General features: G+C 47.6%; 61 protein-coding genes (2 of these 61 running past the window's edge). 23 read left to right on the top strand and 38 right to left on the bottom strand.

All coding sequences use genetic code 11. The annotated features are described in order from the left end of the window. Together hflK and LEUMU_RS0111600 are read right to left on the bottom strand one after the other, a co-directional pair. Nucleotides 1-1,030: the 5' portion of an FtsH protease activity modulator HflK gene (gene hflK, locus LEUMU_RS0111595; protein ID WP_022952452.1), read on the bottom strand. Its footprint begins 197 nt before the window's first position; only the first 1,030 of its 1,227 coding nucleotides appear in the window; the start codon lies at nt 1,028-1,030; the stop codon falls past the left edge of the window. A gap of 122 nt (nt 1,031-1,152) precedes the next feature. Further along, a complete protein-coding gene (locus LEUMU_RS0111600; RefSeq protein WP_022952453.1) occupies nt 1,153-1,752 on the bottom strand; it encodes a uracil-DNA glycosylase family protein in 600 nt (199 codons plus the stop codon). Nucleotides 1,753-2,003: 251 nt separating this feature from the next. Here LEUMU_RS0111600 and LEUMU_RS0111605 point away from each other — a divergent pair, with 251 nt between their 5' ends. Beyond that, complete coding sequence (locus tag LEUMU_RS0111605; RefSeq protein ID WP_022952454.1) at nt 2,004-3,326, top strand: tetratricopeptide repeat protein; 1,323 nt, start codon at nt 2,004-2,006, stop codon at nt 3,324-3,326. Here the strand turns inward: LEUMU_RS0111605 and cysZ are convergent. Then, nucleotides 3,318-4,049, bottom strand: coding sequence for a sulfate transporter CysZ (cysZ, locus tag LEUMU_RS0111610; protein ID WP_022952455.1), 732 nt, complete (start codon nt 4,047-4,049; stop codon nt 3,318-3,320). The two genes, LEUMU_RS0111605 and cysZ, sit on opposite strands and share 9 nt — an antisense overlap. A 388-nt stretch (nt 4,050-4,437) precedes the next feature. Between cysZ and aqpZ the strand changes: the two genes are divergently transcribed. After that, nucleotides 4,438-5,145 (top strand): aquaporin Z, encoded by a 708-nt coding sequence (gene aqpZ / locus LEUMU_RS0111615; RefSeq protein ID WP_022952456.1) that lies wholly within the window; start codon nt 4,438-4,440, stop codon nt 5,143-5,145. A gap of 81 nt (nt 5,146-5,226) precedes the next feature. Here aqpZ and zwf read toward each other — a convergent pair whose 3' ends face one another. Continuing rightward, nucleotides 5,227-6,690 carry a glucose-6-phosphate dehydrogenase gene (gene zwf, locus LEUMU_RS0111620; RefSeq protein WP_022952457.1) on the bottom strand — a complete coding sequence of 488 codons (1,464 nt, stop codon included), beginning with the start codon at nt 6,688-6,690 and terminating at the stop codon, nt 5,227-5,229. Between the two features lie 146 nt (nt 6,691-6,836). Between zwf and cls the strand changes: the two genes are divergently transcribed. After that, nucleotides 6,837-8,261: a cardiolipin synthase gene (cls, locus tag LEUMU_RS0111625; RefSeq protein ID WP_022952458.1), complete on the top strand. Its 1,425-nt coding sequence runs from the start codon at nt 6,837-6,839 to the stop codon at nt 8,259-8,261. Nucleotides 8,262-8,284: 23 nt separating this feature from the next. Here the strand turns inward: cls and LEUMU_RS0111630 are convergent, their stop codons facing one another. The 3 genes from LEUMU_RS0111630 to LEUMU_RS0111640 form a co-directional block, all read right to left on the bottom strand. Beyond that, a complete protein-coding gene (locus LEUMU_RS0111630) occupies nt 8,285-9,238 on the bottom strand; it encodes a patatin-like phospholipase family protein (protein WP_022952459.1) in 954 nt (317 codons plus the stop codon). A gap of 152 nt (nt 9,239-9,390) precedes the next feature. Further along, entirely contained in the window at nt 9,391-10,956 is a 1,566-nt protein-coding gene (locus LEUMU_RS0111635; protein ID WP_026744696.1) for an AmpG family muropeptide MFS transporter, read from the bottom strand. Further along, on the bottom strand, nt 10,953-11,735 hold the full coding sequence (locus LEUMU_RS0111640; protein WP_026744697.1) for an exodeoxyribonuclease III: 783 nt from the start codon (nt 11,733-11,735) through the stop codon (nt 10,953-10,955). The genes LEUMU_RS0111635 and LEUMU_RS0111640 overlap by 4 nt, the downstream gene beginning before the upstream one ends. 115 nt (nt 11,736-11,850) lie before the next feature. Between LEUMU_RS0111640 and LEUMU_RS0111645 the strand changes: the two genes are divergently transcribed. Continuing rightward, nucleotides 11,851-12,480, top strand: a complete 630-nt coding sequence (locus LEUMU_RS0111645) for a hypothetical protein (protein WP_022952460.1) — start codon at nt 11,851-11,853, stop codon at nt 12,478-12,480. Beyond that, nucleotides 12,480-12,764, top strand: a complete 285-nt coding sequence (locus tag LEUMU_RS0111650) for a YcgL domain-containing protein (RefSeq protein ID WP_022952461.1) — start codon at nt 12,480-12,482, stop codon at nt 12,762-12,764. Before LEUMU_RS0111645 ends, LEUMU_RS0111650 begins: the two co-directional genes overlap by 1 nt. Nucleotides 12,765-12,841: 77 nt before the next feature. Here LEUMU_RS0111650 and hisC read toward each other — a convergent pair whose 3' ends face one another. The 7 genes from hisC to argC form a co-directional block, all read right to left on the bottom strand. Then, the gene (gene hisC, locus LEUMU_RS0111655; RefSeq protein WP_022952462.1) at nt 12,842-13,894 is read right to left on the bottom strand and encodes a histidinol-phosphate transaminase; all 1,053 of its coding nucleotides are present in this window, start codon (nt 13,892-13,894) and stop codon (nt 12,842-12,844) included. Nucleotides 13,895-13,936: 42 nt separating this feature from the next. Continuing rightward, nucleotides 13,937-15,166 (bottom strand): lytic transglycosylase domain-containing protein, encoded by a 1,230-nt coding sequence (locus LEUMU_RS28030; protein WP_022952463.1) that lies wholly within the window; start codon nt 15,164-15,166, stop codon nt 13,937-13,939. Nucleotides 15,167-15,482: 316 nt separating this feature from the next. Then, nucleotides 15,483-16,532 carry a transglycosylase SLT domain-containing protein gene (locus LEUMU_RS28035; RefSeq protein WP_211223026.1) on the bottom strand — a complete coding sequence of 350 codons (1,050 nt, stop codon included), beginning with the start codon at nt 16,530-16,532 and terminating at the stop codon, nt 15,483-15,485. A 184-nt stretch (nt 16,533-16,716) separates the two neighbouring features. After that, complete coding sequence (locus LEUMU_RS0111670; protein WP_022952465.1) at nt 16,717-17,526, bottom strand: ferritin-like domain-containing protein; 810 nt, start codon at nt 17,524-17,526, stop codon at nt 16,717-16,719. 71 nt (nt 17,527-17,597) lie between these two features. Then, nucleotides 17,598-17,942 (bottom strand): iron-sulfur cluster insertion protein ErpA, encoded by a 345-nt coding sequence (gene erpA / locus LEUMU_RS0111675; RefSeq protein ID WP_211223081.1) that lies wholly within the window; start codon nt 17,940-17,942, stop codon nt 17,598-17,600. Between the two features lie 102 nt (nt 17,943-18,044). After that, nucleotides 18,045-18,485, bottom strand: a complete 441-nt coding sequence (locus LEUMU_RS25775) for a bactofilin family protein (protein WP_022952467.1) — start codon at nt 18,483-18,485, stop codon at nt 18,045-18,047. A 113-nt stretch (nt 18,486-18,598) separates the two neighbouring features. Next, a complete protein-coding gene (argC, locus tag LEUMU_RS0111685; RefSeq protein ID WP_022952468.1) occupies nt 18,599-19,627 on the bottom strand; it encodes an N-acetyl-gamma-glutamyl-phosphate reductase in 1,029 nt (342 codons plus the stop codon). A 94-nt stretch (nt 19,628-19,721) separates the two neighbouring features. Between argC and hemJ the strand changes: the two genes are divergently transcribed. Beyond that, a complete protein-coding gene (gene hemJ / locus LEUMU_RS0111690) occupies nt 19,722-20,144 on the top strand; it encodes a protoporphyrinogen oxidase HemJ (RefSeq protein ID WP_022952469.1) in 423 nt (140 codons plus the stop codon). 23 nt (nt 20,145-20,167) lie between these two features. Here hemJ and LEUMU_RS0111695 read toward each other — a convergent pair whose 3' ends face one another. Further along, on the bottom strand, nt 20,168-20,707 hold the full coding sequence (locus tag LEUMU_RS0111695) for an RNA pyrophosphohydrolase (RefSeq protein WP_425411595.1): 540 nt from the start codon (nt 20,705-20,707) through the stop codon (nt 20,168-20,170). Between the two features lie 51 nt (nt 20,708-20,758). On the opposite strand from LEUMU_RS0111695, the gene LEUMU_RS0111700 reads away from it, so the two are divergent. From LEUMU_RS0111700 to LEUMU_RS0111710, 3 genes are all read left to right on the top strand, one after another. Next, entirely contained in the window at nt 20,759-21,418 is a 660-nt protein-coding gene (locus tag LEUMU_RS0111700; protein ID WP_022952471.1) for a histidinol-phosphatase, read from the top strand. Next, entirely contained in the window at nt 21,418-22,077 is a 660-nt protein-coding gene (locus tag LEUMU_RS0111705; RefSeq protein WP_022952472.1) for an RluA family pseudouridine synthase, read from the top strand. Before LEUMU_RS0111700 ends, LEUMU_RS0111705 begins: the two co-directional genes overlap by 1 nt. Nucleotides 22,078-22,159: 82 nt before the next feature. Further along, entirely contained in the window at nt 22,160-22,486 is a 327-nt protein-coding gene (locus tag LEUMU_RS0111710) for an Hpt domain-containing protein (RefSeq protein ID WP_022952473.1), read from the top strand. 113 nt (nt 22,487-22,599) lie between these two features. Here LEUMU_RS0111710 and htpG read toward each other — a convergent pair whose 3' ends face one another. Beyond that, nucleotides 22,600-24,519 carry a molecular chaperone HtpG gene (gene htpG / locus LEUMU_RS0111715; protein ID WP_022952474.1) on the bottom strand — a complete coding sequence of 640 codons (1,920 nt, stop codon included), beginning with the start codon at nt 24,517-24,519 and terminating at the stop codon, nt 22,600-22,602. Between the two features lie 135 nt (nt 24,520-24,654). On the opposite strand from htpG, the gene LEUMU_RS0111720 reads away from it, so the two are divergent. Continuing rightward, nucleotides 24,655-26,208: an ATP-binding protein gene (locus LEUMU_RS0111720; protein ID WP_022952475.1), complete on the top strand. Its 1,554-nt coding sequence runs from the start codon at nt 24,655-24,657 to the stop codon at nt 26,206-26,208. 65 nt (nt 26,209-26,273) lie between these two features. Here LEUMU_RS0111720 and LEUMU_RS0111725 read toward each other — a convergent pair whose 3' ends face one another. The 4 genes from LEUMU_RS0111725 to LEUMU_RS0111740 all read right to left on the bottom strand — a co-directional run bounded on the left by LEUMU_RS0111725 (nt 26,274) and on the right by LEUMU_RS0111740 (nt 30,274). After that, nucleotides 26,274-26,906 (bottom strand): YbhB/YbcL family Raf kinase inhibitor-like protein, encoded by a 633-nt coding sequence (locus LEUMU_RS0111725; protein ID WP_022952476.1) that lies wholly within the window; start codon nt 26,904-26,906, stop codon nt 26,274-26,276. 164 nt (nt 26,907-27,070) lie between these two features. Further along, complete coding sequence (gene gnd, locus LEUMU_RS0111730; RefSeq protein WP_022952477.1) at nt 27,071-28,519, bottom strand: decarboxylating NADP(+)-dependent phosphogluconate dehydrogenase; 1,449 nt, start codon at nt 28,517-28,519, stop codon at nt 27,071-27,073. An 89-nt stretch (nt 28,520-28,608) separates the two neighbouring features. Further along, the gene (locus tag LEUMU_RS0111735; RefSeq protein WP_022952478.1) at nt 28,609-29,043 is read right to left on the bottom strand and encodes a DUF3429 domain-containing protein; all 435 of its coding nucleotides are present in this window, start codon (nt 29,041-29,043) and stop codon (nt 28,609-28,611) included. Nucleotides 29,044-29,272: 229 nt separating this feature from the next. Then, nucleotides 29,273-30,274, bottom strand: coding sequence for a tetratricopeptide repeat protein (locus tag LEUMU_RS0111740; protein ID WP_022952479.1), 1,002 nt, complete (start codon nt 30,272-30,274; stop codon nt 29,273-29,275). 105 nt (nt 30,275-30,379) lie between these two features. On the opposite strand from LEUMU_RS0111740, the gene LEUMU_RS25780 reads away from it, so the two are divergent. Beyond that, nucleotides 30,380-31,057: an NAD(P)H-hydrate epimerase gene (locus LEUMU_RS25780; RefSeq protein ID WP_022952480.1), complete on the top strand. Its 678-nt coding sequence runs from the start codon at nt 30,380-30,382 to the stop codon at nt 31,055-31,057. Here LEUMU_RS25780 and LEUMU_RS0111750 read toward each other — a convergent pair. Both LEUMU_RS0111750 and LEUMU_RS0111755 read right to left on the bottom strand, forming a co-directional pair. Next, complete coding sequence (locus LEUMU_RS0111750; protein WP_022952481.1) at nt 31,054-31,665, bottom strand: DUF4303 domain-containing protein; 612 nt, start codon at nt 31,663-31,665, stop codon at nt 31,054-31,056. The two genes, LEUMU_RS25780 and LEUMU_RS0111750, sit on opposite strands and share 4 nt — an antisense overlap. 21 nt (nt 31,666-31,686) lie before the next feature. Then, nucleotides 31,687-31,968, bottom strand: coding sequence for a YkgJ family cysteine cluster protein (locus LEUMU_RS0111755; RefSeq protein WP_022952482.1), 282 nt, complete (start codon nt 31,966-31,968; stop codon nt 31,687-31,689). A gap of 251 nt (nt 31,969-32,219) precedes the next feature. Here LEUMU_RS0111755 and LEUMU_RS0111760 point away from each other — a divergent pair, with 251 nt between their 5' ends. The 3 genes from LEUMU_RS0111760 (at nt 32,220) to LEUMU_RS0111770 (ending at nt 34,543) form a co-directional block, all read left to right on the top strand. Continuing rightward, complete coding sequence (locus LEUMU_RS0111760; RefSeq protein ID WP_022952483.1) at nt 32,220-33,137, top strand: diacylglycerol/lipid kinase family protein; 918 nt, start codon at nt 32,220-32,222, stop codon at nt 33,135-33,137. Further along, a complete protein-coding gene (locus LEUMU_RS0111765; protein WP_022952484.1) occupies nt 33,134-33,928 on the top strand; it encodes a metallophosphoesterase family protein in 795 nt (264 codons plus the stop codon). The genes LEUMU_RS0111760 and LEUMU_RS0111765 overlap by 4 nt, the downstream gene beginning before the upstream one ends. 114 nt (nt 33,929-34,042) lie before the next feature. Further along, nucleotides 34,043-34,543, top strand: a complete 501-nt coding sequence (locus LEUMU_RS0111770) for a CreA family protein (protein WP_022952485.1) — start codon at nt 34,043-34,045, stop codon at nt 34,541-34,543. Nucleotides 34,544-34,563: 20 nt separating this feature from the next. Here LEUMU_RS0111770 and LEUMU_RS0111775 read toward each other — a convergent pair whose 3' ends face one another. From LEUMU_RS0111775 to LEUMU_RS0111810, 8 genes are read right to left on the bottom strand one after another with little or no spacing between them, the layout of a single operon-like run. Then, nucleotides 34,564-35,535: an NAD(P)/FAD-dependent oxidoreductase gene (locus LEUMU_RS0111775; RefSeq protein WP_022952486.1), complete on the bottom strand. Its 972-nt coding sequence runs from the start codon at nt 35,533-35,535 to the stop codon at nt 34,564-34,566. Nucleotides 35,536-35,568: 33 nt separating this feature from the next. After that, nucleotides 35,569-36,117 carry a DUF3833 domain-containing protein gene (locus LEUMU_RS0111780; protein WP_022952487.1) on the bottom strand — a complete coding sequence of 183 codons (549 nt, stop codon included), beginning with the start codon at nt 36,115-36,117 and terminating at the stop codon, nt 35,569-35,571. Then, nucleotides 36,114-36,629, bottom strand: a complete 516-nt coding sequence (locus tag LEUMU_RS28040) for a DUF2878 domain-containing protein (protein WP_022952488.1) — start codon at nt 36,627-36,629, stop codon at nt 36,114-36,116. The genes LEUMU_RS0111780 and LEUMU_RS28040 overlap by 4 nt, the downstream gene beginning before the upstream one ends. Beyond that, the gene (locus tag LEUMU_RS0111790) at nt 36,607-37,869 is read right to left on the bottom strand and encodes an SAM-dependent methyltransferase (protein ID WP_022952489.1); all 1,263 of its coding nucleotides are present in this window, start codon (nt 37,867-37,869) and stop codon (nt 36,607-36,609) included. The genes LEUMU_RS28040 and LEUMU_RS0111790 overlap by 23 nt, the downstream gene beginning before the upstream one ends. Next, a complete protein-coding gene (locus tag LEUMU_RS0111795; RefSeq protein ID WP_022952490.1) occupies nt 37,869-38,600 on the bottom strand; it encodes a DUF1365 domain-containing protein in 732 nt (243 codons plus the stop codon). The genes LEUMU_RS0111790 and LEUMU_RS0111795 overlap by 1 nt, the downstream gene beginning before the upstream one ends. Further along, on the bottom strand, nt 38,597-39,853 hold the full coding sequence (locus LEUMU_RS0111800; protein WP_022952491.1) for an NAD(P)/FAD-dependent oxidoreductase: 1,257 nt from the start codon (nt 39,851-39,853) through the stop codon (nt 38,597-38,599). The genes LEUMU_RS0111795 and LEUMU_RS0111800 overlap by 4 nt, the downstream gene beginning before the upstream one ends. Continuing rightward, nucleotides 39,850-40,575, bottom strand: a complete 726-nt coding sequence (locus LEUMU_RS0111805; protein ID WP_022952492.1) for an SDR family NAD(P)-dependent oxidoreductase — start codon at nt 40,573-40,575, stop codon at nt 39,850-39,852. The genes LEUMU_RS0111800 and LEUMU_RS0111805 overlap by 4 nt, the downstream gene beginning before the upstream one ends. Further along, the gene (locus LEUMU_RS0111810; RefSeq protein ID WP_022952493.1) at nt 40,572-40,997 is read right to left on the bottom strand and encodes a nuclear transport factor 2 family protein; all 426 of its coding nucleotides are present in this window, start codon (nt 40,995-40,997) and stop codon (nt 40,572-40,574) included. The genes LEUMU_RS0111805 and LEUMU_RS0111810 overlap by 4 nt, the downstream gene beginning before the upstream one ends. A 107-nt stretch (nt 40,998-41,104) precedes the next feature. Between LEUMU_RS0111810 and LEUMU_RS0111815 the strand changes: the two genes are divergently transcribed. The 5 genes from LEUMU_RS0111815 (at nt 41,105) to LEUMU_RS25795 (ending at nt 45,770) form a co-directional block, all read left to right on the top strand. Then, the gene (locus LEUMU_RS0111815; RefSeq protein WP_022952494.1) at nt 41,105-42,385 is read left to right on the top strand and encodes a sensor histidine kinase; all 1,281 of its coding nucleotides are present in this window, start codon (nt 41,105-41,107) and stop codon (nt 42,383-42,385) included. 333 nt (nt 42,386-42,718) lie between these two features. Beyond that, on the top strand, nt 42,719-43,099 hold the full coding sequence (locus LEUMU_RS25790; protein WP_022952495.1) for a PepSY domain-containing protein: 381 nt from the start codon (nt 42,719-42,721) through the stop codon (nt 43,097-43,099). 353 nt (nt 43,100-43,452) lie between these two features. Then, nucleotides 43,453-43,662 carry a hypothetical protein gene (locus tag LEUMU_RS28775; protein WP_157474327.1) on the top strand — a complete coding sequence of 70 codons (210 nt, stop codon included), beginning with the start codon at nt 43,453-43,455 and terminating at the stop codon, nt 43,660-43,662. Nucleotides 43,663-43,672: 10 nt separating this feature from the next. Then, nucleotides 43,673-44,347, top strand: a complete 675-nt coding sequence (locus tag LEUMU_RS0111830) for a response regulator transcription factor (protein WP_022952497.1) — start codon at nt 43,673-43,675, stop codon at nt 44,345-44,347. 1 nt (nt 44,348) lies between these two features. Beyond that, nucleotides 44,349-45,770: a sensor histidine kinase gene (locus LEUMU_RS25795; protein WP_022952498.1), complete on the top strand. Its 1,422-nt coding sequence runs from the start codon at nt 44,349-44,351 to the stop codon at nt 45,768-45,770. Here the strand turns inward: LEUMU_RS25795 and LEUMU_RS0111840 are convergent. Further along, nucleotides 45,741-46,712, bottom strand: a complete 972-nt coding sequence (locus tag LEUMU_RS0111840) for a GlxA family transcriptional regulator (RefSeq protein WP_022952499.1) — start codon at nt 46,710-46,712, stop codon at nt 45,741-45,743. The two genes, LEUMU_RS25795 and LEUMU_RS0111840, sit on opposite strands and share 30 nt — an antisense overlap. Nucleotides 46,713-46,838: 126 nt before the next feature. Between LEUMU_RS0111840 and LEUMU_RS0111845 the strand changes: the two genes are divergently transcribed. Beyond that, complete coding sequence (locus LEUMU_RS0111845; RefSeq protein WP_022952500.1) at nt 46,839-47,837, top strand: isopenicillin N synthase family dioxygenase; 999 nt, start codon at nt 46,839-46,841, stop codon at nt 47,835-47,837. An 84-nt stretch (nt 47,838-47,921) separates the two neighbouring features. Here LEUMU_RS0111845 and LEUMU_RS25800 read toward each other — a convergent pair whose 3' ends face one another. Together LEUMU_RS25800 and LEUMU_RS0111855 are read right to left on the bottom strand one after the other, a co-directional pair. After that, the gene (locus LEUMU_RS25800; RefSeq protein WP_022952501.1) at nt 47,922-48,257 is read right to left on the bottom strand and encodes a hypothetical protein; all 336 of its coding nucleotides are present in this window, start codon (nt 48,255-48,257) and stop codon (nt 47,922-47,924) included. A gap of 97 nt (nt 48,258-48,354) precedes the next feature. Beyond that, a complete protein-coding gene (locus tag LEUMU_RS0111855) occupies nt 48,355-48,732 on the bottom strand; it encodes a VOC family protein (protein WP_022952502.1) in 378 nt (125 codons plus the stop codon). A 70-nt stretch (nt 48,733-48,802) separates the two neighbouring features. Here LEUMU_RS0111855 and soxR point away from each other — a divergent pair, with 70 nt between their 5' ends. Next, nucleotides 48,803-49,303, top strand: coding sequence for a redox-sensitive transcriptional activator SoxR (soxR, locus tag LEUMU_RS25805; protein ID WP_022952503.1), 501 nt, complete (start codon nt 48,803-48,805; stop codon nt 49,301-49,303). Between the two features lie 63 nt (nt 49,304-49,366). Here soxR and LEUMU_RS0111865 read toward each other — a convergent pair whose 3' ends face one another. The 4 genes from LEUMU_RS0111865 to LEUMU_RS0111880 all read right to left on the bottom strand — a co-directional run bounded on the left by LEUMU_RS0111865 (nt 49,367) and on the right by LEUMU_RS0111880 (nt 52,341). Then, nucleotides 49,367-49,918 (bottom strand): carboxymuconolactone decarboxylase family protein, encoded by a 552-nt coding sequence (locus tag LEUMU_RS0111865; RefSeq protein ID WP_022952504.1) that lies wholly within the window; start codon nt 49,916-49,918, stop codon nt 49,367-49,369. Nucleotides 49,919-50,115: 197 nt separating this feature from the next. Further along, nucleotides 50,116-50,637: a lipocalin family protein gene (locus LEUMU_RS0111870; RefSeq protein ID WP_022952505.1), complete on the bottom strand. Its 522-nt coding sequence runs from the start codon at nt 50,635-50,637 to the stop codon at nt 50,116-50,118. An 82-nt stretch (nt 50,638-50,719) separates the two neighbouring features. Further along, entirely contained in the window at nt 50,720-51,391 is a 672-nt protein-coding gene (locus tag LEUMU_RS0111875) for a response regulator transcription factor (protein WP_022952506.1), read from the bottom strand. 2 nt (nt 51,392-51,393) lie between these two features. Then, entirely contained in the window at nt 51,394-52,341 is a 948-nt protein-coding gene (locus LEUMU_RS0111880; RefSeq protein ID WP_022952507.1) for a LysR family transcriptional regulator, read from the bottom strand. A 169-nt stretch (nt 52,342-52,510) separates the two neighbouring features. Between LEUMU_RS0111880 and LEUMU_RS25810 the strand changes: the two genes are divergently transcribed. After that, nucleotides 52,511-53,653, top strand: coding sequence for a dimethylsulfoniopropionate demethylase (locus LEUMU_RS25810; protein WP_022952508.1), 1,143 nt, complete (start codon nt 52,511-52,513; stop codon nt 53,651-53,653). A gap of 9 nt (nt 53,654-53,662) precedes the next feature. After that, nucleotides 53,663-55,342: an AMP-binding protein gene (locus tag LEUMU_RS0111890; RefSeq protein ID WP_022952509.1), complete on the top strand. Its 1,680-nt coding sequence runs from the start codon at nt 53,663-53,665 to the stop codon at nt 55,340-55,342. Between the two features lie 156 nt (nt 55,343-55,498). Here LEUMU_RS0111890 and LEUMU_RS0111895 read toward each other — a convergent pair whose 3' ends face one another. Continuing rightward, a protein-coding gene (locus tag LEUMU_RS0111895) for an NAD(P)H-dependent oxidoreductase (protein WP_022952510.1) crosses the window boundary here: on the bottom strand, nt 55,499-55,627 show its 3' portion. The gene runs 447 nt beyond the window's last position; only the last 129 of its 576 coding nucleotides appear in the window; the start codon falls outside the window, past its right edge — the gene reads right to left on this strand; its stop codon occupies nt 55,499-55,501.

Raw genomic sequence — 55,627 nt, forward strand, 5'->3', positions numbered from 1 at the left:
AATCGATCATCACCTTGGAGCTGTTCTGCAGCACTTCTTCCATGGTTTCCAGATACAAACGCTCACGAGTCACGTCCGGAGCCTTAGCATACTCTGTTGCTAACTGCTCGAAACGTGAGGCCTCACCTTGCGCCTTTGAGATTGCCTGACTACGGGTCGCAGTCGCATCTTCAATAATACGCGCGGCTTTACCACGTGCATTTGGCACTACTTGCTTCGCGTAAGTTTCAGCTTGGTTTTTATAACGGTTTTGATCTTCTCGGGCTCGAATCGCATCATCAAAGGCGTCTTTAACCTGAGATGGCGCTTCAGCATCAGTCACGTTGACTTTCATCACGTCGATACCCGTTTTGTAGTCATCCAGTACACGCTGCATAATGGCCAGAATTTCCGGAGCCATTTTTTCACGATCGGCACCGATGATGGAATCCATCGTAGTACGACCTACCACTTCACGAACCGCGCTACGCATTACGTTATACACAGTAGCCAATGACTGATTGCTCTCATAGTCAGGCAGGTATACGTTAAACAGGTAATCTTCAGGGTTCTTGATGCGGTATTGCACGTTCACTGCGATAGAGATGATGTTCTCATCCTTGGTCAGCATGTGTGTGCTATTGGTTGCATCGCGAGCCGTACGGCTACGATCCACATCCACTAGCTCAACTGTGTCAATTGGGTATGGCAGGCGCCAGTGTAGTCCCGGCATGGTGGTTTGCTTGTACTGGCCAAAACGCAACTCTACGCCTCGTTGTGCAGAATCTACGGTATAGAAACCAGTCGCCATCCACGCAATGAATGCGATTGCGGCTAAGCCAATCACCACATTTTTGCTGACTCCAGGGCCATCTCCGGAAGGCTCACTGTCGCCACCCTTGCCAGATGAATTACCGCCAAATAGCTTTCCTAGCTTTTCATTCATTTTCTGAATAGCATCTTCAATACCGTCAGATGAAGATCCGCCACGTGGACGCTTATTGCTCCACGGATCTTTATCCTTATTCCCACCCGGTTCGTTCCAAGGCATGTATTACTCCGTCTATTAGTTACTCAGGGATCACCTGATTTTCAACTATATGGGCTAAATTCAAAAAGTCAAAGGCGGCAATTGTAAGCGCCTAGTGTTTTTCAGGCAATGCTTGATGTGATTTACTTTAAAGCCTGCCACTCGGGATCTTCTCCAAGTCGATTTAGCGCCTCGTTCAACAAACTGATTCCTGGCTCTTTACGGTGCCATGTTGAGGCACCTGAAGGGTGTGGCAGTGGAATCAATGTACATTGCTCTCCCTCAATTTCACGCTCAAAACGCAGACCAATCACATCGGTTAAGCGCTCAAGCGGTAAAAACTGAGAGATTGCCAATTTTCCGACCAAAATAATTAGTCGAGGTTTCAAAATTTTAAATTCTTGTGACATCCACTCGCTGCATTGCGCGATTTCTTGTGGATTAGGCACCCGATCACCACCTTTTGGCTTTTTGCCCGGAAAGCAGCGACAAACCGAGGCGATATACACCGACTCACGAAACCGCTCTTCATCAATTCCCTGACTGGCAAACCACTTAAACAAGGTTTTCCCAGCGGTCCACGCAAAGGGACGGCCAATATCCCCTTCCCGGTCTCCCGGTGCCTGACCAATCAGCATCACCCGAGACACCACCGGCGTACCTGTAATAACCGGCCCAATCATCTCAGGACAGGCTTTACAATCCCGTAATTGCGTTTGGTGCTGGATTAGTTTCGACTGCATTGAGCCCTCACTGTTGTGATCGTGTCGTGCAGTATAAATGAATGCGACGGGCTATGAGCTAATGAAACACTATTTGAGCGGATTTTAAACGTGTGCAATAAATAATATCCGCCATTTAAATTAGCACACTGATCAGCACTTAATCAGCCAACCCCTTTTATCCTGAAAGACGCTACGTTGAACCGCTTATCGGAGGTGTTAAGTGATTAATTCTATTAATGTCTTGAGGACAAGATCAGGGCTAACAAATTATGCAAACCACTCACACTTCGCCAACCGTGAATGCGATGGTACCGGACGTGGTATTACTTCCCGACGGTCAATCCAGCGCATTTCAATTGTTGAATATTGAATACTTTTCACTATTCTACCGACTGACTGATGATGCGATAGCACGCAGCTTAAAGCATGGGCTTTCTCATCAGCTAATGCACAGTTATAAATTGCATAAAACCAACACCGCCTGGCAAGCCGATGCCGATACCGCGCTGGATGAATTAAACCAGCAACTGATGAAAGGTATTCGTGGTCGACAGAAACAGTTGCCTGTCGCTGGATTACTGGCAATGCCCAAGCAAATTCCAGAGCTAAAGCGCGCCCTGCACCAAAATCCAAATGACTACCTCAGCCACTTTCAGTTAGGCTGGCTGCATATGTTGCAACGCTCACTACCGATGGCTGAAAGACATTTCAATATCGCCGCCTTGCAAAGTCAGGGCGTGAATCCTCAGTTTGCCTCATTTGTTTATCGTCACCTAGCCAATACTCGTTATCGCCGTGGCAATTTTGAGCAAGCGCTACTAGCCATTGAATCAGCACGGGAATGCTGCAGTGGCTATTGTGTGCAATTGCACTATGAATACATTTGCCTGCTATCCCGGACAGCCCGAACCACTCAGGGATTAAGGCAACTACACACACTGTTAAGTAAAGCTCCGCATTACGAGGCTTTTGCCCGCAGCGAGCCAGATTTAACGCGTAACCCATCATTCCAACTGCTGTTTAATCAACGTCGGCAGCGCCATATTCAAACCATTGAGCAGTCGTTGAGTGAGCGTTGGGAAAATGACCCGATCGGATTGCTTAATCTTGATCAGGAACTGGGCCGTAAAAATAGTGTGCAGGCATTGCGACACAAGCAACACCAACTGTTAATGCAACTCCCTAACTTGCTGTTGATCGATACTGCGCGCAGTTGTGCGCTGATTGAAAAGCAACGCCGCCAATATGTGATGCGCGCCTTAAACGCTCGTAAGCAGCAGTTTATCGAAACTATTGAGGAACATCAGGAGTGCGCATCGACAGTGCACCAAGGTGGTCAGTGGTTGATTTTTGCCGCGGTGGTTTCACTGCTAGCCTTAGCGGTTAGTTATGGCATCAGCTTTATTGCGGGTCAGTTTGGGCTGGATTGGCCAATTAATCTGAACGTACAAAATATTGTATTGGTGTGTGCTGGCGTACTGGTGACACTCGGCGTGTTGCTCTGGTACTTCACACCCCGCAAGCTTAGAGCATTAATGCGAAAGCGGCAGCAGCTGGAACGGCTCTACTCCCGCATTCGGACCTTAGCGTGATAGCTGCTTAACCCACATGCTGGTGGCCCCACACACGGCCACTGGCATGGCTAGAAAGTTTAAAACCGGAATCACTGTAATTGCGGTGGTCGCCGCACCAAAGCCTAAAGCGTGGCCACGATTCTTGCGCAACACTGCCAACTCTTCCTTAACAAACATATTATGGTTGCCCATCGGGAAGTCGGTGTATTGCAGCGAGTACATCCATGCGCCATAAATCAGCCACGCTAAAGGCGCGATCAGATTTAATCCGGGAATAACGGTAATCAGCAGTAACACTGGCATCCATTTCAGCATATAGAATATCTTTTTAACTTCGCTGCCGAGCGTTTTACCAATATTTTTCATTAGCGCCGCAATTCCGGAATCATCAGGCATTGGTCGGCCATTGAGTTTCATTTCAACTCGCTCCGCCAGCAAGGCATTAAAAGGCGAGGCAATGAGGTTGGCCACAATGCTGAAGGTATAGTAAATAATCAGCAACGTCAGTAGCGCAAAAAATGGCAGAATAATCCACTGCAGCCATGATAACCAAGAGGGCAACCAATTCAGCATGGCATCCATCATCGACTGAAATTGCCCGTAAGCCAGCCAGATCGCGCCAGTAAACACGACAATATTAATCAGTAGTGGAATAATGACAAACCCGCGAATGCCTTTCTGGGTGATCAGAGAAAATCCCTGAAACAAAAAACCAATCCCTTGAATAAATCCCTGAATCATCGCTGGCGTGCTCCTTAAATCAGCTTGAAGATGGCCGCTATGCTGCGGTCGCGCCAATGGTAACCCTTCTGCCAAAAAAAAACGACCTGCCCTTTTCAGGGAGGTCGTTATGCCTTTTTTCATGCCTTATTAGGTTGGCATTTTATTATTTATTATCACTAATTTTTTTTATCAGCTACTTCAACGTTAACCTTATTGATTTGCCTATTTAGTGCATGTGACATCGAAATGGGTTCACAAAAAATTTGAAAAAGTTTTCTTAACCTAAGATGAACAATTCTAACTGACGCCTTCACCTATTGATTAGGGCAACGGCGATGTAACAAAAATAAGTCAGAGTCGCTGCCCTAATACCTTTCTAATCAATTAATAAAATGGATTTTATTATATGAAACTACACAACAAACTCTTTGCTGAGTTTTTCGGCACCCTGTGGCTTGTACTTGGTGGCGTCGGTAGCGCGAAGCTAGCGGCCACTTTCCCAGACGTTGGAATTGGACTCGTCGGCGTTGCATTTGCCTTCGGCTTGACTGTGGTCACTATGGCTTATGCTGTTGGCCATATTTCAGGTGGTCACTTTAATCCGGCGATTACTATTGGCTTATGGTTTGGTGGTCGCTTCTCATTTGCTGAAGTCCTGCCTTATATTGCGGCCCAAGTTATGGGCGCCTGTGCGGCTGCGGCTATTCTTGCCATTATTATTTCGGGGCAAGCCGGCAGTGAAATCGGTAATCTGGCCTCCAATGGTTTTGGTGAAGCCTCTCCAGGTAAGTACAATCTACTGTCAGTACTGATCACTGAAGTGGTTATGACGGCTGCATTCTTGATGGTAATTATGGGTGCTACCGATCGTCGGGCTCCAGCAGGCTTTGCACCACTGGCGATTGGTCTGTGTTTAACGCTAATTCACCTGATCTCGATTCCGGTATCCAATACCTCAGTCAACCCAGCTCGTAGCACAGGCCCTGCGTTGATCTCTATGGATGCAACCGCGATCTCTCAGCTATGGGTATTCTGGGCTGCACCCATTGCTGGCGCCATACTTGGGGCTTTGATCTACCGCACACTATTGAGTAATAACGCAGAGGACGCGTGATTGACTCATTAACCTAGACTTGTAACAAAAATTGCCCGACTAGTTCGGGCAATTTTGTATTAGAGACTCATGAAGTTTCTATCAGATCTTGCGCCAGCGACGCCCTGCTCTAGCCATCATTTCAACGGCAGCTGTCGGGCCTTCACTACCCGCATCATACGTTTCTGGCTTCAAGCCTGAATCATCCCAGCTCTCCATGATTGGATCAATCCAGCTCCAAGCGGCTTCAACCTCATCACCACGCATAAATAGCGTTTGATCGCCACGTACCACATCCATCAACAGACGCTCATAAGCATCCGGCATCCGCCAGCCTTTGGCTTGATCCTTTGCAAAGGTTACATCCAAAGGAGTAGAGCGTAAACGGAATCCACCAGGCCCTGGATCTTTGGTCATCAGCTCAAGCTGCAAACCTTCATCCGGCTGTAGGCGAATACTCAACACGTTCGGCGTAACAGGAGTAGATAACTCACCAAACACAGAGTGAGGTGGCTTCTTAAATACAATCGCAATTTCAGTGGCCTGAGAGCGCAGTTTTTTACCAGTACGCAGATAGAACGGAACACCCGCCCAACGCCAGTTTTCAACTTCTGCTTTAATCGCAACATAGCACTCAGTTGTGCTATCAGGATTTTTAACTTCGTCGGTATAAGAAGGCGCCGTTTCTGTGCCTAAGTATTGGCCGCGAACGGTGTTACGCAGTGCGGTATGTCCTTTCAGCGGACGCAATGCACGCAATACTTTTAGCTTCTCGTCACGTACCGCATCCGCATTAAAGTCATGCGGCGGCTCCATGGCAATCAGACACAACAGCTGCATTAAATGGTTCTGCACCATGTCGCGCATCGCACCGGAGTGGTCGTAGTAACCACCACGCGTGCCCACACCTAATGATTCTGCAGCGGTAATTTGTACATGATCAATCGCTTGTGCATTCCAGATCGGCTCAAACAAGGCATTAGCAAAGCGCATTGCCATCAAGTTCTGTACCGTTTCTTTACCAAGGTAATGATCAATCCGGTAAATGCAGTGCTCATCGAATACTTCACCGATATCCGCATTCAACTGTTGCGCACTCTTAAGGTCATGCCCTAGCGGCTTCTCAACCACCAAACGTGCACCACCACCAGATAGGCCGGCCGCCGCCAAACCATGCGCGATCACACCAAACAGAGAGGGTCCAACCGCGAGGTAGTAAACCCGAATCCGGTCAGGTTTCTCATTTAGGGTCTCAACCAGCTCAGTCCAGCCTTCAGGATTAGTCACATCATTAGGCATATAATGAATGCGCTCAATAAAGCTATCCAGGTGCCCTTCCAGCTCTTCCTCCGAAATATGCTTAACTAAGGCTTCCCGGGCGAGGCTGCGGTATTTTTCATTGCTGTGATTGCTGAGTGACAAACCAATAATTCTGGCGTCCTCAGGAATTTGAGCTACCGCATGCCGGCGAAATAAAGCAGGCAACAATTTGCGCATGGCAAGGTCGCCAGTGGCACCGAAAATAACAAGGTCGAACGGTTTTACAGGGATTACTACGCTGGTCATAAGGGGTTCCTAATGAGATATGCGGGCAAAATCAAATAGCACAGATTGTAACATTGCCAAGAGTGGCTTCACAGTACGGAAATTCCTGTAACGCAACCATTATTGCTAACAAGCTGCTAGAATACCTTAAAACTCAGGATTGTCCCATGACGACAATGGCAATTATCATTGCTGCAGTGCAACTACTAGGCTTAGTCTTTGCAGTATTCGCACTTCTCTCTACCCGCACCTCACAAGGCACCGTCGCTTGGGTGGTCACCTTAATAGCATTCCCTTGGCTAGGAATACCGGCTTACCTGCTTTTTGGCCGCACTCGATTCAATGGTTATGTTACCGCCAGAGTGGCCCATGAAATTGATTTTCGTAAAAAACTGGGGCTGGAATACAGCAAACTGCGCTGTTATATGTCACCTCACCCTCAAACTGAGAGCCATGACCAGTTAAAAACCTTTGAAGTCCTTGCCAAGCTACCCTTTACCGAAGGGAATAACGCACGCCTGCTCATTAACGGGCGAGCCACCTTTGATGATATTTTTGATGGTATTCGCCAAGCTAAAGACTACGTACTGATCCAGTTTTACATTGTGAATGAAGGACTCATTGGCGATGCCTTTTGGGAGTGCTTAGTTGAGGCGAGAGAGCGTGGCGTACGCGTGTATTTTCTCTATGATGAAATTGGCAGTTATGAACTGGCGGATTGGTATCTTGAGGGGCTACGGAAAAATGGCGTGCAGGTTTATTCCTTCCACTCCAATCGCAATGTACTTAACCGCTTCCAACTTAACTTTAGAAATCATCGCAAAATAGTCGTCGTCGATGGCCTCACAACATGGGTTGGTGGTCACAATATCGGCGATGAATACATTAACAAAGACCCTAAATATCCGTTTTGGCGTGATACGCATATCCGCTTAGATGGCCCTGCAGCATTGGGCGCACAGCTATCCTTCGTTGAAGATTGGCACTGGGTTACCGAGGAAACGCTGCAATTAAACTGGAAGCCGGTTGAAACCTGCTGTTCTAATCAGCGCGCTTTAGTACTGCCTTCAGGACCTTCTGATACCTTCGAAACCGCCAGTTTAATGATGCAATACGCCATGCATGTAGCCAAAAAACGCATCTGGATTGCCAGCCCTTATTTCGTACCGGATGAAGGCGTGCTGCAGTCACTACGCCTCGCAGCCTTGCGCGGAGTGGATGTACGCATTCTGATTCCGGAAAAGCCAGATAATCTACTGATCTATCTATCCGCCTTCTCATTTGTTAGCGGCATCTTAAAAGCGGGCGTTAAGATCATGCGTTATCAGCGCGGTTTTCTACATCAAAAAGTGTTTCTGGTGGATGACTATTTATCAGCGGTCGGCACCACCAATATGGATAACCGCTCGTTCCGGCTGAACTTTGAAGTAACCGTATTGCTTGATGACCGCACTTTTGCGGCTGAAGTCGAAAAAATGCTGCTAGATGACTTCAGCCATGCCCAAGAAATGCTGATCAAAGATGCTGAGAGCAAGCCTCTATGGTTCAAAATACTCTGCCGCGCTGCTTACCTCTCGGCCCCTGTTCAATAGTTTAAGTACTCACTTTGCAGTAATCAGAACGCACCGACCATGCGACGAATACCTTCTAATTGTTGCAAAGTAACATCATAACCGACCTGAATCGCCTCTTCTGCGCGATAAAACTCTAATATCCCAATATCTGACAGGCGTGGCGATAGCAGTATTTCTGGCGGATCACCCGCCATGCGGCTACGAGTAATACGATCTTGCATAATATTGACCGCACCGGCGATTGTGTCAAAAAAGCCTGGTGCTACAGGCTCTGGTGGCGCAGTGCTAATTGCAAATAAGGAACTGGAATAATCCATCACCGTATTACGCAAATTATCCAATAATGGCTGCTCTTTTTTAACAGCACCCGGCTCTGGTTCAGGCTTTGGGGGCAACGGCGATGTTTTGGGTATTCCCGGCTCAGGACGTCGATGCTTGCCAACAATGTCACCGTTTAAATCAACTGCGATGACGACATCAGCGCCTAGCGAGCGACACATGGATACTGGCACAGGGTTAACCAAGCCGCCATCAACCAGCCACTTATCTTCATGCAGCACGGGAGGAAACAATCCGGGCAATGACATCGACGCCCACATCCCTGTTTGCAAGTCACCTTGGGTAAACCAAATTTCCCGACCAGTGTGCAGGTCCGTTGCCACACAGCCGAACGGTTTATCTAACTGATCAAACGTAGCGCCCTTCTCGCAAATAAACTGATTAAAGCCTTCTTGCAGGCGCTGCTTATTAATCCAGCCAGCACGAAAATTTAGGCCGGCATATTTCGCCATTTCCATTTTGGTTAATGAGGTTGCCCAGCTTTCCAAATCATCAAGCCGTGAAGCGGCATAAGCTGCACCGACAATCGCGCCTACCGAACAGCCACAAACTACATCTGGATGAATATCGTATTTTTGTAGCGCACGAATAACCCCAATATGCGCCCATCCGCGTGATGCGCCACTGCCCAAAGCCAGACCGATTTTAACCGTCATGTATTATCCCTGTTACTTTGTTATGTTGGTTCTTAAACCCTGTCGCCTGAACTGCAAGATCAGCACCAGCGACAGGTGCATCACTTTAGTTAATGTCCGCCAGCAGCCCATAAGCAAGCACGCTGCTATAAGCCTTTTGAGAGAGTTTAACGTTATGGCGCCATCGTCACTTCGCCTTTGTAATACTTACCAGCAAAGTAGATAAGCACCAATACCGGCAGCGTCAGAATCGTCGTCATTATGAAGAAGTTGGTGTAACCCATCGACTCCACAATCGAACCAGAATAACCGCCCAATATTTTCGGAAACAAGGTCATTAAAGAACTGAAGATAGCGTACTGAACCGCTGTAAAGGAGATATTAGTTAAGCTCGACAAGAATGCAATAAAGGCCGCACTAGCGAGTCCCGCCGACAGATTATCGGCACCAATGACCGCATACAGCATTGGCATATTGCCACCTGCTGTACTGAGCGCAATAAACAGTAAGTTGGTTAATCCGGAAAGCACCGCACCCAGAAACAGTATCCGCATGACACCATAACGCACCGACAGCAAGCCACCCAGAAAGCCGCCCATAATCGTCATTAGCAAACCAAACAGCTTAGAGACATTGGCGATATCAACTTTGGTGTAGCCCATGTCTTGGTAAAACACATTGGAAATAAAGCCCAGCACGATATCTGAAACGCGGTAAAAGCCGACTAACGCCAATAATAACAATGCCAAGCCTATACCATAGCGACGGAAAAAATCCCGTACCGGCTCAACATAAGCATCTTCAAACATATGACCATCGACCAGCTTTGCGCCAGTTAATACTTTGGCAATAACCCAAGCAACGAAGATACCGGCCGCTAAGCGCATGGTCTCAATAATAAAGCTCGCTAGATTTTTATTATTAAAGGCCTCACCCAGTGATTTTTTAGCATCGGAAACAATCTCTGAACTTAACGTAAAGACCGCAATAAAACCTATCACCGCTAAGACAAACAACAGTAAAAATCGTAGATAGTCCGAAGTGTGATATCTGGACTCATCAGGGCGGTAGCTATCTGGTTCTGGGATAATCAATGTGGTTGCAACACCAACTAACATCACCGCAGCCATAATCACATAGGTATACATCCATGCGGTGTAGCTATAGGCCTCTTTCTGAGTACCAAAGTAAGAGGCTAAATACAGTGCACCGGCACCGGCAACGATCATTCCAATACGATAGCCTGCGATATAGGTTGAGGACATCATCGCTTGTAAATCACGGTCTGCCGACTCAATCCGGTAGGCATCAATAACGACATCTTGGGTGGCTGATGAGAAACCTAAAAGCACGGCTGCAAGCGCCATTGTCGTCAGTTGTGCTTCACCCACTGCGGGATTAGTCAGCGCCATCCACAAAATGGCTGTGATGACCGCAAACTGTGCAACCAGCAACCAACTGCGCCGACGCCCTAGCAAACGGGTGAGAAACGGCACGGGTAACTTATCGATCAAAGGCGCCCAGATAAACTTAAAGGAGTAACCCAAGGCCGCCCAACCAAAAAAGGTTACGGCGGACTTTTTAACCCCGGCCTCACCCAGCCACAAACTCAAGGATGAGAAAATCAGCAGAATCGGTACGCCCGCCGAGAACCCCAAAAACAACATTGTAATCACCCGCGGGTGGATAAAGCTGCGAATGGTTTCACCCCAACCACGCTTGGCAATTATTTCACTCATAATTTTGGAATCTCATAATCGTATTCAATCGTTAAAGGCGCATGGTCCGAGAAGCGTGACTCGCGATATACCGACGCGTTTAATACGGTGCCTTTTAGGCTTGGCGATAAGATATGGTAGTCAATCCGCCATCCGGTATTATTCGCCCAAGCTTGTCCGCGATTCGACCACCAAGTGTATTCATGCTCTTCCTGCTCAAGCTCACGAAACGCATCAACATAGCCTTCGTCATCAAACAAGGTATCCAGCCAAGCGCGCTCTTCCGGTAGAAAGCCGGAGTTTTTCTGATTGCCGCGCCAATTTTTAATATCTTCTTTTTTGTGTGCAATATTCCAGTCGCCACAGATGACGACATCGCGGCCTTCATCGCGTAGTGCTTTGAGTTTTGGTAATAAGAAGTCCATGCCACGGTATTTTACTTCCTGGCGCTCTTCTTTGGATGAGCCGGATGGAAGATACAGACTTATGACGCTCAACTTGTCATAGCGTGCCTCTAAATAACGGCCTTCGCTATCCAATTCTTCAAAGCCCATGCCCGCAATGACTTCATCTGGCTTATGCCGACAATACAAAGCAACACCACTGTAGCCTTTTTTTTCCGCATCGTGGTAATAGCAGTGATAGCCTTCCGGGTGAAAGATCGGATCGCTCAGTTGAGCCACTTGCGCTTTAGTTTCTTGAATGCAGACAACATCTGCCCCCTGTTCAGCTAACCATTCAAAGACTCCTTTACGAGCCGCTGCACGGATGCCGTTAGCATTAATTGTGATGATTTTCATAGGGAGAATATTATACTGAAATTGCTGAATCAGCTCTACTAATTAGCATTTACCTAGCCAATGAGGTTAGAATGGTCAAAATCAAAATTATCGCCAAGAGACTCTGACTTTCATTATGGAACTTGCTGTATTAATCGCTGCGGTTGTTGGCATTGTGCTATTTGCACTCAGCTATCTCAAATTTGCCTACGAAGGGTTTCGTTATCACGTCATTACCGGGTTTTTGGCACTCATTCCTGTTATCAACCTGATTGCATTACCCACTCTTTGGGACCGCACTTACCGCATGCTCATTGTCGGTATTATCGGTTTAGCCATCGCAGCGGGCGCATGGTTTGCAGGGGCTGATCAAACGTTCTGGAGTTACTGGAATCGCAGCCATAAGCAGGTAGCAAGCCCAGCGCTTAGCTCTGGCAGCAATAATAATGGTGCGGCACCTACCGCCGGAACCGCGTCAGGCACCTCAAATACTCAAGCAGATAACAATACGTACTCAAGCTTATTGCCAAGCAAAGCGCTGTATCGTTTAGATTTTGAAACCGCTGCGCCAGATCAAATCAAAGCATTTGTTGGCCGCATCGTTCGTATTACAAATTCAGAGCATGAAGTGACCATTGGCCGTATCCAAAGCGTGACGCCAGCGAGTGTATTTATTGAGCGCACTGGTAGCGCCCATATCGCTTATGAAATGGTATTGAGTAATATCAAAACCGTTGAAGTCATGGTTAAGCGGGAAGCACGATAATGGAAAGCATTTCCTGTTTTGTCTATCGCAGTGAGCGTAAGCAAGGCCTGTACGTGTACCTGACGGAAAAGGATAACTTCGATATCATTCCTGATGCGCTGCGTAAGCGGGTTGGCAGCTTAGTTTATACCTTTGAATTTGACCTGACTGAGTCGCGCAAGCTTTCCCGTAATAACACGAAAGAAGTCATGCAGAGCCTCGCCGAAAAAGGTTACTTCCTACAGATGCCACCGGCCAATACTAATTTTCTCGATTTAGATCTTCATCAGTCCGACGGCTTTTAAAGCACCTAAAATCAACAGACATAAAAAAGGGCAGCAAATAATTTGCACGCCCTTTTTTATTGCTGATCAACACTCAATCAGGCTTTTAGACAGTCCAGAAATTGCTGCATTTCCGAATCGGTACCGATGGTAATCCGCAAGTAATCACTAATCCGTGGCTTGTTAAAGTAGCGCACTAAAATGCCCTTTTCCTTAAGCGACAAATACAAAGCCTCTGCACTTTGCCCTTCTGGTGGCTTGGCAAAAATGAAGTTACTACCCGATGGCAACACACTAAAGCCCAACGCAGTCAGTGACGTTTCAGTCTGCTCACGCGTGGCAATAATCTTAGCCCGACACTCTTCAAAGTAAGGCACATCTCTAATCGCAGCAGCGGCACCCGCTTGCTCAACACGCCCTAGAGGATAGGAGTTAAATGAGTTTTTCACTCGCTCCAGCGCTTCAATCAAATCAGGCTGGCCAATAGCAAAACCTACCCGCAAGCCCGCTAATGAACGAGACTTTGACAAGGTTTGAACCACTAGTAAGTTTGCATATTGCTCAACAAGCGCGATAGCCGTCTGCGCACCAAAGTCCACATAAGCCTCATCCACCAACACAACTGACTCCGGGTTAGCCTTTAGAATTTGCTCAATAGCATCCAGCGGCAATGCCATGCCGGTTGGTGCATTGGGATTTGGAAAGATGATGGCGCCATTGCTTTGGCTATAATCGGCAGGATCAATCTCAAACTGATCATTCAGCGGTATTCTCACCGCATTGATATTGAACAGATTGCAGTAAACGGGATAAAAACTGTAGCTGATATCAGGGTATAGCAGTGGCTTGTCGTGCTTTAGCAATGCCACAAAAGCATGTGCTAACACTTCATCCGAGCCATTACCCACAAACACAAATGACCGGTCCAAGCCATGCAAATCCGCAATCGCTTGTTTCAGGTCATCGGCATTGGGATCAGGATATAAACGCAGAGAGTCATTAACCGCCGCATGCATTGCCTCAATGGCAAGCGGTGATGGCGGATAAGGACTCTCATTGGTATTCAGCTTAATGTACTGCTGATCCTTCGGCTGTTCGCCAGGCACATAAGGATCAAGTTCCTGTACACGCTGGCTCCAGAACTGGCTCATACGGTTCTCCATAAATAATAACGGAGCCGTATCAGCTTCAGATCAGATACGGCATTCCCAAACTAACAGTTGATGACCTGGCGCTAAGGTCGACTTAGAGGTCAGATGATTCATACGCTTAATGCTATTAATATGAACACCTGTCTTATGCATCACGTTTGCCAGATTTTCATTGGCATTCAATTGATAATATCTACGCCAGATTCTGCCACCACGACCACTTCGCTTCAAGCGTGTCGTCGCGTTTAAATGGGAAGGCACGGCTTTAAGGCAACGCTGCTCACTCAATGGCTTGTTGCTTTGTGACGTTTGCTGCTTCGCACGCTGCTTTTGCAACCAAATACGCTGATAATCTGCGCGGGTTTTAGTGAGGTTGGTTGAGGTTTCATTCGCTGAACGCTCACGTTTGCCGTAAAGCGTTTTGTAAACACCCATTACACGGCGCACATATTCACGCGTTTCTTTGTAAGGAGGAATTCCACCGTAGCGATCAACCTTACCTTCACCAGCGTTGTAGCCAGCTAAAGCAAAGTGCATATTGCCTTGGTAACGGTCGAGTAACCAACGTAAGTAACGGGCACCCGCACCAATATTCTGATGGCTGTTGTAACTATTACGTACACCAAAACGACGTGCTGTCGCTGGCATTAACTGCATTAAGCCACGCGCACCTTTATGAGAACGTGCCTTCACTTTGAAGCAACTCTCTGCGGTAATAACAGACTTGATTAGTTCTTGGCTGACGCCGTGTAGACGGCTAGCTTCTTCGATCGACTTTTGATAGCGACGAGACTTGTTTTGCAGCTCATGATAGTTGTACTTATAACAAGGGCGGTAAGACGAGCGCTTACGCGTACTGGTCTTTTTAACACTTCCCATCACTTGCTTATAAGCTTGAGCAGTTAGTAACGGTGCAGCTGGCTGGCTCTTTTTTGCAACCTTAGCTGGAGCTGCTTTGGCGGCTGGTTTAGTGATGAACTCGTCTAAGTTGATGCCAACCAAGCCCTCAATCCCCAAGGTGGACGCCGCGCTAGACGCTCCATTACTGACGAGCTTGACGGTTGACTTGCTTCGATTTGAGCTTGGCGCGGTTAGTACACCAGAAGGTGCCGCCCGACTACTCTTATCCAGCAATGCCACAACCTTCAGCAAATCCTGTTCTATCGCCCCCACTAACCTACTACTCTTATCAGTCGCATGCGATACAGCTGACAAACTAATCAACGGGAGTATCATCAATACGCGCAACAAACACTGTTTATTTTTGACCATTAATGGCTACTCTTAACTCTGGTTTCAAAAAATCCATTCCGTGAAATCCGGAAAATATGATTCAAGTTAGCACAGGCAAAGATCAGAAAGATTCGCCAGAGGAACAAGCGGTGCCATTTTACTCACCAACTGTATTTATATACAATAGCATCTAACAAGTGACTAAACGTCCACCTCTAGTGTATTGTATAAGCAGTAGATAGCCCTAATGAGAGTCCTGAGTAATTCCCTAAGCCCGCGTTTTTCCCTTATATAACAAGATCAAACACCTGAGACTTAAGATAATACATTAAGTAACCGTTTGTCAAAGAACGATCTACTTACTGCACTCCCAGACCAACAGCTGCTCCCCTTTTCTCACCTTCAAACGCGACACCCCACGGTTTAAACGAAGCAATTCCTGCATGGATACGCCTATCGTTCTCGCCAAACTGGCTAAGGATGTGGCGTTAGTCACCGTATGATGCCTTTTCCATGAATTTCTGCGTTTAGTCAGATCACTAACATTACGAATTTGGGCAGATGGCGTGTCACGACACACGGCTGAAGCAGTATTTGGAGCAACTCCACGCCTGCTGGTACTCACCGGTACCGTTGCATAACGACCGTTTTTATCCTTCCACTTGTAATCTGGCTTAATAAAATAGCCTCGCGTGTCAGCGCGGCGAATCGGCTCTGGTGCAAGTTTGGCAAGCGTTGAAGCCAGGTCGGGTGCGGCAGCAGGTTGCGGCTGTGCAGCCGGCTCACCACGCAAGCGCTTATACACGGCAGTCACGCGTCGTACATACTCTTGTGTTTCGCGATATGGCGGAATGCCTGAATAACGGTCTACTGCGCCCTCACCCGCATTATAAGCGGCAATCACATGCGGTAGGTTTCCAGAGAATTTCTTCATCAGAAACTTTAAGTAGCGGGTGCCACCTTGAATATTTTGTGAGGCTTGATACGCATCAGTCACTCCGAAGCGACTAGCCGTAGCAGGCATTAGCTGCATTAAGCCTTGAGCGCCAACCGGAGAACGGGCTTGCTCAGCAAAACAACTTTCAGCCGTAATGACCGCGATAATCAACGCTTCAGTGACGCCATGCCGAGTACTCGCTGCACGAATATAAGGCTGATAATCATTCGCCCGCTTTAGAATCGTTTCAGCACTTGACTGATGACAAGCACGACGACCTCGCGATGAAGCACGTTTTGGCTTTGCCGCCATGACCTGTTCAGCGACTGCAACAGGCACTGAGTTAAACTCTTTCAATCGGCTTGCCAAGCTAAGCGATGGGTCAGCATAAGCAGCTGTCGCCGAAAAAAGTGTCGGCACTAAACAGCCCAACAGCAAGCTTTTGAATCGCTCTGATGTAATTTTCAATGTGTCCATACTCGGTTTAATGTTGCTAAGCTCCTCGCAACCCAAGAATACCATTATTATTTTGGCTTAGTATCCTCTTTTCAGGCGGAGTATACCCCAAGCCATTTTTATGAAAGATTACAAATCAGTAGGGTTTGACCCAGATAAACGCTGGCTTCAAGTGAGGGCCTGCTTAGTAAGTCGCTTAACCAAGCTTCGCCAGTTGCTCCATTTCTTGCTCTGAAAAGCCAGCCTGCAAACGTGCTTCCGTATGAAAAGGGCCACGTAATCCATTGCCCATATACTCTTCCAACAGCTTGATAAAGGTAGGCTCTGGCTCTAGCCCCTGCAGCTCACAGCAATACTTAAACCAATGCGAGCCAATCGCCACATGGCCAATTTCTTCGGCCAAAATCACATGTAGAATTTCAACCGTTGCCATATCACCAACCTGCTCTAATCGCTGAATCATGCCCGGCGTGACATCAAGCCCACGCGCTTCCATCACCCGTGGCACCAAGGCCATGCGCGTTAAGGTGTCGTGGTCGGTTTTTACTGCCATTTCCCACAAGCCATTATGCGCTTTCATATCACCATAGGCATAACCCATGTCTTTCAAACGAGCTTGTAATAAACCAAAATGCTTGGCTTCTTCGCGCGCCACCAGCAGCCAATCCAGATAATATTGATCTGGCATATCACGAAAGCGATACACTGCATCCAGCGCTAAATTAATTGCATTAAACTCAATATGCGCAATGGCATGCACCAAGGTCGCACGCCCGACTTCAGAGCTTAGTTTGCGGGACTTCACATCGCGGGGAGAAACCAGCTCCGGCTTCTCCGGCTTGCCTGCAACTGGCACAGATACAACCGTATCGGTTGCTTCCCGAGGCAATACCTCAAGCGCGATAAAACGCTGATACAACGCCTCGGCCTGAAGCAGCTTCTGAGCAATATCAGATTCCATTAAACAAGCATAAGCAGCTTCATGAATAGAGACAGTAGTAGACATTTTAATTCCTGAAATGAAAAACCCCGCCTAAGCGGGGTTCTGAATCATGGATCAATACTAACGGCTAATGATTAGACGTTGAATGAAGAACCACAACCACAAGTCGTTGTTGCATTTGGATTGCGAATCACAAACTGTGCGCCTTCCAAACCTTCGGTATAATCAATATCGGCACCCACCAAATACTGAAAACTCATTGGATCGATCAGCAAAGTAACCCCTGAGTTTTCAACGGAGGTATCACCGTCATTAATGTTTTCATCAAAGGTAAAACCATACTGAAAGCCGGAACATCCGCCACCAGAAACAAACACGCGCAGTTTAAGCGCTGGGTTGTTTTCTTCTTCAATCAGGGTTTTAACCTTACTGGCCGCAGCATCGGTAAAGTTTAGCGGCGACATTTCTTCCATCGACATAGTTTCAACTGACATTTTCAAATCTCCTGTGCGTATACACGTATAAGTATAGTGTAACGACTTTTTTAACAGCCCACCAACAAGCAGACTATTTTACTGATATTAGGCTTTCGGCACTGATAGATGAGCCGGAACTCCTTCAGCGTTTTCATGTACGTGGCTGATCAATTCATGATGAACCAGCTTTCCGGTAACGCCTGCTCCCACTGCCATTTCCAGCAGATTGTAATGCAAGTCGCCATTAATTCGTGACTTTTCGTAAAGCTCAACCTTATTGTTTGCCAGCACGTTTCCATCAATGCGGCCATTGATCATAACATTCGCTGACTTCACACTTCCTTTAATATGTCCGGCATCACTCAAAATCAAGGTACTATTTTCATCGTCCGAGATTAAGTCCCCTTCAATCGTGCACTCAACGTGCAAAATTCCGGAAAAATACACATCCCCAGCAATTTTCAAGGTACGGTTTAATACTGCATCCACGCGAGGACGAGCAACCGGCGCCTCAACAACCTGCTTTTTTTTGTTCTTTTTGAACATATTACATAATCCTGTTTATCACCAATTGTGCTCAAACCACGAGGATAAGCCCTCCGCGTAGTCTGAAGCACAATATACACCCTTTTTTCTATTGGTTTAGGACGTTTACCGTTCTATGGCAGCATTCCCGGATGACGTAAGGCCTCATCTTCCTCAAAGCCCAGCATTAAGTTCATATTCTGAACCGCCTGACCGGCTGCACCTTTAACCAAGTTATCAATAACTGACAACACAACAATGCGGCTGCCATTACCCGGACGATGCATGGCAATCCGGCACATATTGCTGCCTTTTACCGAACGCGTCTCAGGCTGTGAGCCCGCTGGCAATACATCCACAAATCGCTCGTCTTTATAACGCTGCTCATACATATTTTGTAAATCTAGCGAGCCATCATCACGCGCATACAAGGTCGCATGAATACCACGAATAATGGGCAGCAAGTGCGGGCTGAATGTCAGATCCACATCAGTACCGGCAACCTTTGCCAAGGTCTGTGCGATTTCGGGTTGATGGCGATGGCCTGGTGTGGCGTAAGCTTTAAAACTCTCACCCGCTTCACTGTAAATATTGGCTAATTTACCCTGACGCCCTGCACCACTAATGCCTGATTTGGTATCTGCAATCAACTCTTCCAGATTCACTTTGCCGGATTCAATCAGCGGCAAATAACCTAAAGTTACGGCCGTTGGATAGCAACCGGGGTTGGCAACCAGCTGCGCACCACGAATGTCATCACGGTACATTTCTGGTAAGCCATACACGGCTTCAGCCACTAAATCCGGGCAAGCATGTGTCATGCCATACCATTTCGACCAAACATCCACATCTTTAATACGGAAATCAGCCGCTAAATCGATGACTTTCACGCCAGATTTCAATAATGCAGGGGTATGCTCCATCGCAATCCCGTTTGGCGTTGCGAAAAAAACCAAATCGCAATCACCCAACGCATCGTCACCCGGATCACTGAATTCAATGTCGCAATGACCGCGCAGGTTTGGAAACATTGCATCCACGCGAGAACCAGCATTACCGCGAGAGGTTACAAAGCTCACTTCAACGCCGGGGTGCATAGACAGCAACCGCAGCAACTCAACGCCGGTATAACCCGTAGCGCCTACAATGCCGATTTTTTTCATAATAATTCGCAACTCCAAATTGTTGGCCTTTATAATAACGGGGATTTAGTCGGCAATCTACGCCCATTTCAGCACTCAACCCCAAGGTCAACTCATGTATTTATGGCTCAAAGCAATTCACGTCATTTTTATGGTCACGTGGTTCGCAGGTCTCTTCTACCTACCGCGCTTGTTTATTTACCATGCAATGGACGAAAACAACGCCAGCTTTGACTTGTTCAAGGTGATGGAAAAACGCTTGTTTGGCATTATGACAATCGGCGCAGCGGTCACCGTATTCTTTGGTGTCGGGCTGTTGTCTATGAATTGGGGATATTTGGTTACCAGCGGCTGGTTTATGCTAAAGCTCGTTTTTATCGCAGCGCTGTTTGGCTATCACTACTGGTGTTATCGAATTATGTTGGAGTTTCGTGAAGGGCGTAATCAGCGCAGTCATGTGTGGTATCGCTGGTTTAATGAAGCGCCTGCGGTGGCTTTGATCGTGATTGTTATTATGGTGGTTGTCAAACCGTTCTAGGCCTGACAACCACTATTCAGCACTTACTCAAACGAGGGAAGTAATGGGGAAAGCTCACGTAGGGCTTTCTCATATACCGTTCGTTTAAAATAAACCACCTCTCTAATTGAACGCTGGTGATGTACCCAACGCCAGCCGTCAAACTCAGGCACTGAAGTCGCCTTAAGATCGACAAAGGAATCATCCGTGGTCAACCGCAGCAGGAACCAGACCTGCTTTTGACCAATACAAGTCGGTGTAGATCGTCTGCGAATCAAATGTTTCGGCAGACGATAACGCAACCAGTCGGACGTATAGCCGACTACCTCAACGTGTTCAGATGTTAAACCAACCTCCTCATGAAGCTCGCGATACATTGCTTCGAGCGGAGTTTCACCTTCATTGATGCCACCTTGTGGAAACTGCCAGGACCGTTGCCCGATTCGTTTCCCCCAGAAGACTTTGCCATCGTTATTGGAGAGGATAATGCCAACGTTTGGTCTAAAACCATTCTCGTCTATCACGACATTCTCCATTATAAATCTTGATGGAGCGATTTTTTCATAACTGTCATCAATCAGCAAACGTTAGCGGCTATAATGTGGTTTTTTTTATGCTAAACACGAGTTTACACTATGACACTGGCACTTTTTGATCTGGACCACACCCTACTAAGCAATGACAGCGACTACTTATGGGGTCAATTTCTGGTGGATAACAAACTAGTCGATGATCAGGAGCATGCTGCCAGCAACAAAGCCTTCTACACACAGTATCAAAATGGCACCTTAGATATTCATGAATATGCGGCGTTCAGCTTCGCGAGCCTAGCCTCGCGTACTATGGAAGAACTGGCTGAGCTACACCAAGAATTTATGCGAAACTATATTGAACCGGTCATGTCGAACAAATCGAAGGCACTGATTGCACAACATAAGGCAATGGGCCACACCTTGATGGTGATTACCGCCACCAACAGCTTTATTACCCGCCCGATTGTTACCGCGTTTGGCATTGATAACCTGCTCGCGATTGAACCACTGATTGTTGACGGACGTTACACCACCAAAATTGATGGCGTGCCCTCTTTCCGTGAAGGTAAAGTGACACGCCTAAACGCTTGGCTTGAGAATAACAATGAAACACTGGAAGGCAGCTACTTCTACAGTGACTCGCACAACGACCTGCCACTGCTGGAATGCGTAACCTACCCGATTGCTGTTGATCCTGATCCTAAGCTCAAAGACATTGCACAAGCTCGTAACTGGGACATTATTTCCTTAATTGATGACTAATGAATTTACCGTATCTGCCACCGCCGCCTGAGAGTATTAACGTCCTGTATTTGGACGATGACCTGCTATTGGTTGAAAAACCTGCAGGATTACTCTCAGTACCCGGTCGCGGAGACGATAAACAAGACAGCCTGATCAGCCGGGTGCAATTAACTTTTCCGGATGCCCTAATTGTACATCGGCTGGATATGGCTACCTCTGGCATTATGGTCATCGCACGTAATAAAGAGGCCCATCGCCAGCTCAGCCGCTTATTCTCAGAACGTAACATCGAGAAAACTTATTGCGCCGTGGTCGAAGGCATTATTGATGCGGATAGTGGCCGGATTGATTTTCCGATCATGGCTGACTGGCCAAACCGACCTAAACAAATGGTCGCGCCGTTAATGGGAAAACCTTCAATCACTTATTTCAAAGTGCTATCACGCGACCTGAATTCCGGCATTACACGGGTGGAGCTAAAACCAGAAACTGGCCGTACTCATCAGTTGCGAGTGCATCTCGAATTTATCGGCCATGCCATACTCGGTGACAGGCTCTATGCCAGCCCTGAAACACAACAGCGCTCTGAGCGACTACTGTTACATGCTAATGAGCTGTCTTTTGAACACCCTATTACCCATCAAACACTCCGGTATTCATCAAGCATCCCATTTTAAACTGCTAGGCTTAAAGATTGTTTACCCCCTCCTCTGCCTGCTAAGATTAGCAGCAAAATATTAGATAGAGCATTGAGAACACATGGAAGAATTACTGGATATTGAAACATACAACGGCCTGAAGGACTTACTGGAAGAAGAGTTTCCATCCTTTCTGGAAATGTTTTTCTCAGAAAATCAGGATGCACTCGATGGCATCAAAACGGGCCTTGCCTCGAATGATGCCGATGGCGTAAAGCGCGCAGCACACAACCTAAAGTCCAGCACTGGATACCTTGGCGCGATGCAACTGTCTGAACTGGCTCGCCAGATTGAAGAAGGCGCAGCGGCGAATGACTTAAGTAATACCGGCGAGCTGTACGAGCAAGCGCAATCAATGTTTGAAACGATTAAAACCGCCGTACTTTAAGCGCTGACGTTAATCTGTTAACGACTTGGGCATAAAAGGCCCATAAAAAAAAGCCGCTCCTTTAACGGGAGCGGCTTTTTTGTAAGCGTCAAACTAACTTACGATGTACTAGCTTATGACAGCTTCAGCATCAGCGCGTTCAGCTTGTGAACGAAGCCTGCTGGATCTTCCAGATGGCCACCTTCTGCCAACAACGCCTGATCAAACAGGATGCTTGCCCAGTCTTTGAACTGCTCATCATCGGCTTCACTTTCCATACGCACCAACAATGGGTGAGTCGGATTGATTTCCAGAATCGGCTTGCTAGATGGCATTGCATGGCCGGCTTGCTTCATCAGTTGCTGCATGTACAGCGCCATATCTTGCTCATTCAGTACGATACAAGAAGGTGAAGTCGTCAGACGGTGAGAAACACGCACATCATCAACCTTATCTTCCAGCACTTCTTTCAAATGCTTCAATAAAGATTGTGCTTCGTCTTCAACCTTCTTTTGCTCTTCCTTATCTTCTTCAGAATCCAATTTACCCAGATCCAACTCGCCCTTAGCAACTGACTGCAGTGACTTACCATCAAACTCAGTCAAGCCACTGATCATCCACTCATCTACGCGGTCAGACAGCAACAGTACTTCGATGCCTTTGGAGCGGAATACTTCCAGGTGTGGGCTGTTTTTCGCTGCGGTGAACGTATCAGCAGTAACGTAGTAAATCTTTTCCTGACCTTCCTGCATGCGAGACACGTAATCTTCCAGCGTCACATCCTGAGTTGAAGAGTCCGTATGAGTAGAAGAGAAACGCAACAACTTAGCAATCTGCTCTTTGTTAGCCGCATCTTCAGTTGGGCCTTCTTTCAGCACTTTACCGAACTCATTCCAGAATGACTGATACTTCTCAGCGTCATCCTTAGCGATCTTCTCCAGCAAGCCAAGCACCTTCTTCACAGACGCTTTCTTCATGCTGTCGATAACGTGATTGCTTTGCAGAATCTCACGTGACACGTTCAATGGCAGATCGTTAGAATCGATTACACCGCGCACGAAACGCAGGTAGTGAGGCATCAGATTCTTGGTGTCATCCATAATGAACACACGCTGCACGTACAACTTAATGCCGTTACGCTGCTCTGGCTCCCACAAATCCATCTGTGCTTTAGCAGGGACATATAACAGAGACTTGTATTCCAGCTTACCTTCTACATGGTTGTGAGACCATGCCAGTGCATCCTGCCAATCATGGGCAATGTGCTTGTAGAATTCCTGATAGTCTTCGTCTTTGATTTCGCTCTTAGGCATAGTCCACAGTGCATTGGCTTTGTTAACCACTTCCCACTCTGGTGCTTTTGGCTCAGCGTCTTCTTTAACATTGCCTTCGTCATCGAACTCAGGCTCTGGTGTTTTAAGCATTTTAACCGGCAGCGGAATGTGATCCGAGTAGGTTGAAATGACGTTACGCAGACGGTAGCCGTTGGCGAATTCTTTCTCTTCTTCTTTCAGGTGCAGAACGATTTCTGTACCGCGAGTTGTTTTGTCAGCAGTTTCTAATGTGTAGCCGTTCTGGCCATCAGATTCCCAAGTCACTGACTCAGTTTGGCCCGCTGCACGCGTCGTCAACGTCACTTTGTCTGCCACGATAAAGGCAGAGTAGAAACCAACACCGAACTGACCGATCAGGTTAGAGTTCTTTGCGGCGTCATCGCCCAGCTTTGATAAGAACTCTTTTGTGCCTGATTTAGCGATGGTACCGATGTGCTCAATCACTTGGTCACGAGTCATACCAATACCGTTATCACGGATGGTGACGGTATTCGCGGCTTCATCAAACTCAACTTCAATGCGCAACTCGCCGTCGCCTTCATATAAGGAGTCATCTGAAATCGCGTTAAAGCGTAACTTGTCACAGGCATCCGCACCGTTGGAAATCAATTCACGCAGAAATATTTCTTTATTGGAATACAGAGAGTGGATCATCAGTTGCAGAAGCTGATTCACTTCTGTCTGAAACTGCATCGACTCTTTAGCTTGTGGTTGTGTCATCTGGGTTTTCCTAAATTGGTTAATCACTGTGAAAGGAATTTTGGGGCTGCCCGATGGAATTCAAGGCCAATTGTTGTTAAACCTGAATTTTTCTTCATGCTAAACTGCATAAACACAATCGAACGCGTAGGCATCATGAGCACAGCAGACCGCAAACGACTCCCAATTGGCATTCAAACCTTTCGGGAGATTCGCGAAAATAATCACTATTACGTGGATAAAACAGCGCTGGCACTGCAATTAATTCAAAGTGGAAAGCACTACTTTCTATCCCGTCCACGTCGTTTCGGTAAAAGCTTGTTTCTGGACACATTGAAAGAGATTTTTGAAGGCAACAGCCCACTCTTTGAAGACTTAGCCATTCACCCACACTGGGATTGGTCAGTGCAATATCCTGTCATTCGTTTTAGCTTTGGCAGTAAAGAATACAGTCAGGGAAATGGACTGGAGTCGACACTAAACACACAGCTCAGTCATTTGGAACAAACCTTTGGCCTCCAGAAACAGTTTGAGGATGCCAGTGGGCGCTTTGCTGATCTTCTGGTACAGCTGCATAAAACCACCGGCCTGCCAGTTGTCGTACTCATTGACGAGTATGACAAACCGATGCTTGATGCGTTGGAACACCCCGAGATTGCCAAGGCAAATCGTGATTTTCTGCGCGGGTTTTATGGCGTCATTAAAGACTACGACGCGCATATTCGCTTTAGCCTATTAACCGGCGTTAGCAAGTTCTCAAAAGTCAGCTTATTTTCCGGCCTGAATAACCTCAACGACATTTCATTGGATAAGCGCTACTCCTCGCTTTGTGGTTACACCGATAAGGATATCGATCAAACCTTTGCCGCCGAGCTTGATGGACTTGATCGCCAAGCCATACGTGACTGGTACAATGGTTATCATTGGCGGGGTGAAGGTGTTTATAACCCCTTTGATATTCTGCAACTGTTTGATAAGCGTGAATTCAGAAACTACTGGTTTGAAACTGGCACGCCTACCTTCTTAGTCGATTTACTGTTTAAGCGCCAAGTACCCAGCCTGCAACTTGATAATATGCTTAGCAGCAGTGCCATTCTTTCCAGCTTTGATATTGAAGAGATTGCCACCGAAGCCCTGCTATTCCAAACAGGCTACTTGACCATTAAGCACGAAGAAAACTTAGGCGGGCAATACTTTTACACGCTCGGCTATCCCAACCGTGAAGTCTATCAAAGCCTCAATGAAAACCTGCTTTCGGTACTAGTACAGGATAAAACGCGTCAGACCCAGCAATCCTCACAACTTTATCGTCGATTGCTGGTGAATGACTTTGATGGACTGCGGCAGTTATTCCACAGCTTTTACGCCAGCATTCCGCACCACTGGTACACGCATAACGATATTCAAAATTTTGAAGGTTATTACGCCAGCGTATTTTATTCTTACTTTGCGGCATTGGGGCTGACTGTAATCGTTGAAGACTGCACCAACCACGGACGGCTGGATATGACGGTGAAGTTTAACCAGCAGATTTATCTGTTTGAATTTAAAGTCGTCGAAATCGCCCCCGAAGGTAAAGCCTTACAGCAACTTAAAGATAAAGCCTATGCAGATAAGTATCGCGGACTTGGGCAACCGATTCATTTGATTGGGGTGGAGTTTAGCAAGGAGTCACGAAATATTGTGGGGTTTGAGGTTGTGAGCGGCTGACAAGACTTGCTTTTGGAGCAGAGGTCGAACTGGCTATGCAGGAACGACCACCAACCCCAATACTTTTAGATAGCGGGATTCATTGTATAAGTTCCCATATGCGATGCACTTGCCAGAATATGACCCTCCATAGCCGCCAACGCATCCTGAGCACTGAACTCACCTTGCAGTTCTAAAGTTTCAACATCCAGCGCATAAACCTCAAAATGGTAGTGATGCACGATACTGTCATTCCATGGTGGACAAGGGCCATCATAGCCACCGTAAGTACCTTCCATATCAGGATCGCCTGCAAACCATCCGGTGTAGTCATTCTTGCCGGTTAGGCCTTGTGCGGTTTGACCCACCGGCTTGCCTCGCGGCGTGATGCCTTGACACACTTCACCTTCATCCAGACCAGATACATCAGCAGGAATATTTACAAGCACCCAATGAAAGAAATCTACACGCGGCAAATCAGCCGGAACCGTCTTGCCTGCTTGATTTACATCTTCGCCTGAAGATGGTACATCCGGATCACGACAGATAACCGCAAAGGAACGCGTACCCTCTGGCGCATCAGACCAGCGAATATCAGGGCTGATATTATCACTTGGCGCAAATGGGCTATCAGTGCCCGGACGACCAAATGCGTATTTCGCAGGAATTGCTGAGCCATTGGCCCAAGCGTCAATGTGAACGGAAAATTGTGTGTTCATTGCTTATACTTCCTATGCTTGATGTTTAAACGACGTTATAAACGCATTGTAGTATCAAATAACCAAGTACCAAAAAATACTCTCATTAGCCTGCGCTATTCAACACAGGCTGGGAGATTAGTGTAGCGCAGCCTCTCAGCCCGAGTTCAAGACTTCAACAGCAATTAAGCATCATAGCTGGAGCTAGGCACATCACCACCCGCACCCGTCCAATTAGAATGGAAACGCTCACCCGCTGGGCGGTCAGTGCGCTCATAAGTATGCGCTCCAAAGTAATCCCGCTGCGCCTGCAACAAATTCGCTGGTAAATTCGCAGTACGATAGCCATCATAAAATGCCAGTGCCGCACTCATGGCAGGTGTTGGAATACCAACCTCAATCGCTTTAGCTAACACCTTACGCCAGCCCGCTTGCGCCTCGCCGACCTTGCCACAGAAATACTCATCAATCAGCAAACTATCCAACTCAGGCGAACGGTCATAAGCGCGCTTGATATCATCTAAGAACACCGAACGGATAATGCAGCCTTGGCGCCACAGCTGCGCAATCGCACCGTACTGTAGATCCCAGTTAAATTGCTCAGAGGCTTCACGCATCAACATAAAGCCCTGCGCATAAGACACCATTTTTGACGCTAACAATGCATCACCCAGCGCTTCAACAAACTCAGCCTGCTCTGCCGATAAGTCGACTGCCGGTGGCGCTTGCAAAATACCAGACGCCACGACGCGCTCATCTTTTAAAGCAGACAAGCTACGTGCAAATACCGCTTCGCCAATCAGCGTGACCGGAATACCAAAGTCCAGCGCATTGATCGCCGTCCACTTACCGGTGCCTTTTTGGCCGGCTTTATCAACAATGCGATCAACGACGTACTCGCCATCTTCTTTAAAGTTAAGAATGTCAGCGGTGATTTCGATTAGGTAGCTTTCAAGGTCGCCTTTGTTCCACTTGGCAAACACCGCTTGCATCGCCGCATTGTCCATTTTCAGCAGGTCTTTCATAAAGTGATACGCTTCGCCGATCAGCTGCATATCGCCATACTCAATCCCGTTGTGAACCATTTTCACAAAGTGGCCCGCGCCATCACTACCTACCCAATCGCAACAAGGCTGGCCGTCTTTAGTTTTTGCACTGATGTCTTGGAGAATGTCTTTGACCAGTGGCCATGCTTCCGGATTGCCGCCTGGCATAATGGATGGCCCGAAACGCGCCCCCTCTTCTCCACCAGAAATACCGCTACCGATAAAGCGGATGCCTTTGGCTTTAAGATCGATCGAACGACGCTGGGAGTCAGGGTAGTTGGCGTTTCCGCCGTCGATAATCACATCACCTTCATCCAATAGTGGCAGCAGCTCATCAATCACCGCATCAACTGCATCGCCAGCCTTCACCATCAACATGATTTTACGAGGCTTGCTCAGCATACCGACCATGGCTTCGTAGCTTTCAGCGCCTACGATATTAGTGTCTTTTGCCGGGCCGTTGAGGAAATCCTGAGTGACGGAAACTGTGCGGTTGTAAGCAACAACCTTGTAACCTTTATCATTCATATTGAGGATAAGGTTCTGACCCATTACTGCAAGGCCAATGAGCGCAATGTCGTAGTTCATGTTTGATTCCTGATCGGTTTCGGATGGGGCGCGAGTGTCGCCGATCAGGATAGCAATCACAAGGGTTGAGGTAAAACCCTACGGAAAGTTCATGCTTGCCAGAGCATCAGTCCATGAGCCAATACGACTAACGCTGTCACTCTAAGCCTTAAGCCGAGATAGTAATCTGGCCGCTTGATATGACTCATAACCAGTGCCTCTAATAAGTAGAGTGCTATAAACCCCAAAGCCGTAATGACCAGTGCTATCGATGAGTCTGCCAATAAAAAGGCAAGCCAAGCAGCCAATGTAATGGCATTGCTAGCAAGCGCAATGCGTTTGATCCTGACCTCCTCATTCACCACTTGACCCCATAAGGTGCCAGCCATAAAACTTAAAATCGCCAAGCCATAAGTTAGAAACCATTGACTCGCAGCAACTCCTAAAAAAGAGTAGTTAGAGACGCTCGCATAGACAGCCAAAAAGAATGGCAATGCACCGAGGTAGGTCAGTAGTTTAATCAGTGCTAAATTATTGATAGCCATAATAGTTGCCACTCATAAGGTTTGCTTATTCATATTCCAGTACTCCTCAAAGCCAATATAAAGGTATTTAGCACTTTCTTTTCCTTATCAGCATGAAATAACAGTAATCCACAAGAATTTACATCAAATAAACCTAACCCCAAGTTACCATCGATGCACATCTGGGACAAAAAAGCTTGTCGAGCATCACAGGCCGTGTGATTTTGGATACCTTTCAATCAATTATTATCTAATTCTCCGTGAAAACTTCGCTTGCGGGCATTTTCCCTTTAAGTACTTTTAATGTTCTCAATAACGAAGAAGTAACATCTCTGTTGTTATCATCCACGATGAAATGCTGTGCCTCCTCGAATCCCCAATCTATCTGCTTCAGATTTTCATCTGTAATACTATCTATAAGCTCCCGAATATGTCCCACTAACTCTTTATCTTTATTGGTTTGATAAAGTTCAACAGCATCAAAAAACCAAGCTAAGTACTCTTTTCTTGATATTACATCTTTAAGTTTATTTCGAAGCTCTAAATATCGATCATGGTGCCCAGTGAATAAGGACAATTCGCACAAATTCAGTGCAGCTCTATCGTTTTCCGGATCTAATTTTAATATTTTCTCTAACACAGATAGAGCTTCCGGAAATCGCTTGAGCTTTAATAGACATAGCTCCTTTTGTTCAAGCAAGGCAGTATTATCGCTATCCATATCCAAGCCTATCTCTATATACTCTAGAGCCTGATGATGAAAATTTCGTTGAATATATGAAGAAACCTTTTCAATTAACTCAAGCACTCGCAATCTAGTGTCTTGTGTTGCATTACTTATAGATATTTTTTCCAGCTCTTCTTTCGCCCTTTTTTGCTGGAACTCAATTTCTTTGAGGCGCTCCTCAGACTGTCCTCGAACCTCCCTAAGCTGTCGCAACTCATCACGAAAGTCTTCACGTATATTTCCAATACTCTTAATTCCAAAAAAAGCGAATACCGTGAATGTCGCCAGCACAACTGTTATCATCAAATTTATGGTTTGAATATTACTTCCGTAAGCTTCTTTTAATAAATTTTTCTCAATGGAATAGTTAAGTTGATCACGCCTAACCTCAGAAAGCTGTTGCTCAAGCGTGCTAACTTTCTCCAAAATGTCATCGACTCCCTTAGTCTGAGAATCGATTTGATTTCCAAATGCAACGCCAGAAAAAATCACGAGTACAATTACTAAATTAATTATTTTTTCCATTTCAATCCTGAAGTTCAATTACAGCCAACTGCGTTGGCGCTTAGCTCTATACAGCTCTTAATACATCTCTTCTATAATATATTAAATGGATAACTTTTTCCCATCATGAAACAAAAAACCTACACCGGAACCACCTGCAAACAGATCGACCGCATTGCCATAGAACAGTACGGCTACTCCGGCCTTCAGCTCATGACAACCGCAGGCGAAGCCGCCTTCCAACACATCAAAACCTACTACCCTACGGCCAGATCGTTACTAATTCTCTGTGGCAGTGGCAATAACGGTGGCGATGGCTATGTGGTTGGCTCTTACGCATTAGAAGCAACATGGGATGTCACCATTATCGCTACTGAACCGCCCAAAACTCCAGACGCTAAAACGGTCGCACAACACTATGAATCACTCGGCGGGCAAATCATTGGAGCCTCCGATTTAGACTCACTCAAAGCAAAGCCAGACCTCATTATCGACGCGCTACTGGGTGTGGGTTTGACAGGTGCGCCACGCGGTGCTTATGCAGAACTAATTAAATTTGCCAATCAACAAGCAGCGCCGATTGTTGCTTTAGATGTGCCCAGCGGCTTAGATGCCGATACCGGTCAGGCATTCTCGCCCTGCATTCAAGCAGAGCACACCATCACCTTTATTGCTCAGAAATTAGGGCTAGTGACTGGTTCTGGAGTGGCCTGTGCAGGCGTGGTTGATGTGGAAACACTAGGGCTTATCCCTGAAGTGTATGATCTAGTCGACGCTGTAGAGATTAGCGACTCAGCCATTTAACTGTTTTGAGCGAGGCAATACTGCTGGTAGCCCAACAGCTTGTCATGCCAATACGGAGAATTCAGCCGTGCCGAGGCTTGAACATACCCGGCGACTTGATCATTATCCGCAGCGTCAGCCACTTGATACCCCAGAAAGAGATCCTTCTCAAATAGCGCTGTGTTAAACACGCCATCTTGTTTGAGTTTTATCAGTGTTTGAATAATCGCTTCAGGTATGGCCTTAGTAATATGCGCTTCCGCCGCCTGAAAATCAGTCTCATCGTCAAACTCACAACCCTCGTAAAGCACATCGTAGAGCGCAATCAGGTACTCTGAAAGTGAAAAGAATACCTCCGAATGCAAACCAATGTATTCCCACTCATCCGCACAGATTTCCAGATATGCCTTGGGTATTTGAAATGCTTGCTCAGCAGCGACTTTTTGCTTTCGCTCTAAGCTCTCAAGCGTTGCAACGGCAACATACACCCCCTGCTCAAAACCATAGCTATACACATTAAAGCCATAGATTTTTTCGCCCGCTAAGTCTTGCTGAATCAGCTCAATATACTTAATACAAGCCTGATATAACTCGGCTTCGATCGTTTGTTGTAGGGTATAAAGTTTCATAGGCATCGGCTCGATATAGGCTTATGTTCGCTCAGCAAGGCACTCATAGCCTGCCATTTCAAACTCACGACAAATCCAAGGGCGCTTATCATAGATACTACAAAGCATCGTGGCGCGGTCCAAGGCAGCGCACCATCCATCATCTAAGCGAGCCATGGTCATTCCACCCCATTTATCGACTTCAATAAACTCCTCGGGCACGCCGGTATCAGTAATCAACATCACTTCCAAACGGCAGCAGTTTGCTCTACAGGTGGCGCAGGTTATTTCTTCGCTTGGCACGCTCGTTACTTCACTCGTCATTGTTTACTATTCACCCGTTTTATATCCTGAAATTTGATCTCATAATGTTTGCATAGCACTATGCTACATGGAAGGCTCTCATCGCTGATTGATGTAAGGTCTACGCTCTCCAAACCAAGACGCCCGCCGTGGTGGCCGAACCTATCACGGATCAACAATAAATAGTATGACTAAGCCTTCACGTAGTAGCATGATGAGCAATGTCCGGCTGCAATCGAAGCCGTCACTATAAAAGTAACTGAGTAGTTAATGTGCGCGCCATTACCCTAATCTACAATCCGGCATCGGGCACCTTACTGGAGCTGGCTGCTGAAGATGATTTGCCGGTTTACTTTAAATCGCTGCTCGCCGCGTTTCCCGAAGTGCAGCTTACACTGGTCGCGTTTAAAGGCGATCAGCTGAATCAATTAAAACGAGACCTTAAACGCACGCCACCCGATGCAGTCTGGGTAGCTGGTGGCGATGGCACGGTATTAGCCGTTGCCAGCCTGACCGAATCACTAAATATTCCGCTCGGCGTGTTACCCGGTGGCACCATGAATTTGCTGGCGCGAGATATTGGCATGAGCCTGACGATGAAAATGGCCGTTCGCCAACTGATTTATGCCGAAGTCGAATACATTGACCGCGCAGAAATTAATGGTCGCCCTTTTCTGTGTATTTCTAATTTTGGCATGTCGACTAAACTCACTGAGCGGCGTGAGAGACTTAGGCGTCATGCTGGCTGGATACGCTGGCCAATGATGTTGGGCTATATGCTCAAATTTATGTTTATCTACCCACCCATCCATATTCGCTTAGAAGAGAATGGCAAAGTCCATCAGCTGCGCACGCGTGCGGTGACCGTCACTAATAACCCACTGGCCGCTGAGAGCACCATCATTCCCATGCGTTGCGCTTTGAATCAAGGCGTGCTCGGCGTTTATGTGACACGCGACCGCTCAATCTGGTCACTGCCCCGGCTTATTTTTAGACTACTGATCGGCGACTGGCAAGGGGATGAAGACATGCTGATTTTCAAAGCCTCATCCGTTAAAGTGAGTTTTCGCCGGCGCAAACGTAAGCTCAAAACCATGAGCGATGGCGAGTTATTTCGCGATAAAGTCCCGCTGAAATACCGCATTTATAGCCGCGTTTTGCCAATCCTCAAACCTGGAGTCATACCGTGACTTGTATCGCTCACCTGTCTGATCTGCACTTTGGGCGCGAATTGCCCTCCATTATTGATGGCTTGCTGAAAAGTCTGGATGTCATCCAACCAGAGCTAATCATTATTAGTGGCGATCTAACCCAGCGCGCAACGCATCGGGAGTTTCGGGATGCCCGCGCGTTTCTAGACAGCCTCAAACAGCCGTACATGATTATTCCGGGCAATCATGATTTATCGGCATATCGACTGTGGGAACGCTTTATTTACCCTTGGCGCAAGTGGCGCAACTATATCTCGGATGACCTTCAGCCGGTGGTGAAGCGCAAGGGCTTTACCGCGACCGGTGTGAATACCGCACGACGTATTGGCTTTTATCTGGACTTGTCACGTGGGCGTATTAGCCAGCATCAAGTGAAACGAGTCTGCAAAGTATTTAAAGACACACCGGAAGATTCCTTGAATATCGTCGTGGCACATCACCCTTTCTGGCTGCCCGAATCAAGCCTTAGCCGCAGCCTGATCGGCAATCGCGATCACGCCATTAAGTCCTTTAGCGAAGCGGGGGTTGATCTAATTCTTGGCGGACACATTCACTTAGCGTATGTAGAGCCAGTTAAGGGCATTATTGTGTCTCATGCGGGCACCTCAACATCGCACCGTTTGATTGCCCATCAACCCAATAGTTTTAATGTAATCAAAGGCGACCGAAAACAACTGGTCATGGAAGAAATGGAGTGGACGGGGCACAAGTTTGAATGTGTAAACCCGGAGCGATTTAAGCGCACACCACACGGCTGGCAGTTGCAGTAGCGGCTTGATTATTCTAATTTAATCACAATACTTAGCCATACGCTCTAGCCTGTTTTTATCATGAAGCGGGGTATACAATGGCTTATCAATTCACTAATCATGAGAAGGATATTTATGACTAAACTACCTGCTACTGTGCTTTCAACGCTCGCTACCGTCGGATTCTCCCTCATGACTTTCTCAGCGTCGGTGAACGCCGAAGAAGTGGGTGATGTGAGTGTCGATTGGCTAGGCGGCGACATTAAAATTGAAGCCATCGATGACCCCAAAGTACAGGGCGTTACTTGCCATGTCGCCTATTTTGACCGCGGAATGATTGATCGTTTGCGCAATGGCGAGATTTTTAGCGACCCATCCAACTCATCGATTGCTTGCCGTCAAACCGGCCCGCTAATTATTGGTGATATCGAAAAGGATGATGGTGGTGAGAACGTATTTTCAAAGCGTACATCATTGGTTTGGAAGTCGCTGAAAGTGACGCGTGTTTATGATGAAGAACACCAGACACTGATCTACTTATCGCATGCCACGGAAGTCCAAAACGGTTCTGCTAAAATGGCTATTTCAACAGTACCGCTATTCGGTCAAAATGTGACTTGGACTGAAGAGGAGTAAGTCCGTTTATAGGCTGCGGCTTAAGCTAAGATGGCTTCAGCAGCAGCCCAGCCAGAAAGTACTGCGCCCTCCACTTTCGGCCCGCCAAAGGCATCGCCGACCAATACCAACATCGGTCTATCGCTAATCACTAAGTACCGCTGCTCAACCGGAGCGGCGGGCTTGCTGTAAAGCCAGGCATGCACCTGATACGACTCAACCGCTGCGCCTAACTGCTGACTGGCTGCGGCTAATAATTCCTGAGCAACCTCATCCCGATCACGGTCCCAATTATCCCGGCTGTAAGCGGCGCTGGCGTGAATCGTAACTGCTGGCTTGGCCGATACACCTTTAGCCTGGTTATCTGCAATCCATTCGATGGGCCCTTCGCTAAATCTCAACGCACCCGGCGTGGCAATAGCCGATGGCTGATCCAATGTCGCCATCACGGCAATACAAGGGTCGTATTCAACCCCTTCTAATAGCGCTTTATCCCGAGCTAACATCGCGACATTGCCAGCTTCCAGTAACGCCAGTGTTTGCGGCACGGGTGAGCTAATCACCACCGACTCACTAAAAATAGTCTCGCCAGATTCCAACGTCGTCAGCCACCCATTTCCGCTCATCGCGACCTTGCTGGCACGTTGCGAGAGCATAATATCTAACCCAGAACCCAGTTGCTTAGCCATCGCGCTCATGGTCGGAATACCACGATAACGTGGGTGCGATTCTGTCTCGCCATTTAGGCTATGAAACCATGGCTCAACAAAACCACGCGATTCCCAACGCTTCATTAACTCCTGAAAACGTGGCGATCGGGTGGTGGCAAACTGCGCGCCATGCTCGGCAATCGCGCCACCCATACGGCGATTGGCTAAGCGGCCACCGAGCCCACGTGCTTTATCGATCACCAATACATTCTTACCCGCTTCCTTTAAATCAGAAGCAGCAGCTAATCCGGCCATACCGGCACCAATCACTAATATTTCAGCCGTGTGTTGAGCTTGAGACATGCATTCCCCTTTCCACCTGTTAAACAGTATTTGTTATTTTTTAAAACTAATGACAATCTCGCCCACTTTCACGCCAAACTTCGACATGGTGGCGCGGTTGATCATGACATCGTCTTCAGCCAGAAACATCCAGTCATCCAGCGTCAAATCAATGGTGCTGCCTTTGTATGGCACTTGCAGCACATACGACCAGCGCAGCGCATTGCCTCGCGCCTCACCTTGCGCCACGCCAATCACATCAGGAGCCGTTCCGCTGTAGCGGTTTTTGCCTAAGGACTTGATCACCCATTTGCGCTGGCTTTTTTCACCATCGTCAAACACAAAGTCTTCATCCAGCACCAGCGTCTTGGTTTCTTCATCCCATGTACCGACCAGATCAACCGTAAAATGGCGCTGCGGCGTGCCGCTTCGATCAAACAAAATACCGTAAGCGCGGCTATTGCCTTGGAAGTATTCTTCGATTTTCAAGACTTTATCAGTTACCGGAATATCAGCAATTTTGACGCCGGAACAGCTGGACAGTAAGCCCAGCGCCACGACCAGAAAAGCGCCTTTTAGCCAGTTTGATTTTAGAAATTTCATGAGGGTTGCTCCGTTATTCTTTTTGAGCGGACATGCGCCGCAATTCGCAGCATTATCGGAAATTGTATCGACCATAAAATGGCTAGTGCTAGCAGGCTAATCCAGTTGGGTGTCAGTAACACCAAAGAGTGAAACCCTGCTGCCGCTAGATAACTCGCTGGCCCAAAGATAGCTGCCAGTAATACCTGCCAATGGGTAGCTATCTTCGTAATCCAGCCCAAGCTGTGATTCATACTAAAGGCCAGCAGGCACCACAGCAGCATCATCCACGGTGGTAAAAACCAAGTGCTATTAAAGCTCACGCCACCCCAGATCACCATCAACAACTCAGTCGCCAAGCCAAATGGCACCACCCACAATGCGATCTCCAAATCCTGTTTTCGCGCTGGGCTGAGCGCCACATGGATGAGCACTAAACCCAGCATCCACAAGGTCGAATCATCCTTTAGCCAAGCCGCACAAAACCAACCCGCCTGAAATAGCCCGAGATTAATTAGCGAGAACAGCGGCATGATCCGGATCCACGTAGCGAGGCTTCTCAGCCACTAAATGCACAGTGCTAATTAGGCGCTCACGGAAGCCACCTTCGCAGTAATGAAAGTAGAACTGCCACATGCGATAAAACTGTTGATCTAAGCCTAATGCGGGCAACTCATGGCGCACTTCTTTTAAGCGCTCTGACCAATGCTTCAAAGTCAGCGCGTAATCCAAACCAATATCGTGTAATCCAGACACTTTCAGATCGGTATGTGCTGCGATGTTTTTATTCATCACTTGTACTGACGGTAAAAAGCCACCAGGGAAAATATAGCGCTGAATGAAATCTGCCTGCTTGCGGTAACGGTCATAACGCTGATCGGCAATGGTAATCGCCTGTATCAGCATTTTGCCGTTGGGTTTTAGCAAAGCATTGCAGGTCTTGAAGAAGGTTGGTAAAAAGCGATGGCCCACCGCCTCAATCATTTCAATTGAAACCAGCTTGTCGTATTGGCCTTCCAAGTTGCGATAATCTTCTTTTAGCAGCGTGATTTTATCGCCCAAACCATGCTTGGCGATTTCCGCTTTAGCAAAGGCATGTTGCTCTTCTGAAATAGTGGTTGTGGTGACATGTACACCGTAATTCTTAGCAGCATGTAGCGCAAAGCCACCCCAGCCGCTTCCAATCTCAACTACGCTTTCACCTTCGCGCAGCTGTAAACGTTGGCAAATATCATCTAATTTTTGCACTTGCGCTTGATATAAGCTGACTTCCGGACTCGCAAATACCGCACTGGAGTACATCATAGTGTCATCCAGAAACAGCTTGTAAAAGTCATTGCCTAAATCGTAATGCGCCACAATATTTTTCTTAGAACCGGCTTTAGAATTGCCGCGTAAAAAGTGCATTAAGCGCTGGCTCAACTGGCTGATGCCTGCAAAGCGATGGTCTAAATCATCCATCATTTTAGCGTTACGCACTAAGACGCGAATCACATCGGTGACGTTCGGGCTATCCCATAAGCCATTAAAATAGCCTTCACCGGCAGCAATGGTGCCGCCATTGAGTACTTTGCTGTACAGGCTAACATCGTGCACGGTGAGGTGCGCATGTAGCTCGCTGTCAGGGTCGCCAAAGGTGTAGGTTTCATTCTGTTCTGAAAGAGTCAGATGACCGTGCTGCATACGCGAAAGCAGTTTGAACAGCAGTTTTCTGGCAGTTGATTGCCACCAGGATACGGATTCATTGCTAATACTGATCTGTGAACTTTCCATTAGGTCATCTCCTTTTTCTTCACATACGGGATATATGGCACGCCTTTGAGCCATAGCCGTGCGGCCTGCCAATGAATGCCGATAACCGTGGTAATGGTCATCGCTGGAATTCGTAACAGGTTTTTAATTAAGTTGCTGCGGGTAAGCGCCTGCTGATCCATGATCAACGTGGCATCAAACACTTTGTCTTGTTTGCGGTTTTCAATATTCAAATACAAACGTGGGTTCAGCGGCGTAAAGCGCCAGTGATAATCCATGTCTTCATTCATAAACGGTGACACGTGAAAGACTTTTTCGACGGCGGATTTGTCTTGCGCATCGATCAAATAACAATGACGTTCCTTCCACGGCGTATTGCTCACTTCAGCCAGTAAATAACGTAATTCACCCGCCTGATCGTGGCAGTAATAAAAATTAACCGGGCTAAAGTAAAAGCCAAAGCACCGTAGCTGCCCAAGTAGCACCACCTTGCCGCCTAGTACTTCGCCATCCAGCTCTGCGACTTTATCCCAGACGCGCTGACGGGTAAGCTTGCCCTTGCCACCTAAGTAATCTTGGTGGCGAAAGCTCATCACAGCGCGTTTCTCAACCGCCAATAAACGCCCAAAACCAAAGTCATCTACCAGCTCATCCAAATCCAAAGCCAGCAGAAACATGCCGTAGTTGAAATTATGTGGCTTCACAGCATAACGGCGATGCCGGACGTTGCCTTGGTAGATGACGCTATTCATGCGCTGGCGCCAAAGCGTTTGCATACATCCAAGGCACTGCGAACGCCATCTTCATGAAAGCCGCTATACCAATACGCGCCACAAAAATGAGTACGCTCTACGCCGCAAATCTCTTCACGTCGCCCTTGCGCTTCCACCATGCCCACACCAAAAACGGGGTGGCTGTAGCGATAGGTTTTCAGAATCTTGTCTGGATTGATCGACTGAGTGCTATTGAGCGTGACGCAGAATGTTGGCGCATCATCCGGCAGGCATTGCAGGATATTCATTGAGTAGGTCACTGAGGCTGGCTTTTCCATTTCACCGGATAAGTGATAGTTCCAGCTGGCAACCGCTTGCGGAATGGCTGGCAACATTTTCTCATCAGTGTGCAGCACGACTTCATTTTCGCGATACGGAATCGCCGATAAAACAGACTGCTCTGCAGCGGTGGGGTCGGCCAACATCGCCAGCGCTTGATCGCTATGACAGGCAAAAATTACTTCATCAAAACGACGAACTTGGCCATTGCCCAGCGCTAACTCCACGGAGTCTTTATGGCGAGTCACTTTGCTAATCGGTGTGTTTAAATGAATGTTGTCTTCAAAACCACGAATCAGTTTTGGAATGTATTGGCGCGAGCCACCTTTAATGGAAAACCACTGTGGGCGGTCATTCACATTCAGTAGTCCATGGTTATCGAAGAACTGAATAAAGAAGCGTAGCGGGAAGGCTTTGATCTCGCCCAAGCTGGCTGACCAAATTGCAGCACCCATTGGCAGAATATAGTTTTCAGCGAAGAAATCTTTAAAGTTTTCAGCAACCAAAAACTCGCCAACTGTCATGCCCTTTTCGATCATGTCATTGCTATTTAGCGTTTTGCAAAGCTTGTTAAAGCGTAGAATTTCACGAATCAAACCCCAAAAACGCGGACTGAATAAGTTACGCTTCTGTGCAAATAAGCTGAAGATTGAGTTGCCGTTATAGACCAAGCCATTGCTGGAGTTGGTCACACTGAAGCTCATTTCAGTCTCTTGATAATCAACCGCTAAGGCATCCATCAAGCCTTGAAAGGATGGGTAGGTGTGATCGTTAAACACGATAAAACCAGTATCAATGGCGTAAGGCTTACCCTCCACTTCAACATCAATCGTTGCCGTGTGGCCGCCTAAATAGTCGTTAGCTTCAAACACTTCAACATCGTGATCGCGCGATAATTTATAAGCACAAACCAAGCCGGAAACACCAGAACCAATGATTGCTATTTTTTTCATGACTTCACCATCTTTTGTCCCAACCAGACTTGTACAGAGTGTGGGAGCTGGCTTAGCAGTCCCAATAAAAAGGTAAATACGCGTGGGGTTCCGATGTGCGCTTTGCGCTTATCCAAACCCTGTTTAATATCGGCCGCTGCTTTCTCAACCGTAATTTTCATTGGCATTTCAAAATCGTTTTTATCCGTCATCGGTGTTTCGATAAAGCCTGGGCTCACTAAACTCACATCAATACCATGCGGTGCTAAGTCGACTGCCAACGAACGGGCTAGATAACTCACGGCCGCCTTACTGGAGCCATAAGCCTGAGCGCGGGTGAATGGGAAGAAGCTCGCGCTGGAACCCACCAAGGCAATCTGCCCACCGCGTGGAATGTGGTGTAAAAATGCGGCTAAGCAATCGCCCATACCAAGCACATTACTAGTCATCACTCGGCGGAACATGGCGTTATCAAACTGCATTACGTCGTCGATATACTCACAGGTGCCGGCACATAGAATCACCATATCCAGCTCATTTTTGATCTGCTCACCCGCTGCGGCAATTTCATCCGACTTCATCAGATCAAACTCCAGCGTTTGCATGCTGGTGCCAGCGGTTAATGTCGCCAGCTTTTCACTATTGCGGCCGCAAGCAATCACCTGCCAACCTGCTGCGTCATAATCCTTTGCCAGCTGCTGACCGATGCCAGACGTTGCGCCAGTAATCAAAACTGTTTTCATGACACCGCCCTCTTTTTAATGAATCGAATCGCCGCGCCCAGCACCGGAATGTGCTCATACAGCATCTGCCCCATATCGATGTAATCACGGTGATAAGTGATCTTGTCTTCAAACTTCAGGTGACTTACCCCATCGACCGTAATGTTCTTTTTGCCTGCCAGCTGGCTGTGTGCGTACTGCATTTCCCAGCGAACATAGGCATTGCCCTCGCCACTTTGCACATCGGTAATCTCAAACTTGCAGTACAGCAAATTGGTATACAACGCTTCAAAGTAAGCTTCCAAATCATCAATGCCGTTCACTTCATGCAAAGCATCTTTAAACAACACCTCATCACTGTAGACATCACGAATCTGCTGCAAATTGTCTTTGCTCAGTGATTCGTACATCTCAATGAAATTCTTTAACGCTTGTGGTGTCATAATTGCTCGCCTCGACAGTGCCGCCATTTCGGGACACAATGAATAGAATGGATTGGTAATCAGTGTGCCAGCCCCAATGTCAATGGAACGTGAAGAAGGAAATAGTTTTGCAAGCCACCGGTATTCGTAACAAACTGATTCGCGTATTTATTGTGCAAATGCTGTTTATCAGCGTGATCACTGCTTTGGGTGTGTATGTGGCCGCGATTATTGTGGAACAAGTCATGATCCGCACTGCGCTGGAAAATGAGGCGATTCACTACTGGCAAGTCTCCGATCAAGACCCCAAACACCCCACGCCCAATACCGATAACTTGCGTGGCTATCTGGCCAGCGATGGCGATTACAGTAAGGTGCCAGAGGTATTGCGAGCCATTGAACCGGGCTTTGGGCGCGCCGCCCTTAATGACCACGAACCGATTGTGTATGTCGAAGATCGTGGTACCAAACGCCTGTTTCTAATTTTCGATGAACAGAGCGTGCGCAAGCTCTCCTTTTACTTTGGCGTGGTGCCGCTCAGCTTAGCACTGATGGTGATTTATTTATCCGCTTGGTTTGCCTACCGCTCCTCACATAAAACGCTCTCGCCACTGATGTCACTGGCGCAAACCATGCGCAGTTTTGATCTCAGTAAAGACAAACTAGATTCCCTGCATTTGGATGATTACACCCAAACCGGCGTGGATGATGAAGTGCACGTACTCGCGGATTCACTCAAAGAATTTACTCAACGACTCAAACGCCAGTTGCAACGCGAACGGGAATTTACCCATGATGTCAGCCATGAACTGCGCACCCCTTTAGCGGTAATTCGTGGCTCGCTGGAGATTCTCAATAAACAAGCAAACATCAACCCAATTCAGCAACGCGCCATCAACCGTATGCAAACTACCTCGGGCGATATGCTGTCGATTATCGAGACCTTATTGGTACTGGCCCGAGATAGCGACACCTCAGAATCTCCCAGAGAAACCGTGCAGCTAAACCAACTAATGCCGACCATTATTAATCAGGTCAACAGCACCCATAATGCCGATAATCATGTGGTGATTGAGCTGCAGGATGGCGCTGAACTTGAAGTCTCAGCGCCAGTGCAAGCGGTGAGTATTGTATTGAGTAACCTATTGCGCAATGCCTGCAATTACACGCATGAAGGGCTGGTATCAGTGAAAATTGAAGCTGATAGTGTGAGTATTGGAGATAATGGCGAAGGCATCGCTGCGGATGAGATCGAGCGAATTCAACAGCCGTTTCAACGAAGTAGTTCACAAGCTGATGGCTATGGGCTGGGATTAGATATTGTGCGCAGACTGTGTGAACGCTTTGGCTGGGAGCTGGATATTCGCAGTGAAGTTGGTAAAGGGACTGTAGTGCGGGTTCGGTTTTGAGCGCCTGCTCAGCAGTTTTTGTATAGATAAACCAATAAAAATAGATTATCCCTACAAAATCTACTACCAGCGACCTCAAAGTCCGTGCTCACCAAAATGAGCCCAAACAACCGCTAGCCACAGACCCCAACGCCACACCCCACTAAGGGAAAAGTATTCCGCAGAATAAGAGCCTTCCGAGGAACGAGGCGAAGCGTTTATGCGGAATACTTTTCCCGCCCCACAACCTTACAAACCTGTAAACCCCACGCAATCCCCCTGTATACCCTCTCCCCTATAGTACTCCCCATCAGGACAGTAAACGGCTGGCCTACTTAACCACCGGAGTACATCATGAACAAAGCAACCATCGTCAGCACTTCAGCAATCGCCTTATTAATTGCAGGCCTGAGTTTCAATGCATTCGCCAGTTCAGGTGATAGAGAAGCCACCGCCGAAGCCCGAAAAAACGCCGCAATCTCCCTAACTCAAGCAATCAGCATTGCCGAGCAGGCCACCGGCGGCAAAAACGCCGAAGCAGAGTTTGAATTAGAAGATGGTGTTGCACTTTACGAAGTCGAAATTAAGATGCCAGACGGCTCGGAAGTTGATGTCGATGTTGATGCGACATCCGGTACCATTCTCGCTCAAAAAGCAGAGAAGGATAAGCACGATAAAGACTGCGATGATGATAAAAAACCTCACCATAAAGACAAGAATGACGGCAAAGCTTAAAGCAGTAGCTCAGAACTAAACCAAAAGGGGCCTGTCAGCGAAGTAAGTAAACACTGCTATTCAGTGACAGGTCTCAACTAATACAAGTATGGGCTGCACGTAAAAGTAAGAAGCACTCCACCAGTAAACAGTGCAAGCGAAATTCTGAATATATGATGTCTATTCGCTAAACACTGTTGGTCTTCAGAATAAATGCCGCCCAAGCAACGAGACATTTATTCTGAAGACTTTTCCCTACCCTGCCCAACTTTACAAAACTGTAAACTTCACGCAATCTCCCTGTATACCCTCTCCTCTATAGTACTTCTCATAGGGATGGCACAAGGCCTTCCTCAACATAACTGGAGTACACAATGAACAACTTCAAAAAAGCAGCACTAATGGCCCTTGGCACTATCGCAATGGGTTTGATGATCTTTAGCTTCGCCACCATCGGCTTAGTGATTTTAGGGGTCGCAGCAACACTCACCGTAATCGGATTAATCGCCAGACCGTTTTTACCCAAAGGCCCTAGAAAGCCCGTTATAATAGATGTCACACCTATTTCATCAACCATCTCGTGACAGGCCTTGTATGCATATATTGCTGGTAGAAGATGATCAAAAACTTGCTGACTACATAGAGCAAGGACTCCTAAACGCGGGGCATACTGTCGACCATATTACGGATGGCAGTATTGCCCTCGCCGCCAGCGTTACCGAGTCTTATGATGTCGGGATTATCGACCGCATGATTCCGGGTATTGATGGTTTATCGCTGGTTAAAGCCATGCGCGCAGCCAATCTCGCCCTACCGGTTTTATTCCTCACCTCACTCGGTGGAGTCGATGATCGGGTTGATGGCCTGCAAGCTGGTGGTGATGATTACCTGACCAAGCCGTTTGCCTTTCCAGAGTTACTCGCTCGCGTTGCCGCATTAGGTCGACGCCCGCCAATCCAAGGCGAAGAACTCACCCTCAACTATGCCGATATCCATATGAATATCGCCGAGCGCAAAGTTACCCGCGCCGGACAAGTCCTCGACTTACTGCCTAAAGAATACAAAATTCTGGAAATATTCCTGCGCAACCAAGGCCGCGTTGTCACCAAAAACATGCTGCTGGAGAAAGTCTGGGATATCCACTTCGACCCCAAAACCAGCGTGGTGGAAACCCACATCAGCCGCTTGCGCAATAAGCTCGAAAAGCCATTTGGCGATACCATCCTAAAAACCATTCGCGGAGCCGGATACAAGCTGGAAGTCAGTTAATATGGCGCTTCCACCGCTCAGTGCTACCCTACGCCGCTATCGAGAAAACCTCACCCGTTCCAGCGCCATCCAGCAAGGCTTGCTCAACCTCAGCATCTTTTTAATTAGCTTGTTGCTGCTCTCAATCACGACCTATTTTTTCGTGCAAGATGCGCTCTCCAACCGTGCCGACAATGATCTTCGCCAACGCATGAGCGTGCTGCAAGAACGCCTCTCCGATGATGACTGGGAAGAGGAAGATGATGAAGGCGATTCACCCTATAAAAAACTCAACCAATCGATGCAAGGTGACGACTTCTTTCTGGTACTGACTGAATCTGATTTGGAGCTGGATAACAATAAAGCCTTTAGCCAAACCGGCTTAAGCACCCGCGTGTTAAAGCGCCGCAATACCTACCGCAGCGATAAAAACAAAGACACGCGCTACCGCATTTTGGTTGAAAAGCGTGATGGCATGGTCTTCGTCGTGGGCATTAATAACGACAATGATCAGGAGATTATTGAGATCGTGATGTCGGCGTTTATGCTGAATGCATTGATCGCGATGATTTTTACTGCCCTCCTCGTGATTTATCTCGCCAACCGCTCTCATCGACAAATCAGGCTTATTGAACATGTCCTCAATCACGCGGCTCAAGGCGATTTAAAACAACGCATCGGACCATCAGACAAAAACAATGACCTTGGCCATGTCAGCGATCAAATCGATACCATGCTATCACGACTCGAAACCTCGATGACCGCCATGACCGATATCTCTGCCAATATCGCACACGAATTAAAAACGCCGATTTCACGCTTGCGTCATGACCTGATCACCGCACTCGATCAGCACGAACAAGGCAAAGATGTCGAGGCTGCGCTGAATGACGCCTACGAGGAAACCGGCTATATCACTGAAACCTTTGACGCGCTGTTACGCATTGCACAGATTGAAGGCGGCGCACGACGGGCAAACTTTACCTCGCTGAATTTACAGTCAGTGATTGAAACGGTGTTGGATATTTATATTGAAGTTGCTGAAGATGCGGGAATGACATTGCAGTTAGCCGCCCCATCAACAGCGCAATCCAATAAGCCAGTTATGATCCAAGGCGACAAGGAATTGCTAGTGCAAATGCTGGCAAACCTGATTGAAAATGCCATTCGTTATTGCCCTGAAGGTACGACAATTTCAGTTGAATGCGTCGAGCGCAATGGGCGCATTCAACTCAGTGTTGCGGATAATGGCGCAGGAATTCCGGAAGCGGAGCGCGAGCAAGTGTTTCAACGGCTATATCGGGTTGATAAAAGCCGCAGTGACAAACGTGGCACGGGGCTTGGCTTGTCACTGGTTAAAGCCATTATCGAGCTGCATCATGCGACCATTACACTGGAAGATAACAAGCCGGGCTTACGTGCGGTTATACTGTTCACGCCGTAGCTCACTCGGGCTTTGCCCATAAACGGCTCTGAAACATTTAGCAAAATAACTCTGCGAGCTAAAGCCCGTTGTCTGTGCAATGGTGCTAAATGGAAGGCGCGTTTCTTCAACCATTTTTTTGGCATGCGCTAAGCGTAATTTCAGATAGTAATAACCCGGTGGCATCCCCTCATGACGACGAAATACATTTTCTAAAGTGCGCGTGGTTGTGCCAATTTTATTCGCCAGTCGCGCGATTGAATAAGGCTGCTCTATATTGCCTTCCATAACCTCGACCGCAGCCCCCAGCGTTTCTGATTTCATCCGTAAACGCAGGTAGCGAATGCTCCGGTGCATTTCTGTTTCGCTACGCATTCTATCCTGCAAAAACTGCTCAGAAACACGCGCCGAAAAGTCATAGCCATGATCTCTGGCGATCATATATAACACCATGTCCAGTGCCGAGATCCCGCCGGCACAACTGAGAATATCCTGATTAACGGTAAAGAAGTTTTCTTGCAGCACAGTACTGGGGTACAACTCCTGAAATGCCGCTCTTTGCTCATAGGCAAGCGTGCAACCAAGGCTATCCAACAGGCCTGCTCTGGCCAAAATAAAACTGCCACTAGACAGGGCCGCTAATCGGCAATGCTTCCGGTGTAACTGAGAGAGCTTCCTAAACACAGGGCTATTTTGATACAGCGCAGCCTGTCGAAAGGCGCAGACAAATAGCGTCGTGCAATCCAGCGTCGCTTCAGAGAAAAACTGCTGTGTTTGCACCGAGATCTGATTAGAGCTCAGCACCGTATCCGAGCTGATATCCCCGCTGTATAACGTCAGCTCATACAAGGGCGAGTTGCTCAACGTGTTAGCGACAGTTAAGGCCTCGACTGCCAATGAAAAAGACGTGAGCGCGAACCCCGGAATTAACAGAAAACCGACGCGCTGTACCTGGCTATTCATCCACTTTCCCTACCTGCTTATCAATCATACGCATTGGTCATCATTGTTTTCGCATTTGTTATAGCAGCCATAGCCCGATCCTCACAGAATAGTTTGCTCTGAAACCTCACTGACACCAAACCGACTATGAATATACCAGCACCTGCTACGCGTGAATTAGCCAGTCAGAGCCTCTCGTTTGACAGAATTCCAATTGTTGATATCGGTCCTTTACTCAATGGTAGCAACCCTCAGCAAGTTGCCAGAGAGATCGGTGATATTTGTGAAAACATCGGATTTCTCTACATCAAGAATCATGGCATTAGCGAGCAATTAATCAACGATGCTTACACCCAAGCTGAGGCGTTTTTTGCCTTACCTCAAGCCGAAAAAGACAAATTAAACATCGTAAACTCAGGCCCGACGCTGCGTGGCTACATCCCCATTTACGGTGAAAACGTCGACCCTAAATTTACCAAGGATTTTAAAGAATGTTTTGATCTTGGCAAGCACGAAGACGCTGTCAGTCCGTTTTTTGGTCCTAACTTGATGCCGGAGCAGCCTGCAAAATTCACTGAAGTATTTGAAGCCTATCATGAAGCCATGATGGCATTGGCAACACAACTAGTCAGCGCCATTGCCCTTAGCCTTGGTTTGCCTGCTGACTACTTTGCCAAGCGCCAACAAAAGCCCATTACCATACAACGCCTGCTGCACTATCCACCACAACAAGGCGATATATCCGTTAAAGAAATCGGCGTGGGTGCGCATACTGATTACGGTTTTCTAACCATTTTGGCACAGGATGATAAAGGCGGTTTGCAGGTACAAAACCGTGAAGGCGAATGGGTCAATGCACCACCGGTGCCGGGTACTTTTATTGTTAATATTGGTGACTTGGTGCAAACACTCACGAATGACCGCTATATCTCCACCATGCACCGCGTGATTAATACCAGCGGGCAAGAGCGCTACTCCTTACCTTTCTTTTTAGATATGGATTTTGATGCGGTTGTTGGGCCAGTACCTACCTGCATCAAGTTTGGGGAGCCGGCAAAATACGCGCCGTATCGTTGTGGAGAGCACAAGTATCAACGCTTTGTGAATAGCTATGAGCACTTACAAAAGGCAGCACTCATCGCATAAGCGTTTAAATTAAAACCAATCCGCCGTGCAACTCATTCGCCACGGCGGATTGGACAGACTTGTCTAGTGTACGGGGCTGAAGTGCTAAGCGCACTCCCCTTCAGTGTAGCTTCTCACCTTAGGATCGCTACACGCCGAGCAACTATTTGAATACGTCTTTTTCTTCATCATAATCACCGCAGGACAGGCCATACCCGGTTTGCAGACAGGCGCTTCCGCAACATTCCCGCAGACAGGCAGGTATTGCATGGTACACATTTCAGGGCGTGGGTCCTTGCATTGAGTCACAACTGGTGTGCTTTCTTCTGGTGGTACAATGCCTATGGGCTCTTCAGGAGCAGGCTTTGTCGCACCCATGCATGAGACTAAAAAGCCTGCCACCACTGCCATTAAAATAGTTTGCCAAATGTGTTTCTTCATACCTGTCTCCTTATTTGATTAACAACGCTAAAAGCCACCAAAGGCCTTATCGCATGTTAACCAGTAAGGTGAAAAAGATACACTGCTTAATTTAACCTCAATACTCCACCGCCTCAAACTCAATCCCATGCAAATGAAAGTAAAAACGCCGTCCTGGTGCAGTATCATTCTCATTATGAATAGCAATATTTGAGTTCAGCACCATTTGTTTTATCTCATCTAAATCATCCACAACAACCCCAATATGATTCATTGCACGATCAGATAAGTAAGGCTCCACCGGCTCTCCCGTCAATTTCGGCGGCGTGTAAAGCGCCAAATAAGAATGCTCACTCCCCACGTGTACGGTATAACCATTATCTTTAGAATCACCCTGCCAGCGAACCTTCCAACCCAGCAGCTCACACAACGCTTGCGCCAGCTCAATAGGCTTTTCCACTGTAATATTTAAATGTTCCACTATTGCTGCTTTCATCGCTTTTCTCCGTTTGTTAAGTCAATGGTGGTAGCATGAAACCTCAAGTTAACTTTAGATCAAGGCTTTTATGGCATATCGTGGAAATGAATTTATCGCTATCGGGAAACTAGCCGAACGTACCGGCGTCGCGGTATCGGCATTACGGTTTTATGAGGAAAAAGGACTGGTCAAAGCCCTACGCAGCAGTAGCGGCCATCGACAATTCAAACGCTCAGATATTCGCCGCATATCATTTGTACTGGCCGCACAGAAGCTAGGCTTCACACTGCCAGAAATACGCGAACAACTAGATAGCCTGCCCGATGCAAGAACACCGACCAAAGCCGATTGGGAAAAATTAAGCAGGAAATTTAAAGCAGAAATCGAGCAACGTATCGCAGGCTTGGAACAACTACGAGATACACTAGACTCGTGTATCGGCTGCGGCTGCCTATCACTACAAAAGTGTCGCCTATACAACCCCGATGATCAAGCCGCAGAACTAGGAGCCGGCCCCAGATATCTAAAAGGAAACACCCCACCCTCTCAGACAACATACCAAAGTAGGCCAAAGCATCCCGCAGAATAAGCGCCTTCCGACGCAGGAGGCGAAGCGTTTATGCGGGATGCTTTGACCGAAACTAGGAAGTGATTACTTCTTAGCCCAAGCAAACTGCTTGAATGCATCATCAACTGGCGTTTCAGCAATGTGATTCACATAGTTGCTCATCACTTTCTGAGACAAGCCCAAAATGATTTCCAGCAACTGACGCTCACCATAACCGGCCGCGTAAAACGCTTTAATTTCTTCCTGAGTCAAGTTACCACGGCTGCGAACCATCGCCAGAGTCGTGTCATGCAGTGCCTGCAACTTCTCAGTTGGCATTGGCTCGCTGTTTCTCAGCGCTTCAGTCAGTGCTGGATCAACTTTCATTGAATGCGCGATACCAGTATGAGCCGGTACGCAGTAATGGCACTCGTGCTCAACGTTAATCGTCTGCCATACCACCGTCAGCTCTTCTGCATCAAACGATGAGTTTGCAAATAACTCATGCAGTACTTGGTAGCCTTCCAGCAAGCCAGGTGCGCTCGCCATTACGCCATGCAGGCCAGGAATCATGCCATAGGCTTTGAATGATTTTTCCAGAAACGGCTTGCTCTCTGCGGGTGTTGTCTCTAAATCATGAATGGTAAAAGTAGTCATTTTTTCTCTCCAGATGGTGCGATTAAGTAATGCCCTTTAATAGGCGTTTGTGTTCGATGGAGAGGACTATAAATAAAATTGAACGATTGTTCAATATATATTTGAACAAATGTTCTAAATAGTTTTCAAGGCACAAAAAACCGAAGCCGTATATTCCTATACCCTGCTCCGGCCAATGTGTTCGGTTAAATGATTTATTACTGTTTTACATAGATCAGCTTGTCAGTATCAAAGCCAATTTCAGCCGCTCGCTTTTCAAAGCGCTCAATCAGCTTAGGGTCGACCGTTTTAGTTCTGGATAGCAACCACAGGTATGACAAATCAGGGCCGGAAACAAAGGCGTAGTTGTAGTTTTCTTTATCCAAATCAAACACCACATAAGAGCCATAAAATGGTCCAAAGAATGAGACTTTGAGGTAGCCAGTCGTTGGATCATTCACAAACTTAGCTTTACCAACAGACTCGCTCCACTTGTTTTTAGTTGTCGAGAATCCGCGATTGGTGACTTTCACCGTGCCATTTTTATTCAGCTCATACTCGGCAGTCACCTGCTCTAGGCCGCGCTCAAAGGAATGGTCCAGTCGGGCAACTTCGTACCATTTCCCCATATAGCGGTTGATATCAAAGTCTTTAACCGGCGTTACACCCGTCGGCATACCGGTGCAGCCACTAAGAATAAGTGCCACGCCAGCTAGGAAAAGTGTTTTGATTGCGTTCATTGCTTAAGCTCCTTACAAGCTCGAAAAATTATAAGCCTAAAGTAGCAAGCGCGATGTCGATATAACGTGAAGGGAATTGAGTCTAAACTACCAAACGTAAACCAACGCCTTTAACGGTCTGGATCATGGGCGTATCAAAGGGATTATCCACGCCTTTACGCAGATTATAGATATGACTGCGCAGCACATCAGTATCCGGCACATCGCTCCCCCAAAGCTCCTGCTCAATGGCTTCACGGGTGACCACTTGCGGGTATTCACGCACCAGTATATTTAAGATTCGAAAACAGGTTGGCGAGACTTCAACCGGCTGCCCTGCCCGCGTAATTTGCTGGCTGCCGACATCTAACACCAGATCACCCACCGTAAGTTGCTTCGTCGTCACCTGCCCACGATGGCGTTTGACCAACGCTTTAAGCCGCACCACCAACTCCTGATTTTCAAAGGGCTTCACCAGATAGTCATCCGCGCCATGCTCAAAGCCTGTCAGCTTATCCTGCAACTGATCACGTGCCGTGAGCATCAATATTGGCGTATCAATTTTATAGGTTTGGCGCAGCTCCCGACAGATCGTAAAACCATCCATACCCGGCAAATTCACATCCAGAATAATCGCATCAAACGGTTGGCTTCGGGCAAGTTCCAGCCCTTGTGTGCCATTGCTGGCATAGTCCACATCAATAGCTTCAGTCGCCAGATAATCACTTAATGTCTCAGCCAGTAGCCGATGATCCTCAACCAGTAACACCAACATACTTACGCTCCTTGTAATTCTTGCGGCTCATTATCAGCAGGCAATCCAGCCTGTCCGGTGAGGTAGTCAAATAACAGCAGGCTCGCCCGATACTGCTCACCCAGCTCACTACGATAGATATAAAAACCTTCAGGTCCGACAATCGCCGGTGCGGCTGCAAATTGGCGCAGTGAGCCATCGGCTAGTAAGTCTTTTACCAATAATTGACGCCCCAAAGCAATGCCCAGCCCTTGTTTGGCCAACTGATAAGCGATCAATGAATTATCAACGCTCCAGTCTTGCTTGCCTTTATTGCGGCGCTGACTAGCGATGGCATCCACTAAAGCCGATGGCAGTTCAGACTCTGCCGCCTGCTCCAGCCACCAATCCCATTCCCGATAATAACCGGAGACATGAATCAGCGGTAACTGGCTAATGGCCTCATCGGATAAGTGACTGGCGACCACCGGAAACAGCTGATTATCCAGAAAGCGAACGGTGGATGACTTCTCTTGTTTTTTATCGACCATGCCATAGCCAATGACCAAGTGAGCGTTATGACTTGAGACGCCTGGCTCCCAAATGTCGTGCGAGATTTCAATGGAGATATCCGGATGCATACGCCGAAATTCTGCCAGCTGAGGGCAAAGCACCAGACTGCTATAACTGATATTGCAGCGCAGATTCACTCGATTGGAGACCTGCCGCGCAAAAAACTGATTAGTCACGCTATCTAACTGACGTACCAAATCCCGCGTATCCAGCCAGTAACGACGGCCCTGTTCGGTCAGGCTCAATCCATGTGCATGGCGTTTGAATAGCTGGCAATTGAGCTGAGTTTCCAGACCCTTAATTTGTTTGCTGACTGCCGCCTGAGTAATATTTAACTCCATTGCTGCCTGAGTGAAGCTGGCATTTCTGGCAGCGGCTTCAAAGCTTCTCAACCAGGTTAATGGAGCTTGCTTACTCATTCGGTGATGTCCTCAGGTGCGCGATAAATACCGATTAGTGTACCTAAATTCCGGCATAAGCTATAACTATTTCCCTGTCTCAGTCTGGTGGTTTTTCGTTTGCGGGCGGGTTCACATTGCAGACAAAATCAGCTACAGAAACCGCAAACCCTAACCATAGAAGACGACCATGCCAGAACTATCCATTTCACGCCGCACGCGTAGCACGCCCTTTACTTCGCGCCTAACTGAAGCCGGTGTTAAAGGCTACACCGTTTATAATCACATGTTGCTGCCAACGGTGTTTCGTAGCGTCGAAGAAGACTATTATCACCTCTGCCAACACGTTCAGGTGTGGGATGTTTCCTGCGAGCGCCAAGTACAGATTCAAGGGCCGGATGCGAACAAATTAGTGCAATGGATGACGCCCCGCGATATCTCCCAAGCGCAGGATGATCAATGTTTTTACCTGCCACTGTGCGACGAACATGGCATTCTAATTAACGACCCCATCGGCATTAAAGTGGATGAGCAAACGTGGTGGCTAAGCATCGCCGATTCGGATGTGCTGTTGTGGGCCAAAGGCTTAGCGCTTGGCGCGGGGCTGGATGTAAGAATTACCGAGCCCAACGTGTGGCCGGTCGCCATTCAGGGGCCAAAAGCGGAAGTGTTGGTCGAGCGTTTATTTGGTGAAGGGGTGAGAAATATTCGCTTCTTCCGCTATCAACGGCTGGCATTTCGGGGCCATGAAATGATTGTGGCGCGCTCCGGCTGGTCTAAGCAAGGCGGTTTCGAAGTCTATGTGGATGATGCCGAAGTCGGCCAAGCGATGTGGGATGAGCTATTTTTGCAGGGCGAGGATCTCAATGTGGGTCATGGCAGCCCAAACCTGATCGAGCGCATCGAAAGTGGCTTACTCTCATTTGGTAGCGATATGGATTATCGCCATACACCGCTGCAATGTGGCTTAGATAAATATTGCCACCTTGATCGCGACCTTCCTAGCATGAGCCTTGAGGCGCTACGCCAGCAAAAAGCTGAAGGCGTTCCCTCTAGGCTTATCGGCTTGGCCGCACCGCAAATGCACCAACTGCCCGCAGACATGAAAGTACGATTGGAAGGCAGCATAGTCGGCGAAATCACCTCTCACACCCTATCGGCTAAATACCATGCATGGCTAGGCTTTGCGATGCTAAACTCTGCCGCAATCCGCGCCGCGCTCGAGGAAAATAGACGCCTCACCGTAAAAAGCGGTAATGTTGAATATCAGGTAATTTGCTGCGAATTACCGTATGATTTTGCCAAATTGAACCTTGCTGAACGTAATACCTGAGGAACCCCTATGTCCCGAGCTGACCAAACACTCAAACTGCCTGCCATGTACGACTCACTGAGTGAATCACTGGGGCAAAGTGCCAACTTTGTACCACTCACGCCGATCGGATTTTTATCACGCACGGCGGATGTATATCCCGATACCACCAGCCTGATTTATCAATCGCAGCGCTATACTTGGTCGCAAACCGAACAGCGCTGTCAGCAGCTGGCCCATGCGCTAAAGCGCTTAGGGATTGGCGCACATGATACGGTTTCAGTACTCGCCTTTAACACGCCGGAAACCTTCGAAGCACACTTCTTTGTGCCGATGGCTGGCGCTGTACTGAACACCATTAACACTCGCTTGGATGAGGAAACCGTTCGCTATATTCTGAACTTTGCCGAAGCCAAAGCCGTGCTGGTTGACCGTGAATTATTGCCACTCGCGATTCAAGGCATCCGTGATCGCGCAGAAGCAGGCAACCCGATTCCGGTCATTTTAATTGATGACCCGCATGCGGCAACACAGCCAGAAATTCCGGATGATCTATCGATTTATCTGTATGAGGAATTGTTGAATAAACCGGTTAAGCGCAGCGAGTATCTGCCTTACCAAGTTGCCAATGAGCTGCAGCCGCTGGCGATTAATTTCACCTCCGGTACCTCGGGCAATCCTAAAGGCGTGGTTTATCATCACCGTGGTTCTTATTTGATGTCTATGGGTACGATTGCAGGCTGGCCATTGCCACTGCACCCGACCTATCTGTACGCCGTGCCACTGTTCCATTGCAATGGCTGGGGTCATGCCTGGACGATGACCGCCATGGCGGCAACCGTAGTTTGTGTGCGTAGTATTGTACCAAAAACTATTTTTGAGCTGATGCAAACTCACGAGGTAACCCACTTTGGTGGCGCGCCGATTGTGTTGAATATGCTGGCCAATTCACCCGACTGCCCTGCACGCATCTCAGAAGATCGAGTTGTTTACTGCATGACGGCTGGAGCGCCACCACCAGCGCCAGTACTCGCCAGAATGGAGTCAATGGGCTTTGAAGTCATGCATGTGTATGGCCTCACAGAAACTTATGGCCACATCCTGCAAGGCACTTCACAAGAAGCTTGGCGCACGGCTGATCAGGATAAAATTGCTGAACTAAAGTCCCGTCAGGGTGTGCGCTTTCCAATGACCGAATCCGCCACTGTTATTAATCCGGAAACACTGAAGCCCGTCGCGCACGATGGTGTTGAAATGGGCGAGATTGTGATTCGCTCCAATACCATTATGACAGGCTATTTAAAAGATGCTGAAGCCACTGAAGAGGCATTCCATGACGATTGGTTCTGGAGTGGCGATTTAGCAGTAATTCATCCGGATGGCTATGTACAAGTTAAAGACCGCGCTAAGGATATTATTATCTCCGGTGGCGAGAATATTTCCTCAGTTGAAATTGAGAATGCGCTGTATAAACACCCTGCGGTCAGTGATGCTGCGGTAGTGGCGATGCCGCATGAGAAATGGGGTGAAACGCCTTGTGCTTATATTGAAATCAAGGTTGGAGTGCAAGTCACTGAGCAGGACATTCTGGATCATTGTAAGCAGCATTTGGCTGGATTTAAAAAGCCCGGGAAAGTGGTGTTTGGGGAGTTACCGAAAACCGCGACGGGCAAGATTCAGAAATATGAGCTGCGCAAACGCACCAGCTAACCAGCTAACCAGCTAACCAGCTAACCAGCTAACCAGCTAACCAGCTAACCAGCTAACCAGCTAACCAGCTAACCAGCTAACCAGCTAACCAGCTAACCAGCTAACCAGCTAACATGATGATTAAATGGCTCGGTTTTACCAAGCCATTTTTGGTTTTTAAGCAGCGTATTCAGATTTGATTTTCGTGCGCCATGTATCGATGGTGGCGGCATCTGCGCGATCAGCCTGATCGAAATAGAAGTGCCGCTTTACACGCAAGCCACAATACTCATAAATGCCCATATC

It is taken from the genome of Leucothrix mucor DSM 2157 (genome assembly GCF_000419525.1).
Classification (GTDB): Bacteria; Pseudomonadota; Gammaproteobacteria; order Thiotrichales; family Thiotrichaceae; genus Leucothrix; species Leucothrix mucor.

What these genes read in the sequence shown, in the direction of transcription:
- gnd (WP_022952477.1), bottom strand. Translation starts at nt 28,519, where the DNA reads ATGAACTACGACATTGCGCTCATTGGCCTTGCAGTAATGGGTCAGAAC.
- LEUMU_RS0111605 (WP_022952454.1), top strand. Translation starts at nt 2,004, where the DNA reads ATGCAAACCACTCACACTTCGCCAACCGTGAATGCGATGGTACCGGAC.
- LEUMU_RS0111750 (WP_022952481.1), bottom strand. Translation starts at nt 31,665, where the DNA reads ATGAAACTTTATACCCTACAACAAACGATCGAAGCCGAGTTATATCAG.
- LEUMU_RS25780 (WP_022952480.1), top strand. Translation starts at nt 30,380, where the DNA reads ATGAAACAAAAAACCTACACCGGAACCACCTGCAAACAGATCGACCGC.
- LEUMU_RS0111700 (WP_022952471.1), top strand. Translation starts at nt 20,759, where the DNA reads ATGACACTGGCACTTTTTGATCTGGACCACACCCTACTAAGCAATGAC.
- LEUMU_RS0111600 (WP_022952453.1), bottom strand. Translation starts at nt 1,752, where the DNA reads ATGCAGTCGAAACTAATCCAGCACCAAACGCAATTACGGGATTGTAAA.
- LEUMU_RS28775 (WP_157474327.1), top strand. Translation starts at nt 43,453, where the DNA reads ATGAACAACTTCAAAAAAGCAGCACTAATGGCCCTTGGCACTATCGCA.
- LEUMU_RS25810 (WP_022952508.1), top strand. Translation starts at nt 52,511, where the DNA reads ATGCCAGAACTATCCATTTCACGCCGCACGCGTAGCACGCCCTTTACT.
- LEUMU_RS0111830 (WP_022952497.1), top strand. Translation starts at nt 43,673, where the DNA reads ATGCATATATTGCTGGTAGAAGATGATCAAAAACTTGCTGACTACATA.
- LEUMU_RS0111735 (WP_022952478.1), bottom strand. Translation starts at nt 29,043, where the DNA reads ATGGCTATCAATAATTTAGCACTGATTAAACTACTGACCTACCTCGGT.
- cls (WP_022952458.1), top strand. Translation starts at nt 6,837, where the DNA reads ATGACGACAATGGCAATTATCATTGCTGCAGTGCAACTACTAGGCTTA.
- LEUMU_RS0111870 (WP_022952505.1), bottom strand. Translation starts at nt 50,637, where the DNA reads ATGAACGCAATCAAAACACTTTTCCTAGCTGGCGTGGCACTTATTCTT.
- LEUMU_RS0111770 (WP_022952485.1), top strand. Translation starts at nt 34,043, where the DNA reads ATGACTAAACTACCTGCTACTGTGCTTTCAACGCTCGCTACCGTCGGA.
- LEUMU_RS25795 (WP_022952498.1), top strand. Translation starts at nt 44,349, where the DNA reads ATGGCGCTTCCACCGCTCAGTGCTACCCTACGCCGCTATCGAGAAAAC.
- LEUMU_RS0111810 (WP_022952493.1), bottom strand. Translation starts at nt 40,997, where the DNA reads ATGACACCACAAGCGTTAAAGAATTTCATTGAGATGTACGAATCACTG.
- LEUMU_RS0111755 (WP_022952482.1), bottom strand. Translation starts at nt 31,968, where the DNA reads ATGACGAGTGAAGTAACGAGCGTGCCAAGCGAAGAAATAACCTGCGCC.
- soxR (WP_022952503.1), top strand. Translation starts at nt 48,803, where the DNA reads ATGGCATATCGTGGAAATGAATTTATCGCTATCGGGAAACTAGCCGAA.
- LEUMU_RS0111775 (WP_022952486.1), bottom strand. Translation starts at nt 35,535, where the DNA reads ATGTCTCAAGCTCAACACACGGCTGAAATATTAGTGATTGGTGCCGGT.
- LEUMU_RS0111670 (WP_022952465.1), bottom strand. Translation starts at nt 17,526, where the DNA reads ATGTCTACTACTGTCTCTATTCATGAAGCTGCTTATGCTTGTTTAATG.
- LEUMU_RS0111645 (WP_022952460.1), top strand. Translation starts at nt 11,851, where the DNA reads ATGGAACTTGCTGTATTAATCGCTGCGGTTGTTGGCATTGTGCTATTT.
- LEUMU_RS0111630 (WP_022952459.1), bottom strand. Translation starts at nt 9,238, where the DNA reads ATGACGGTTAAAATCGGTCTGGCTTTGGGCAGTGGCGCATCACGCGGA.
- htpG (WP_022952474.1), bottom strand. Translation starts at nt 24,519, where the DNA reads ATGACACAACCACAAGCTAAAGAGTCGATGCAGTTTCAGACAGAAGTG.
- LEUMU_RS0111865 (WP_022952504.1), bottom strand. Translation starts at nt 49,918, where the DNA reads ATGACTACTTTTACCATTCATGATTTAGAGACAACACCCGCAGAGAGC.
- LEUMU_RS0111800 (WP_022952491.1), bottom strand. Translation starts at nt 39,853, where the DNA reads ATGAAAAAAATAGCAATCATTGGTTCTGGTGTTTCCGGCTTGGTTTGT.
- LEUMU_RS0111705 (WP_022952472.1), top strand. Translation starts at nt 21,418, where the DNA reads ATGAATTTACCGTATCTGCCACCGCCGCCTGAGAGTATTAACGTCCTG.
- LEUMU_RS0111650 (WP_022952461.1), top strand. Translation starts at nt 12,480, where the DNA reads ATGGAAAGCATTTCCTGTTTTGTCTATCGCAGTGAGCGTAAGCAAGGC.
- LEUMU_RS0111710 (WP_022952473.1), top strand. Translation starts at nt 22,160, where the DNA reads ATGGAAGAATTACTGGATATTGAAACATACAACGGCCTGAAGGACTTA.
- LEUMU_RS0111890 (WP_022952509.1), top strand. Translation starts at nt 53,663, where the DNA reads ATGTCCCGAGCTGACCAAACACTCAAACTGCCTGCCATGTACGACTCA.
- LEUMU_RS0111790 (WP_022952489.1), bottom strand. Translation starts at nt 37,869, where the DNA reads ATGGAAAGTTCACAGATCAGTATTAGCAATGAATCCGTATCCTGGTGG.
- LEUMU_RS0111640 (WP_026744697.1), bottom strand. Translation starts at nt 11,735, where the DNA reads ATGAAAATCATCACAATTAATGCTAACGGCATCCGTGCAGCGGCTCGT.
- LEUMU_RS0111845 (WP_022952500.1), top strand. Translation starts at nt 46,839, where the DNA reads ATGAATATACCAGCACCTGCTACGCGTGAATTAGCCAGTCAGAGCCTC.
- LEUMU_RS0111740 (WP_022952479.1), bottom strand. Translation starts at nt 30,274, where the DNA reads ATGGAAAAAATAATTAATTTAGTAATTGTACTCGTGATTTTTTCTGGC.
- LEUMU_RS0111720 (WP_022952475.1), top strand. Translation starts at nt 24,655, where the DNA reads ATGAGCACAGCAGACCGCAAACGACTCCCAATTGGCATTCAAACCTTT.
- LEUMU_RS25800 (WP_022952501.1), bottom strand. Translation starts at nt 48,257, where the DNA reads ATGAAGAAACACATTTGGCAAACTATTTTAATGGCAGTGGTGGCAGGC.
- LEUMU_RS0111875 (WP_022952506.1), bottom strand. Translation starts at nt 51,391, where the DNA reads ATGTTGGTGTTACTGGTTGAGGATCATCGGCTACTGGCTGAGACATTA.
- aqpZ (WP_022952456.1), top strand. Translation starts at nt 4,438, where the DNA reads ATGAAACTACACAACAAACTCTTTGCTGAGTTTTTCGGCACCCTGTGG.
- LEUMU_RS0111725 (WP_022952476.1), bottom strand. Translation starts at nt 26,906, where the DNA reads ATGAACACACAATTTTCCGTTCACATTGACGCTTGGGCCAATGGCTCA.
- LEUMU_RS25775 (WP_022952467.1), bottom strand. Translation starts at nt 18,485, where the DNA reads ATGTTCAAAAAGAACAAAAAAAAGCAGGTTGTTGAGGCGCCGGTTGCT.
- LEUMU_RS0111855 (WP_022952502.1), bottom strand. Translation starts at nt 48,732, where the DNA reads ATGAAAGCAGCAATAGTGGAACATTTAAATATTACAGTGGAAAAGCCT.
- hemJ (WP_022952469.1), top strand. Translation starts at nt 19,722, where the DNA reads ATGTATTTATGGCTCAAAGCAATTCACGTCATTTTTATGGTCACGTGG.
- LEUMU_RS25790 (WP_022952495.1), top strand. Translation starts at nt 42,719, where the DNA reads ATGAACAAAGCAACCATCGTCAGCACTTCAGCAATCGCCTTATTAATT.
- LEUMU_RS0111840 (WP_022952499.1), bottom strand. Translation starts at nt 46,712, where the DNA reads ATGAATAGCCAGGTACAGCGCGTCGGTTTTCTGTTAATTCCGGGGTTC.
- argC (WP_022952468.1), bottom strand. Translation starts at nt 19,627, where the DNA reads ATGAAAAAAATCGGCATTGTAGGCGCTACGGGTTATACCGGCGTTGAG.
- LEUMU_RS28030 (WP_022952463.1), bottom strand. Translation starts at nt 15,166, where the DNA reads ATGGTCAAAAATAAACAGTGTTTGTTGCGCGTATTGATGATACTCCCG.
- LEUMU_RS0111880 (WP_022952507.1), bottom strand. Translation starts at nt 52,341, where the DNA reads ATGAGTAAGCAAGCTCCATTAACCTGGTTGAGAAGCTTTGAAGCCGCT.
- LEUMU_RS0111780 (WP_022952487.1), bottom strand. Translation starts at nt 36,117, where the DNA reads ATGAAATTTCTAAAATCAAACTGGCTAAAAGGCGCTTTTCTGGTCGTG.
- zwf (WP_022952457.1), bottom strand. Translation starts at nt 6,690, where the DNA reads ATGACCAGCGTAGTAATCCCTGTAAAACCGTTCGACCTTGTTATTTTC.
- LEUMU_RS28040 (WP_022952488.1), bottom strand. Translation starts at nt 36,629, where the DNA reads ATGCCGCTGTTCTCGCTAATTAATCTCGGGCTATTTCAGGCGGGTTGG.
- hisC (WP_022952462.1), bottom strand. Translation starts at nt 13,894, where the DNA reads ATGAGCCAGTTCTGGAGCCAGCGTGTACAGGAACTTGATCCTTATGTG.
- LEUMU_RS0111805 (WP_022952492.1), bottom strand. Translation starts at nt 40,575, where the DNA reads ATGAAAACAGTTTTGATTACTGGCGCAACGTCTGGCATCGGTCAGCAG.
- LEUMU_RS0111795 (WP_022952490.1), bottom strand. Translation starts at nt 38,600, where the DNA reads ATGAATAGCGTCATCTACCAAGGCAACGTCCGGCATCGCCGTTATGCT.
- LEUMU_RS0111635 (WP_026744696.1), bottom strand. Translation starts at nt 10,956, where the DNA reads ATGAGTGAAATAATTGCCAAGCGTGGTTGGGGTGAAACCATTCGCAGC.
- erpA (WP_211223081.1), bottom strand. Translation starts at nt 17,942, where the DNA reads ATGTCGATGGAAGAAATGTCGCCGCTAAACTTTACCGATGCTGCGGCC.
- cysZ (WP_022952455.1), bottom strand. Translation starts at nt 4,049, where the DNA reads ATGATTCAGGGATTTATTCAAGGGATTGGTTTTTTGTTTCAGGGATTT.